The sequence below is a fragment of the Parabacteroides sp. AF27-14 genome (genome assembly GCF_003635425.1).
In the GTDB taxonomy this organism is placed as follows: Bacteria; Bacteroidota; Bacteroidia; order Bacteroidales; family Tannerellaceae; genus Parabacteroides; species Parabacteroides distasonis.
In genome coordinates, this window is sequence record NZ_QTLZ01000019.1 from 57,428 (window position 1) to 99,884 (window position 42,457).

At 45.9% G+C, this 42,457-nt stretch carries 27 protein-coding genes and 1 tRNA gene; 11 read left to right on the top strand and 17 right to left on the bottom strand.

The features are described from left to right. Positions 1–84: 84 nt before the first annotated feature. Both DWY79_RS17055 and DWY79_RS17060 read left to right on the top strand, forming a co-directional pair. Positions 85–3,249 (top strand): SusC/RagA family TonB-linked outer membrane protein, encoded by a 3,165-nt coding sequence (locus DWY79_RS17055; protein WP_036610801.1) that lies wholly within the window; start codon positions 85–87, stop codon positions 3,247–3,249. A 30-nt stretch (positions 3,250–3,279) separates the two neighbouring features. Next, positions 3,280–4,743, top strand: a complete 1,464-nt coding sequence (locus DWY79_RS17060; RefSeq protein ID WP_036610799.1) for a SusD/RagB family nutrient-binding outer membrane lipoprotein — start codon at positions 3,280–3,282, stop codon at positions 4,741–4,743. Between the two features lie 69 nt (positions 4,744–4,812). Here DWY79_RS17060 and DWY79_RS17065 read toward each other — a convergent pair whose 3' ends face one another. From DWY79_RS17065 to DWY79_RS17080, 4 genes are all read right to left on the bottom strand, one after another. Then, on the bottom strand, positions 4,813–5,991 hold the full coding sequence (locus tag DWY79_RS17065) for a site-specific integrase (protein ID WP_005855634.1): 1,179 nt from the start codon (positions 5,989–5,991) through the stop codon (positions 4,813–4,815). Between the two features lie 188 nt (positions 5,992–6,179). After that, positions 6,180–6,680: a lipid-binding protein gene (locus DWY79_RS17070; RefSeq protein WP_008780938.1), complete on the bottom strand. Its 501-nt coding sequence runs from the start codon at positions 6,678–6,680 to the stop codon at positions 6,180–6,182. A gap of 43 nt (positions 6,681–6,723) precedes the next feature. Then, positions 6,724–8,196, bottom strand: coding sequence for a SusD/RagB family nutrient-binding outer membrane lipoprotein (locus tag DWY79_RS17075; RefSeq protein ID WP_005855630.1), 1,473 nt, complete (start codon positions 8,194–8,196; stop codon positions 6,724–6,726). Positions 8,197–8,223: 27 nt separating this feature from the next. Then, positions 8,224–11,187 carry a SusC/RagA family TonB-linked outer membrane protein gene (locus DWY79_RS17080; RefSeq protein ID WP_080707121.1) on the bottom strand — a complete coding sequence of 988 codons (2,964 nt, stop codon included), beginning with the start codon at positions 11,185–11,187 and terminating at the stop codon, positions 8,224–8,226. A gap of 653 nt (positions 11,188–11,840) precedes the next feature. Between DWY79_RS17080 and DWY79_RS17085 the strand changes: the two genes are divergently transcribed. Both DWY79_RS17085 and DWY79_RS17090 read left to right on the top strand, forming a co-directional pair. After that, positions 11,841–14,885, top strand: coding sequence for a TonB-dependent receptor (locus DWY79_RS17085; RefSeq protein ID WP_008780936.1), 3,045 nt, complete (start codon positions 11,841–11,843; stop codon positions 14,883–14,885). A 20-nt stretch (positions 14,886–14,905) separates the two neighbouring features. After that, a complete protein-coding gene (locus DWY79_RS17090) occupies positions 14,906–16,276 on the top strand; it encodes a RagB/SusD family nutrient uptake outer membrane protein (RefSeq protein ID WP_005855624.1) in 1,371 nt (456 codons plus the stop codon). Between the two features lie 77 nt (positions 16,277–16,353). Here the strand turns inward: DWY79_RS17090 and DWY79_RS17095 are convergent, their stop codons facing one another. The 3 genes from DWY79_RS17095 to DWY79_RS17105 form a co-directional block, all read right to left on the bottom strand. After that, a complete protein-coding gene (locus DWY79_RS17095) occupies positions 16,354–17,826 on the bottom strand; it encodes an ATP-binding cassette domain-containing protein (protein ID WP_036628661.1) in 1,473 nt (490 codons plus the stop codon). Between the two features lie 136 nt (positions 17,827–17,962). Continuing rightward, positions 17,963–19,450, bottom strand: coding sequence for a SusD/RagB family nutrient-binding outer membrane lipoprotein (locus tag DWY79_RS17100; protein ID WP_008771696.1), 1,488 nt, complete (start codon positions 19,448–19,450; stop codon positions 17,963–17,965). Between the two features lie 25 nt (positions 19,451–19,475). After that, on the bottom strand, positions 19,476–22,721 hold the full coding sequence (locus DWY79_RS17105) for a SusC/RagA family TonB-linked outer membrane protein (RefSeq protein WP_005865330.1): 3,246 nt from the start codon (positions 22,719–22,721) through the stop codon (positions 19,476–19,478). A 559-nt stretch (positions 22,722–23,280) separates the two neighbouring features. Between DWY79_RS17105 and DWY79_RS17110 the strand changes: the two genes are divergently transcribed. Next, on the top strand, positions 23,281–23,949 hold the full coding sequence (locus DWY79_RS17110) for a DUF1080 domain-containing protein (protein ID WP_008771694.1): 669 nt from the start codon (positions 23,281–23,283) through the stop codon (positions 23,947–23,949). 51 nt (positions 23,950–24,000) lie between these two features. Here the strand turns inward: DWY79_RS17110 and argB are convergent, their stop codons facing one another. Next, positions 24,001–24,768, bottom strand: a complete 768-nt coding sequence (gene argB, locus DWY79_RS17115) for an acetylglutamate kinase (protein WP_036651497.1) — start codon at positions 24,766–24,768, stop codon at positions 24,001–24,003. Between the two features lie 77 nt (positions 24,769–24,845). Between argB and DWY79_RS17120 the strand changes: the two genes are divergently transcribed. The 6 genes from DWY79_RS17120 to DWY79_RS17145 all read left to right on the top strand — a co-directional run bounded on the left by DWY79_RS17120 (position 24,846) and on the right by DWY79_RS17145 (position 33,690). Further along, positions 24,846–24,918: transfer RNA gene (locus tag DWY79_RS17120), tRNA-Gly, on the top strand. A 362-nt stretch (positions 24,919–25,280) separates the two neighbouring features. Further along, positions 25,281–26,468 carry a DUF4105 domain-containing protein gene (locus DWY79_RS17125; RefSeq protein WP_122369880.1) on the top strand — a complete coding sequence of 396 codons (1,188 nt, stop codon included), beginning with the start codon at positions 25,281–25,283 and terminating at the stop codon, positions 26,466–26,468. Further along, positions 26,465–28,054: an alkaline phosphatase family protein gene (locus DWY79_RS17130; protein WP_122369889.1), complete on the top strand. Its 1,590-nt coding sequence runs from the start codon at positions 26,465–26,467 to the stop codon at positions 28,052–28,054. Before DWY79_RS17125 ends, DWY79_RS17130 begins: the two co-directional genes overlap by 4 nt. A gap of 165 nt (positions 28,055–28,219) precedes the next feature. Next, positions 28,220–31,600, top strand: a complete 3,381-nt coding sequence (gene secA / locus DWY79_RS17135; RefSeq protein ID WP_005855607.1) for a preprotein translocase subunit SecA — start codon at positions 28,220–28,222, stop codon at positions 31,598–31,600. Between the two features lie 96 nt (positions 31,601–31,696). Further along, positions 31,697–32,791 carry an alanine dehydrogenase gene (ald, locus tag DWY79_RS17140; RefSeq protein ID WP_005865321.1) on the top strand — a complete coding sequence of 365 codons (1,095 nt, stop codon included), beginning with the start codon at positions 31,697–31,699 and terminating at the stop codon, positions 32,789–32,791. A gap of 155 nt (positions 32,792–32,946) precedes the next feature. Beyond that, positions 32,947–33,690 carry a lipopolysaccharide assembly protein LapB gene (locus DWY79_RS17145; RefSeq protein WP_005855602.1) on the top strand — a complete coding sequence of 248 codons (744 nt, stop codon included), beginning with the start codon at positions 32,947–32,949 and terminating at the stop codon, positions 33,688–33,690. 91 nt (positions 33,691–33,781) lie between these two features. Here DWY79_RS17145 and rseP read toward each other — a convergent pair whose 3' ends face one another. The 9 genes from rseP to DWY79_RS17190 form a co-directional block, all read right to left on the bottom strand. After that, positions 33,782–35,110 carry an RIP metalloprotease RseP gene (rseP, locus tag DWY79_RS17150; RefSeq protein ID WP_122369882.1) on the bottom strand — a complete coding sequence of 443 codons (1,329 nt, stop codon included), beginning with the start codon at positions 35,108–35,110 and terminating at the stop codon, positions 33,782–33,784. 30 nt (positions 35,111–35,140) lie between these two features. Beyond that, entirely contained in the window at positions 35,141–36,292 is a 1,152-nt protein-coding gene (locus tag DWY79_RS17155; RefSeq protein WP_022193136.1) for a 1-deoxy-D-xylulose-5-phosphate reductoisomerase, read from the bottom strand. Positions 36,293–36,298: 6 nt separating this feature from the next. After that, positions 36,299–37,162, bottom strand: coding sequence for a M23 family metallopeptidase (locus DWY79_RS17160; protein ID WP_048927751.1), 864 nt, complete (start codon positions 37,160–37,162; stop codon positions 36,299–36,301). Positions 37,163–37,172: 10 nt separating this feature from the next. Continuing rightward, positions 37,173–37,706, bottom strand: coding sequence for a ribosome maturation factor RimM (gene rimM, locus DWY79_RS17165; RefSeq protein WP_122369884.1), 534 nt, complete (start codon positions 37,704–37,706; stop codon positions 37,173–37,175). A 12-nt stretch (positions 37,707–37,718) separates the two neighbouring features. Next, positions 37,719–39,023, bottom strand: a complete 1,305-nt coding sequence (gene murA, locus DWY79_RS17170; protein ID WP_122268529.1) for a UDP-N-acetylglucosamine 1-carboxyvinyltransferase — start codon at positions 39,021–39,023, stop codon at positions 37,719–37,721. Further along, the gene (locus DWY79_RS17175) at positions 39,020–39,625 is read right to left on the bottom strand and encodes a DUF4290 domain-containing protein (protein WP_005855584.1); all 606 of its coding nucleotides are present in this window, start codon (positions 39,623–39,625) and stop codon (positions 39,020–39,022) included. The genes murA and DWY79_RS17175 overlap by 4 nt, the downstream gene beginning before the upstream one ends. Positions 39,626–39,691: 66 nt before the next feature. Further along, positions 39,692–40,189: a GNAT family N-acetyltransferase gene (locus DWY79_RS17180; RefSeq protein WP_121962394.1), complete on the bottom strand. Its 498-nt coding sequence runs from the start codon at positions 40,187–40,189 to the stop codon at positions 39,692–39,694. A 93-nt stretch (positions 40,190–40,282) separates the two neighbouring features. Continuing rightward, entirely contained in the window at positions 40,283–42,097 is a 1,815-nt protein-coding gene (locus tag DWY79_RS17185; RefSeq protein ID WP_005855578.1) for a glycoside hydrolase family 2 protein, read from the bottom strand. Positions 42,098–42,157: 60 nt separating this feature from the next. Further along, a partial coding sequence (locus tag DWY79_RS17190; RefSeq protein WP_233564002.1) for a D-Ala-D-Ala carboxypeptidase family metallohydrolase occupies positions 42,158–42,457 on the bottom strand: 300 nt, incomplete at its 5' end.

Below are 42,457 nucleotides of genomic sequence, written 5' to 3' on the forward strand. Positions count from 1 at the left end.
GTAGTTCTGTATGAACTTAGTTAATCAACCATTAAAATGCAGAGAAAACATTTTTAAGTATATAGTTAATAAATAAGTGTGTTTATGAAGAAAAAGTTGACTTCTGTGCTACTATTTCTTGCATTGAGTGCAGGTGTGGTTTCAGCACAGACCTCGAAGGTTACCGGTAAGGTAATTGGGGAAGATGGAGAGCCGGTGATCGGAGCCTCCATCATCGTAAAAGGAACCACTGTAGGAACAGTGACTGACTTTGATGGAAACTTTATCTTAGATGTGCCTCACGATGGTAAGCAGTTAGTAATCTCTTACATCGGTATGCAATCTCAAGAGGTTGGAGTATCCTCTAAGGTAAACGTCAGATTGATGTCTGATACGCAAGACTTGGACGAGGTGGTTGTAACCGCCATGGGTATCAAACGAGATCGTAAAGCCCTAGGTTATGCTGCACAAGACTTGAAATCGGATGATTTGAATAAGAGTGGTACGACCTCTTTGGCGAATGCCATCCAAGGTAAATTGACAGGTGTGGATATTCGCCAGTCTTCCGGTGCTCCGGGTGCTTCCGCGCAGATCACGATCCGTGGTGCTCGCTCTTTCGACGGCAACAACCAACCGCTGTATGTGATCGATGGTATGCCTATCAATACAGCCGCGGATTTCGATACGGGTGCCTCTGTGTCTGGAGCCAACTATGCGGATCGTAGTATTGACATCAATCCTGAGGATATTGAGACAATCAATGTATTAAAAGGACAGGCAGCTTCCGCCTTATATGGTATCCGTGCATCTAACGGTGTGATCGTAATCACCACGAAACGCGGATCAAACCAGAAGATGGGTCGTCCTCAAGTGACTGTATCTACGAACTTGAGTGCGCAGCGTGTATCTCGTAAGTTCGAACGTCAAGATGTCTATGCGCAAGGTAACGGCATTAGTGCCTACGACCCTACAGCTTCCATGACTTGGGGTCCGAAAATCACCGACTTAGCTAACGACTCCAAATACGGAGGTAATACAGACAATGCTTATACGAAAGCGGACGGCATACATCAAGGTATGTATTACAATCCGAAACGTGCGGCAGCCGGATTAGATGGATGGACTACTCCTCAGATATACGATAATGTAGGCGACTTCTTGGGAACTGGTTTCACAGAGAATACGAACTTCAATATCTCACAGGCGTTGAACGGCGTGAACTACTCTGTCGGTATTAACAACTCCCATCAAAAGGGTATCATTCCTTCTACAGGTATGGATCGTTGGGGCGCCCGCGGTTTGGTAGACTGGAAGATCAATAACGAATGGAAGTCCGGTTTCTCCGCTAATTATTCCTCAAGTAAGATCACGAGTGCCCCGGGCGCAAACTCTGGTATCATGAACGTGGTTTATTCCGCTCCTTCCGAATACGATTTAAAAGGTATTCCGTTCAATGTTCCGGGTGATCCGAGCAATCAGGTCTTGTTCCGTTCGACTAGTTTCAATAACCCCTATTGGTGGGCAGAGAACGATGAGTATCGTCAGCACACCAACCGTGCTTTCGGTAACGCTTACGTAGAATACGAGCCAAAGTTGGGTTGGGGCGATAATATGTCATTACGTTTCCGCGAACAAGCCGGTTTGGATATCTGGACTTCCGACTATGCTGATATCGCCGAGATCGGTTCCGCAGCCAACACGAAAGGACAGGTTGATAACTATGGGTCTCAACACAATGTGTTCAATAATTTGTTCACGGCCAACTTCGACGGTAAGTTTGGAAACGAGGATGAGTGGGGTGTAAATGTCGTATTAGGTAATGAGGTAAATCACGAGAATATCCGAACATGGAGCTATACCGGTACGAATCTTAATTTCTATGGTCTACCCACAATATCTAACGCAACCTCGCTTTCCGCTTATGAGTACGGCCGTCAAGAGCGCACGGTAGGTTTCTTTGGTAGCGCCTCTGTTTCTTGGAGAGACCAGCTGTATCTGACCGTCACCGGACGTAACGATTATGTATCTACCATGCCTCGTGGTAGCCGCAGCTTTTTCTATCCCTCCGTATCACTGGGTTGGGAATTCACAAAGCTTTCTTTCTTGGAGAACAACAGCGTATTGAACTACGGTAAGTTACGCGGATCTTTTGCTCAAGTAGGTCAAGCCGGACAATATTATAAGACTTATTATACCCAGCCTGGGTACGGTGGTGGTTTCTACCAATATACACCGGTTGCTTATCCGTTGCCTAGCGGTGTGTCTTCCTATGCGCCGTCATCAACGTTCTATGATGAGAACTTGAAGCCTCAGAACACGGCCAACTGGGAGGTCGGTACAGATTTGCAATTCTTCGGTGGTCGTATCAAGGCTGAATATACCTATAGCTTGCAGAACGTGACGGATCAGATCTTTGCCGTTCCAGTTGATGCTACTACGGGTTATAGCCAGATGTTGACTAACGCTGGTAAAATGCAAACAAAATCACATGAGTTGTCTTTGAACTTTGCGATCTTGCAAGCTAAGGATTATGACTTGAATCTAGGTATCAACTTCACTCGTATCAGCAATAAGGTCATCGAATTGGCTCCGGGTGTCGAGTCTATCATGTTGGGTGGATTCGTTGAGCCGCAAATACGTGCACAAGCCGGTTGTAATTACCCGAATATCTACGGTAATGCGTTTAAGCGCGATGAAGCCGGTAATCTATTATTGCTGGACGGTCTGCCTCAGGTAAGCGGCGCTATGCAAGACTTGGGTAACTGCGCCCCTGACTTCACCACTGGTTTCACTTTAGGAGGCCGTTACAAACGAGTATCTATCTCTACGACATGGAGTTGGCAGCAGGGTGGTAAGATGTACCACGGTACGAACTTAACGATGAACTATTTCGGTGCGACAAAAGAGTCTTTACCTTACCACGAGGGGACAATGGTTGCCGAGGGTATCGACGAGGCTACCGGCGAGAAGAACACGGTAGAGGTTAGCAAGCAAGACTATTGGATGTCTTATAACGACGTGACCGAGGCTGGTATCTATAGCACCTCGTTCTTGAAACTGCGCGACTTGACCTTGACGTATCAGTTGCCGAAATTTTGCGGCGTAGACCTGTCTGTTTACGGTTTCGCCCGTAACATCCTATTGTGGGCAGAGCTTCCTAACTTTGATCCGGAGTCTTCACAGGGTAATAATAACATGAGTGGTTACTTCGAGCGATTCTCCGTGCCTAATACATCGAGCTTCGGTGGAGGATTAACAGTTACATTCTAAACATTAAAAATTAATCAGTAATAAAGAGTTATGAAGAAAAACATATATATCGCACTGGCAGTGGCGATGATGGGATTTACCGCTTGCTCTGAGGATACGTTCGATTATATCAATAAGGACACCTATCATCCAGCTCCAGAGGTAGTACCTGCCTATTTGCAATTGAGCGAAGCTATCATGAACACCGGCTTCAGTACGGTATCCGGAGATTTGGCATTCTATCTTTCCTCATTGAACGAGCAAAATATCGGAGTAGGTAACAATCAGCTGATGAAAGCTGAGTTACGTAATTCCATTGAGTGGGCAAACTCCTCTACATTTAATAACGTATGGTCTAGCACGTATGGAAATCTACTGAACATCCAACAGATGATAGACAAAGTAGAGAATGGCGTGACTGGCAACGAGGGACACTATGACGTACTAGGTATCGCACAGGTATTGAAAGTAATGGAATTCGGTATTTTAACCGATATGTTCGGCGATATTCCTTATAGCGAGGCCTTGAAAGGGCAAGAATGCCTGCAACCGAAGCTGGATGCACAAAAGGACATATACGCTGACTTGTTGGTTACGTTGGATAAGGCTATCGGTAATTTAGAGACAGCCGTAAGCGAAAAGTTGAACAATGTAAAAGACCAGGACTTGGTGTTTGGCGGTGACATGAATCAATGGTTGGCTAGCGCATATGGTTTGAAAGCACGTTACTTGATTCACCAAACTGCGGTAGATAAGAGCGTATTAGCCTCTGCTGCCTCTGCCGCACAGAAGGCAATCGATCTAGGTTTCACGGGCATGAAGATCAAAGAATTCAATGGTGTGACTTGTGACAATCCTTGGAGCGCTTTCATCTGGAGCCGTAGTTATATCGCTTCTTCTGCTAGAGTAGCAAAAATGATGGAGGCAACTGGCGATCCTCGCTTAAATGCTTATACCGCTAACGGTCAGGCTACGTTGGTTGAGCCGGGTGATGCGGAAGCCGCTAAGGTGATGGATGGTAGCTTAGGTTATCCAACTTGGTACGACTTGGGTTCACAACCAATCCACTTATTGAGCCAATCTGAGATCTATTTCATTCTTGCCGAAGCCCAATTGCGTCAAGGCCAAGATGCTACGGAGGCTTTCCAAGCAGCTGTTACTTCTGCAGTGACAGATATTTTGACAATTATAGGAGAAGATGCTAGTGGTGCTGGTGATTTCGCAGCTTCTCTAGGCAAGCCGACATTGAAACTTCTTTTCGAGCAGAAATATTTGGCTCAGTGCGTGGATGAGCAGGTAGAGACTTACAATGACATCCGTCGTTGCGAGGCTATGGGTGAGCGTCACATTACTTTGACTAATCCGTATAATACGCAGGGCGGTATGAACCGTGTGCCTAAACGTTTACCATACGGTAACGACAGCGTATTGAACAACCCGACAATCGCCGAGGCGTACGGTGACGGTTTCTACGTTTACGACCAACCTGTTTGGTGGGCGGGTGGATCTCGTTAAAAAAAGTAATACCAAAAAAGGGGAAGAATATCTTAATGATATTTTTCTCCTTTCTTATAAATCCACATTCTAGCCGAACTTCAATCGTGTCTCAATCTTCTCAAGATCACGGACAATTGTCATATCCATGATATTACTATATATCTCGGTAGTACGAACGCTTTTATGCCCTAACAACTTTTGTACCGTAGTTATATTCGCTCCATTATATAATAATAAGGTAGCATTTGTATGCCGAGCCGTATGAAAAGATACCTTCTTATCAATACTTGCCAATTGGCTGATTCGGCGTAATTGCTTATTCACGTTTGAATTAGAGGATAAGGGAACACCAAACAGGGTTCTCGGCGCATTCTTATATCGCTCATAGATAGGTAAAGATTTACCCTCGAACAAGAGGAATAGCGGCAAACGGACACTCACATCTGTCTTCACCGATGAATAAACCAGCCAAACCTTATCATCAATAATCAAAAAGTTCTCTTTCGTTATACTTACTATGTCTGAGAAACGTAATCCCGTGTAGCAACTAAATAAAAACATATCCAGACACCGGCGCAATGTACGCTGCCCATCCAGCTTTAAGTTTTCCAAACGACCTAACTCCTCAGGCGTTAAATGAGTACGCTTACTCTCTTGATATTTAATCTTATATTTCCGAAATGGATATTTGTGCAACTCGAACAACTCCTTATTAATCGCCAAGTTGATATATCGTTTCAAATGCTTCATATGTTTAGCGATCGTATTTCGATGATACTCCTGCTTCAATAAGAAATATTCAAAATCGCATAAGAAATTGAAATTAATATCCTTAAACAGAACGTCCTTTTTATATAAGGATAGAACATGCAAAGTGGACAAATGGTTTTTTAATGTCGATTCTTTCAAATTACTATGTAAAATCTCCTCACGCATGAAAACAAGAAAAGAGGAAGACGTAGATGTCGAAGAAGCCTCCTCACGCAGATCCTTCAACGAAAAACCGTTATTCGCTTGTCTCTTCTCCAGCTCATCTCTCTCCAACTCCATAACATAGTTCTGAAGATACAGGTTTAACGCATCCATATTCGGATGATTCTTTATGGAACGTCTCTTGTTGTCCCATTGACAAGGTTTCACATAAACCTTCGTTGAAAAATACCTCTTTTGCCTATTCAAATAGGCCTCTACTTGAATCAAAGCTTTTCCTTCCGCATTCAATTGCTTTTTTCGATTAAACACTAAGTTGTAAATTACTTTTTCCATGATACATTTATATATTATCTGATTGTAAACACGAAGGAACAATAATAAGTTCTTTGTAGCACAATCTACAAACTAAAAGTTTGTTATCACGGATTACCTACTAATAAAAAACCATATATCCAAGTAAATAAAAAGGGCCTACCAAATACATGGCAGGCCTCTCCTACTTTTCGAGATATTAAATCATATCAATAATCTTCACCTTCCCAACCTGTTTTACGGAATCCCTTAACCGTCATCGACTTTCCATTTTGAGTCAAGGTAAATTCAATGGCATCCACTTTTGTATTGGCTTGAGTAGTATAACCATCCACAATTACTTTACCAGAGATATTGAAGGTTACAGTAGAATTTATACCATCATCCGCATGGAGCAGATTAGCGATACCATCCCCATCAAAAGATTTAGAAGTGACATCGCAATGAATCTTGCCACGTACTCCCCAGTCGTTTGTGGCAACACTCATTTTTATCCACATCTTATCCGTGGCATCATCAGTCGTATTGTAAGTATTGCAGGTCACACCTTCCGCCAAGACACCACCATCCTCACCTGTAACATTAACTACCCATTCGCCACATAAAGGGTAAATAGCCGTGTATTCTATCTCGTAATCACCATAAGTCTCACAAGAAGAAAAGGTGACCAACGCCAATAAGATAACCAGTAATTTATTTATCTGTTTCATATTCAAAAAGCTTTTCTGATTAATATACATTTATAACACCCATTTATTTATGCCACCATTGTTTTTCCGCTAACGGAACTACCGCCGGAGTATTAGGGTTATAGTCTGAAGATGACTTCGGATACAATAAACGACGAGGATATTCACCCGGAGCCAACGCAGAACCAATGCAAGGAGTCAACTGCCCCCAAATATATCCTTCCTCATCCACATGCTTTGTCCCTAAAACAGGAATACCGGTACGATTGATATCAAACCATGCGTCCCATGCTTGACAACGAGTGGAAGCGATCCACTTCTGGGTCAAAATAGAGGTAAGCATTGAATTTTGGTCCGTACTATCGAAAGCATAAGGAGCACCTTCCGAAACAAACTCGGCAGCAGAATACCCCCAACGTTCAAACGCATAATTCACACCTTGCTCATAAGCCACTTTCGCTTTAGCCACATCATTCAAACGAGCGTAAGCTTCCGCTTGCAGGAACGCTACCTCAGCAGCAGACATAAAATAAACAGGATCTGTAGGACCTAGCTTAGCCACAGAGATCATACGAGTTGTTACCGCTACCGAGTTTGGGCGGTCACCATACTTCAAAGCTGTTGTCTCGCCGGAGCCATCCGTATTAGGTGAATAAAAATCATTTAAACGAGGATCCTCATATTTTTTCAAATAATCGCAAACCGTAGCGCACGCACGAATATTTACAGTTGAATTCAATTTACGACGGTCATTCTCATACAATGGATTTGATTTATTTTCCAAATCTTGAAAACAGTCCATCTTAGCGTCTACACTCAGCAAATCTCCTTCGTCGAGCAATGCCTTGATAGCAGCTTTATTCGTATCGAAATCACGCATCAACAATTTTAGCTTTAAACTCTTCGCAAATTGAATCCACTTATTCACGTCACCAGCGAACACCAAGTCTTGTTTTGTAACCGAAGGCAAACCACCTGCGGTAGCTTCCGCTTTTTTAGCGATAATCTCGTCCAACATCGCTAATAATCCCGGATAAACCACAGTCTTACTGTCATCATATTTCGGTGTAGTATTCTCATTCCCAAGAATAGCTTCTGTAAAAGGAATAGAGCCATAAGAGTCCACTAGGATATGATACATAAAGGCAGTCATAGTCTTACCCATTACCCAATAATTCCATTCTTGAGCCGATTCAGAGCTTTTGATAACCAAATCCAAGTCTGGCAGTGCTATTGAATAAGGTATAGACCACAAACGAGAATCGGATGCGTTAGTTATCGTATAGTTAACCAATGTATTATACTGGTTGGATGTATGTCCCTGCGTACATTGCTGAGACCACATGCTACCATATAATTCGTAAGTACCACCTACAATACTTGCTACTCCTGCGATACCAGAAGGAAGCAAAGTAGAAGAAGAGGCTTCCGTTGGATATTCCGGATTCTGGTTAATATCCAAATAATCGGAACAAGCTGTAGTCGCCATCAACAAGCAGCTAACCAGTCCTGTATATATTAAATTGTTTCTTTTCATACTATCTTTACTTTTTAAAGTTACTTATTATAATACAACTTTAATACCACCACCAAACGTACGGTTTGTCGGAGCCGCACCAAATTCACCAATTTCAGACAAGATGTCATTACCATAATTCGTACCTTCCGGATCTACGTAGTTGTTCTTTTTCGGGGTCCACATAAATAAATTACGTCCGATCAAACTAACTTGAACCATAGAGAATGGGGTTTGTTTCAACCATGCTTTCGGCAAAGAGTAAGAAAGTGTAATCTCTCTTAATTTCAAGTAATCTTTAGGTAAAATCCAATTTCTATACTGAGCGTAGTTGGAGGCGTTATTATAGTAGGTATTAACAGCGCTAGAAGCACCTCCCCAATGTACGATAGGTATATCATTCTCTACGTATTGACCATTTACGACTTTCACGGAATTAGGAACCACAAATGGTTCACGATTATTAAACACCGTATAAGTAGAGTTTCCGGCAAATGTAAGCAATTGAGAGGTATATGAATAGAACTCACCGCCATTACGCCAATCTAATACCGCTGATAAAGTAATCCCTTTCCATGTGAAATGCGTATTAAAGCCCATCAAGAAATTAGGTGTAGACGTTCCTACGATCTCTTTCTTGCTAGCATCAATTGTCGGCATACCGTTATTATCAACGATCACCTTACCATCATCAGTCGTGGCCAAAGCCGGAACCTTGAAAACGCCCAAAGGCTGACCTACTTCCGCAACGAAATCCACTTGATAGGAACTTGTCAATTTATACTCAGTTACATCATCCCATAACTCTTTCACCTCACTCCAGTTCTTACTGAAAGTAAAACCTAATCCCCACTCGAAATCTTTCGTACGAACAGGAATGCCATTCACTGCCAACTCGACACCTTGATTCGCAATCTTACCTACGTTGCGGGTCATAGACGTATAGCGAGACTCCGGAGCCAGACTAGCAGATATTATCTGATCTTTCGTACTCTTATTATAATAAGCAGCATCAATATCCAAGCGATTGTTAAACAGATGCGTTGTTAAACCGAACTCCCATTCTGTCGTGATCTCCGGACGAAGATCCATACTCGGCAAACGATTATACTCTGTCAAGCCTAATGTATTATTAATAGGTAAATATAAATCTCCAAAACCTAAACTGATTTGAGTCGGTGTAAAATAACTGCTAGTACGGTAAATCGGAGCATCGTTACCAGTCTGTCCCCAAGCTGCACGAACCTTCAAGAAATTCAGATAATCAGATTTCAAATCCTCAAACATATCCGTGATGATCAATGAAGTATTCACGCCACCATAGAAAAAGCTATTATTTCCTTGAGGTAAAGTAGATGACCAGTCGTTACGAATAGAAGCATTCACAAACCAGAAATTCTTGTAACCAAACTCACCTTGAGCGAACAAACCAACCAAACGGCGTCTATCAGAGTAAGTCGTAGTCATGGGCTTATCAACACCATTCGCTAAGTTAAACCATCCCGGTTGCTCCAAACCATACAGATAAGATTTCAAATAAGAACTCGTTTGTTGATTCAAGTTCCATCCAATCATACCATTCAAAGCGATATCCTCACCGATTTTATAATCCGCGTTTAAGAAAGCGGTCGCATCAATTTGCTCCACCTTGTCACGACGTTCCGTATAAGTACCGGGCTGCTGCTTCTTACCACCTAATTCACTCCAAGACCCTGAAGCGAAAGTCACTTTTTCATTCCATCTCTTTTGAGTAGCGTTCGTAAAGTCACCACCTAAACGTCCAACCGCCTTCAAACCTTTCATAATCTCAAAAGCAAGCTCGATCTTACCATAGACACGGTCATCTTGATACTTATTACGATTATGATCTAACACCCAATATGGATTCTCCGCATAAGCTGTATAGAAGTTATCCGTATTAAAATAAGGATTCGTATAATCTTTCATTGAGCTAATATCTACATCCACGGCATGTTGCAAAATCTCAGAAAACATCGTTGCACCATCATCTCCTTGGCCAGCAGCAGCTTGTGTGATATCTTTACGGACATAGTTCAAGTTTAATTCCGCAGAAAAACGTTTATATTTCATATTACCTCTTAACGAGATTGTATTACGAGCATATGAATCAGCGTCACCCGGTAATACACCGTCAGACTTCACATTACCATAGGAGGCAACAAAACCAAGTTTATCATTACCCATACGAATCGAGACGTTATTATTCGTCTCAAAACCAGTTTCATAAAAATCACGAAGATTGTTCTTTACATACGAGAAAGGCTTAGAAAGCGGAGTTAATAAACCTTCTGAGCCGTCTGAGTAAGGTCCCCAGATATGATCACGACCATCCAAAACCGGTCCCCAAGAACCATTCTCCATAGGTCCGAAAGATCCCCATCCTTGTCCGAAACGATCTTGTGTTTGAGGAACACGCAATACGCTAGATCCCATAAATGAGCCATCGTACGTAACAGAAAGCCTCTCAGCCCCAGCCCGTTTTGTTGTCACCATGATAACACCATTAGCAGCCCGGCTACCATAAAGGGCAGTAGCGGAAGCACCCTTCAAGACTGTTACAGACTCAACATCCTCTGGGTTAATGTCATTAGCTTGGTTACCAAAATCCACGGAGTTAGAGAAAGAATCCTCACCTTGGAAATCATTCATAATAGGCACACCATCCACCACATACAAAGGTTGATTAGCACTGAAAGAACTGATACCACGCACGATTACTTTCTGAGAAGAGCCTGTAGCACCACCGCTAGTAATATTCAAACCCGCAACCTTACCAGTCAAACCTGACATCACTGATCCAGACTTAGCGGCATTCAAATCTTCACTCTTCACAGTAGAGGCTGCATAGCCCAACGCCTTTTCCTGCTTTTTCATACCAATCGCAGTTACGACAACCTCCTCAAGATTCTGGGTACCAGACTGAAGGACTACCCTCAACACATCTTGTACCGGAACCTCACGAGCAATCATACCCACATAAGAAATTACCAGAGTCTTCGCGGAACCTATGAATAATAGGTTATTTTTTATTATTACTTAGTTTTCGCGGAACCTTGTCATTGCTTGTGATTATTCAGTAACGCTCAAGAAATAACTTGTTACAATTTTCATGCGATCATTTCTTTGCGGATCGGATTGCGAGAAGGCATTGGCTACTTATGCGTAAATAATTGAAAATAAGCGAATAATAATAACGACTATCGGCTACTCAAGTGAATAACTAACGGCTATACCTAGCCGCTAACTAACAGCTTGGGAAGTGAATAACTAATCACTTGAAAAGCCTTTCCTAGGTCTTTGGGTATTGTAGAACTTATGACTTATATCGGAGCCGTCCTAAGTTATTTTTTAATGCATACCTAATATATATTCCTATTTTTCAAAATGTTAAAAATATGGTTCTTTGTTGATGATCTAAGCTGTAATATTTGGTGTACATATTACGGCATTTAAATTGTGGTTGAAAAAGTCTCCATATTTTCTACCCATTAGCCTTTTCTTGTTGTTTTATTGAAATTTTTTAATTATTTATTTGTTATAATAAATTTATTGTTACATTTGCATTCATACGACCCTTAAAATATAAGTCTTTGAATATCTATTGCGAATATATTATATAAGTTAAACAAAAAAAGAGTGTGTCTATGAACAAGTTGACTTATCTTTTACTTTGCCTAGTTTTAGGCATTGGATTGGCCACAGCTCAGACGAGGAAAGTAACAGGTACTGTTATTTCCGCCGAAGACAGTGAACCGATTATTGGTGCGTCTGTAATAGTCAAGGGTACTACTACAGGTACAGTAACGGATTTTGATGGTGTGTTCAGTTTGGATGTACCAAGTTCCGCGAAGACTCTGGTATTTTCATACGTCGGAATGGTTGCGAAAGAAGCTCCAATCCAAGATGTAATGAAAGTTGTTTTGAATACGGCGGCGACAGAGCTGGATGAAGTTATGGTTGTCGCTTATGGTACGGCGAAAAAATCATCTTTCACGGGATCCGCTAAAGCGGTAAACGCAGAAGATATCGTAGCTGGCTCCAAAGAGTCCTTGGATAAGGCTCTTTCTGGAAAGATGTCCGGTGTTCGCGTAACCTCCAACACTGGTGATCCAGGAGCTCCCGGTGATATCAATATCCGTGGTGTCGGCTCTATCAGCGCAGCCAAGTCTCCTCTATATGTCGTGGATGGCGTGCCTGTAAAATCAGACTCGGATATGGCATACTACGGGAAACAGTCCAGTTTGCTAAGCTCCTTGAACCCTGATGATATTGAGAGCATGACGGTGTTGAAAGATGCCGCAGCAGCTTCCTTGTACGGCTCTCGTGCAGCGAATGGCGTTATCATCATTACGACCAAAGCCGGAAAAAGAGGCAAGACGAAAGTAAGTTACAATGGCGAGGTCGGCTGGAGCAATATGGCTGTAAAACAGTACGAGACAATGAATGCCTCCGAATTGCTCCTGTACGGAAAAGAAGCGATTTCCAATTATTATATCCTAAACGGACTCGCTGGCAACCGTGATCAAGCATACGCCTTGATTGACAAGGAAGGCGACATGGAAGCATTCTTCAACGACCCATCGGGTAACACGGATACCAATTGGCGTGATGAGGTTTACCGTACAGCCTTGACGCATAACCATCAATTATCCGTAAACGGAGGTAACGACCGTACACAATTCTATGTAGGTCTTGGTTATAATAATGCGGAAGGTATCGTAATCGGTAGCGATTTCGAACGTTTCTCCGGTCGTATCAATTTAGATCATCAAGTAAATAATTGGTTGACTATCGGTGTTAAGCAAATGATCGCATTCACTACCCAAAATGGTTTCCGTGATCAGCAAAATCAAGATCAAGGTATCGGTACTGCTTCTCCACTGAGCTTGGTGTACTCCTCAGACCCGACGGCTCCCGTAAAGAATCCGGACGGTACATACAACGCCGACTCAAACTGGGGTGCCGCTTCCAATCCGCATCTAATGTTGGGCAAGGAACAATGGATTAAATCCCGTGTAATGCGTAGTATGTCTAACATTGATTTAGGCGTAAAATTCTCCAAGCAATTATCGTTCAAGACGATTTTTGGTTACGACTATATCGATACGAAACACTTTGAGTATTGGTCTCCCAACAGCGTGGACGGTAAGGCCGTAGGCGGCTTGGGATCTCGCTATACTTACGAGAACCGCAATTTAACAAGTTCTTCCACGTTACGCTACGCTAATACATGGAACGATGTTCATAATTTTGACATCCTAGGTGGTTTCGAGGTAACAGAAGACGAACTGACAGCCATCTATACTACGGCAAAACAATACTCAACCGACAAGTTACCGGAATTAGGAAACGGACAACCAGATGGCGCATCCAGCGAAGTATTTGGCTCCGGAATCGTATCCTACTTGGCTACCGGCAACTATAATTACGACAATAAATACTATCTGTCTGCCAGTTTCCGTCGGGATGGTTCTTCTCGCTTGGGAACCGATAATCGCTGGGCGAATTTCTGGTCCGTATCTGGCGCATGGCGCATCAGTGGCGAGAATTTCCTTAAAGACAATGAATTGTTCTCTGATCTAAAAGTTCGCTTCTCTTACGGTACAAATGGAAACTTGCCGGGCTCATATTACGCGAACCAAGCGTTATATGCGTTCTCTGGTGGTTATGGCCCCTCTTCCGCCATCTATTGGAATCAAGCAGGAAATGAGGAATTAGGTTGGGAGAAGTCCAAAAACATGAATGTGGGTTTTGACTGGAACTTATTCAACCGAGTAAATCTGACAGTAGAATATTACAACAAAACAACGACCGACCTGTTATTCGAGATCCCGACTTCTATCGTCACAGGTTTTGAGAAAAACTGGCAAAACCTTGGTAAGCTACGCAATAGCGGTATCGAGATAGAGGTAAATTCCCAAAACATCAAGAATCAGCACTTCTCATGGGACACGAATTTCAACCTTACATTCCAGAAGGCGACGATCAAGGAATTGCCGAACCATAACGACATCGAATATGGAGACGGCGATATGTATCTGCACCGAGAGGGAGAATCCATGTATACTTTCTATCTGCCGGAATGGAAAGGCGTGAATCCGGATACAGGACTAGGAGAATTCTGGAAAGATCCAAACGATCATAGCAAAGGAGTAGTGAACAAGTACGATGAGGCTGAAAAAGGAATCGTAGGCAAAGCTATTCCCGACGTAACGGGAGGTTTGACAAACACGTTCCGGTTATATGATTTCGATCTTTCATTCTTGATTACCTATCAATTTGGTGGCGATATATTCGATTATCCGAACTACTTCTTCCATCATGACGGATTCCGTTTAGGTTCATTCAACCTAGAAAAGAGCGTAGCGGGTAATTATTGGATGAACCCGGGCGACAACGCCTTATACCCGAAGCCTATCTACCAGAATCCATATCGCTCGGATCGCTTCTCCAGTCGTACCATCGTATCTTCTGACAATATCCGTATGCGTGAAATCACCTTGGGATACAATGTACCGGTATTGAAAAACATATTCAGTAATCTGCGTGTGTACTTCCGTGCGAATAATCCGTTCATGATCTGGGCAAAGACAAAAGGCATCGACCCGGATGTTCCCTTGAATGGTTATCGCCAGGTAGATACCCCGGTCTCTAAAAGCTTTGTCTTTGGTGTAAACATCACATTATAATTTATTAAAATAGAATCTATATGAAAAAGATATATTTAGTAGGTCTAGCGTTCGCCTTATTAACGGCCTCCTGCGATGATGTCCTAGAAAAGACATCATCTACCCAATTACCTACGATAGACGCAATCTCTTCCGTAGCCGATTTGACAAATGCCGTGAATGGCGTATACGAGCAACAGGCTACAGAGGTAGGCTCGTATGGAGCGGAATTCACATTGCTGGCCGATTTACGAAGTGGGGATTTCCAATCTATCTCCACGGTGAATCATGCCGGCCCCATGTATCGTTACCAAACAGGTAAAAACGATGAGATGGTTTATAGTTTCTATAAATTATTCTACAATAGTCTAGCTCGCCTTAATAATGTATTAGCCGCCGCCGAGAATCTTGAAGGTGCGGATGTAGACATATTGAAAGGAGAACTATACGCTATGCGCGCCTTGTATCATTTCGATTTAGCCAGAGTATTCGCTAAATTACCATCAACAACAGATATGAACGATCTGGGCATCGTACTCTCCACAGAGGTTTATCCCACGGATTATATCGGGACCCGGGCAACCTTACAGCAGACATACGACCAGATATTGAAAGATATCGAGACCGCATTGCCTCTTTTGAGTAAAGATAAACAAACCGGACACATCAATTATTGGGGGGCTTTAGCGATCCGCGCACGCGCTTACCTTTACTTAGAAAAGAATAAAGAGGCACTGGCTGACTGTAAGGAGATTATCGCTTCCTCTCCTTATAAGTTATACACACGGGATGAATATATAGGCGCATGGGATAAGGAAGGAACGAACGAGGCTATATTCGAGATCTTAGTTACCCCAAATTATAACGCGCAACGTAACTCTATCGGTTATTTTACACATGCCTCCGGCTACGGTGAATGTGCCGCTACTGAATCTTTCCTGGAAGAGCTGGCTAAGCATCCGGGAGATATCCGTACGGAATTATTCGCAAAAGAGACCGATAATGGCTATGACGGGACCTATCCGCAAAAGTATAAGGGACGTGACGGGCAAATCTATGTAAACAATCCAAAGGTCGTGCGCCTTTCCGAAGTTTACCTAATAGCGGCCGAGGCCGCACTAAAAGCAGGGGATACCTCCGCGGCCGCCGGATATATGAATACGTTACGCAAGAATCGTATTGAGAATTATACCGATGTCGCTTCTATCACGTTGGATGATATCTTACTGGAAAGACGCCTAGAATTATTCACGGAAGGACATACCGCTTGGGACGCTTGGCGTAACGGCAAGTCTGTCAACAATAAATTCGTAGGTGAGGTTAAGCCGGGCGATTACCGTACGATCATGGCAATTCCTATCGGAGAAATCACCGTATCAAGAGGTCAGTTGATACAGAACCCAGGATATTAATCCTTTATCCATAAGTATTTATTGATTTTAGAGGATGTGCCACTTCACCACGGCACATCCTCTTTTTCTTTGTACGCTCACGAGTGCTTCACTAGCTCGAACCGCTTGTCTACACAAGCAGGTAATTCATGCGGGTAATGGGTTACGTAAATCAAGGTTTTTCCCGGGCGATCGCAGAATTGCTCGATAATAGCAGCCGCCTTTTTCTTATTGCTCACATCCAGACCGTGGAGAGGCTCATCTAATATAATTAAATCGGGATCTTTCACGAAAGCTCTCGCTAATAAAGCCAAACGTTGTTCTCCCGATGATAAGGTCAAGAATAAACGGTCTTTCAAATGTTCGATGCCAAAAACTTTCATCCACTCCAAGGCTACCGTTTCTTGCTCCGCATTACACTTACGAAACAAGCCGATCGAATCGAAAAAGCCGGAACCGACAATATTCAAGGTAGGGACATTCTCCTTATAATATAAGTGCATCTCCGGCGATACATATCCGATACGCTTCTTGATATCCCAAATACTTTCCCCGGAACCTCTCTTTCTATCAAACAAATACAACGTATTCGCATACGACTGGGGATTATCCGCGTAAACCAAACTCAGCAAGGTAGATTTACCAGCGCCATTCGGACCGAATAACGCCCACTTCTCCCCGTTCTTGATTTCCCAATCCAAATCTTTCAAGATCGTACGGCTACCATAGCGTATTTTCACATGCTCCATGCGTAAAGTCACCTCATGTAAAGAGGCTATCTTGTTCATATCCACAGGTAAACGAACCTTACCAACTTCCTCGCATGCATGAATGCCTTCCGTTGGAAAAAGACGGGCGATTAATTCCGTATCCGACATAAACTCCTCTCGAGTCAGCGGAGGCAGGCAAGTACGATCATGGATAGGCAATACATGCGTGATCATTGCCGGTATGTCATTGGGGTTAGATAATAACAAGACAACTTGAACGCCATTCAATTTTGTCATTTGCCCCAGCATCTCTACCAATAAATCCCGGGATGGAGCGTCTAAGCCGATAAAAGGATTATCCAAGATCAAGACACGAGGACGGCTAAGCAACGTCCGGACAATCAAGAATTTTCGTAATTCACCACTTGATAAGAAGATCAACCGCTTAGGCAATAAATCCTCTATACCGAAAAGAGTCAATATCTTCGCTAAATTATCAGAGCCGGCATATTCCTTCAACAATTCCTCGACAATAGGCATCTCCTCCGTCTCTGTTGAATGCCAACGCTGTTGGTAATAAGAATTCCGGCAATCCGCCAACGAATAAATATCCTTAAACGCTATACTCTTGATAAAGTCACTCACCTTACCATCCCCGGAGAACACGACCTCACCTTCCTTAAAAGCGAATTTACGCTGCATAATATCCGCTATCAAGGTTTTACCAGCGCCATTCGGACCGACCACAGCCCATTGCTGCCCTTCATCAATTCTCCAATTCACGGGTGCCGTAAACCGCAATTCCGGCAAACGAGTAACGATATTCTTAATATCGACCACCATCATTCCTTCTTTTTCCATCTTTTTTCTAAATAAGCCGGACAAAGGTACATAGTTTATTTAAAAATGACAGCATAATGACAAAAAAAGGGGCCACTCATCACGAGCAGCCCCTCTATAGTATACAGGCACTTGGTATGTCTATGTTAACTAGTAGTTAATGAACGCCTGTACGTGTATCCCACCACATTTGTTTACCCCACAAATTATCCACGACTTCCGCATCGAAGGGAGCACAATTCGCATTGTTCAAATTACGTTCCTTATCAGGATACGGAGAGCGGAATGGAGGTACGTTATGATTAGAATAGTTTGCCGGACGGCCCGGAGCCGGATACAAGTTGTCTGGCACGCCTGTACGGCGATACAATGACCAACCTTCCATTCCTTGCTTGAACATGGCAACCCATTCCTCATAATAAATCTGTTTCTTATCATTCGTGAACTTACCCGCGTTCGCAAGGTAATCCGCTATATCTTCGGCAGATACGCTATTCTCTTCCATGGAATAGGTAACAGCCTTATTGTATGCGTCCTCTGCGGAGATTCCGGTATTCCATCCCAACATAGATGCCTCAGCGACACAGAACCAAGGCTCAGCGACACGCATATAAGGAGAAAAACCAGCCAAGTCCGTAAAGAAACGTGCTCCCCAAATGGAATATTTAGAAGCTACCGCATTCGCTTTCGCCCCGATCGTATAACCTACATACTTAGGCTCACCGGCCTCCACACTTTCTTTTGTGGGTTGGAAATAAGATGAGCAACGAGGGTCCTCACGTGTATTCATATGATCCACGATCACGTCTGCGGCACAATACTCCGTCTTACGTGTACGATAACCGTCTGCCATCGGTTCGTAATAGTTGGGGTCTGTTCCGATCCACCAGAAGAAAGCATTATCATCGTTGCTTTCCATGATCGGATACTTAGTGGGATTACCCATGACTTCCTCTACGGTCTCCTTAGCCAACGCCGGGGAAACCTCTGAGATACGCATCGCTAAACGAAGACGCATAGAATTACAATATCTCTGCCACTTCTCGATATCACCACCGAATAACAAGTCTCCCTCGCCTAAGTCATCACTACCACCATCGGCAAAGCCATCCGCAGCTTCCTTCAACGTAGCCAATAAGCCCGGATAAATATCCTCTTGCTTATCGTATTTCGGCTGCAAGACCCCATCTGTCATCTTAGCGGCATCCGTATAAGGGACATCCCGCCAACGATCCGTGGCTACCTGCATCAAATGAACCTGCATAACCTTCGATACGTTCAGCATATTAGGAGTCTCATTAAACGTGGCACGCTTCTCGATATCTTTTAGGTTATTCAATATACGATACAAATACTCCCAGTTCGTATCCTGTACACCCGTACGGAAATTATAGCGGGACTCGTCGATATAAGTCATCTTCGAAGCATATCCGCAGAAAGTCATCGGCTCATCCATCGCGAACCACCGATCATACAGACGATAGGATGTGTAATATAAAGAATACGCCAGAAGATTCGTCGTAGGCACATCCGTAGGGCTATCCGGGTCTGTATTGACCTCCTCAAACGAATCGGTACACGAACTACCGAATACAGTAGCGCCGACCATCATAGCCATCATGAAATTCTTGATATATCTTTTCATATTAAATTCCTCAGATTAATGTTGATTAAAATGTTACACCTAACTTAAGACCAAAGCTACGAGAAGGAGGATAAGAGTTGGACTCAAAACCTACACCAGAGTTGAATCCTCTGCTTGTAGCCGTAGTCTCGGGGTCATCGCCACCGGTACTTGTAGACTCCGGATCAATATGAGCGATATTTGACTTATGCACCCAAAGCAACGCCAAGTTCGTACCAACCAATGATACATGAGCGGCCTTGATACATTTAGTCTTCTCTAGAATTGATTTCGGGAAATTATACGTCAGGTGAGCCTCACGCAATTTCAAGTAAGAACCATCGAATACCGACATCTCACAAATCGTATAATAATTGTAGAAGAAGTCCTCCGCGTTGACAGCGACATCATTAATCTTACCATCAGCGGTCTTGAAGACCTTGTCCGTCATATAATTCTGGCCAAGTACGACGCCATTCTCACGCAAATCGCCTTCTGCTGTGTGTTTCAAGATACCTGTCTGAGAACCGAATGCTTGTGTAACAGAATATACGTCACCGCCCAAACGGAAATCCAATAAGAAACCGAAGCTCCAATCCTTATAAGAGAACTCATTGCTGAAACCAGCCAACCACTTCGGCGTAACATCACCGATCTCTTTTCCAGCCTCGTAGACAGGAATACCATCCTCTACCAAGATCGAGCCATCCTCATTATATACGTAACCAGTACCTACCAAAGTACCCCAGCTTTTACCGACCATCGCATAGTTCTTCACGCTCCAGCTACTACCGATTTGGTAAGCGTCCAAAGACTGTCCGGTAACGGGATCTGTATAAAGCTCATCGATTCGGCTCTTATCCTTCGCCCAGTTCAACGTAGCCGTCCAGTTGAATCCCTTCGGATTCTTGATGATATCACCGGATACCTGCAACTCGACACCCTTGTTGCTGATCTTTCCAGCGTTGATATACATAGAGGTATAACCGGTAGAGGTAGCCACGTTCGCATTCATGATCTGATCGCTCGTCACCTTATTATAATATGCGGCATCAATATGCAAACGATTGTTGAACAAATTAGCCTCAACACCAACTTCCCAAGTCTTTACGCTCTCCGGACGAAGATTTGTAGGAGGAAGGATTGTCGGATTATAGAACAATGTAGTACCATTGAACGAAGAACTGATCAATGAATAATAAGCGTTCGAACGATACGGGTCCGTTGCGGAACCGATCTTTGCCCAACCACCACGCAATTTCAAGAAATTCAAATAATCGCCATTTTGCAATCCGGGGAATGTCTCGGTCAAGATCCAGCTACCACTGAAAGAAGGATAGAAGAAAGCGTCCTTGATCGTAGAGTCCCAGTCATTACGGACACTGACCTCGGCATAAGCCATATTCTTGTAGCCGATAGAGGCATTAGCGTATACAGAGTTTGAACGACGTTTCTCATGGTCGTTCAAGGTGTACGGGGTTCCATGAGCGTTCGCTACGGTAAACAATCCCTCCGCGGTCAATTCGTCCGCACCTGTCCCCATGATAGCTGTTTGATAATCACGATAGTTGGCTCCTGCCAAACCATTCAAGGCCCAATCACCGAAGTTCTTGTTCACGTAGGCGATAAAGTCCGCGTTAAACTCAGTCATCGAACGGTCGAAGCTACGGAAATATCCATTCGGATAGTCGATATTCCATAAAATACGAGAGAACTGATTAGAATCGTAATGATCCAAGCCCATACGACCTTCAAACTTTAACCAATCGGTCGGTTTGATATACAAAGAGGTCTTGCCATAGAAACGATTACGATCATAACTATTGGTATTCTTATTCAATGTCCAATACGGATTCGCATGGAAAGACTGTATCCAGTTATAATGCGTATATTTTCCATACTCATCCACTTGATCCCAATTATTCTTCAAATCCTTCAAATCAACTTGACGACCAAACCACTGCATGATAGACTGCAAAGCATTCGTACTGTTATATCCCGTACCCGGCAAGTTTGCGCTTTTCGTGCGAATATAATTCGCGGACAAGTCGAAATCAATATACTTATTAAACGTCATTTTCGTGTTCACCGCCATAGCATAGCGCTTCTGATCAGTGTTCGGGGTCGTACCGCCTTGATCACGGAAAGATAAAGACGCGCGTGTAGACGTTTTATCCGTAGAGGCAGACAAAGCCACCGTATGATTCATAGAATAACCCGTTTGGAAGAAATTCTTGATATTGTCCGGGCTGGAAACCCAAGGAGTAGCCTGACGCACGCCATCGATCACCGGGCTATTGTATTGCGGCAAATTCAATCCGATATCCAAGCGAGGTCCCCAAGACTCATCTGCGTTATCGTTGATACCACTACCCATACCATCTACATAATTGTAACCATTCTCCAAGGCAAAAGCTTGATAATCGCCAGAATATCCCCCCGCTTGCGCTTCCTTCCAATCATACTCGGAAGCGTAATAGCCTTGTCCGTACTTATTCTGCAATCTAGGCAAATTATAAACCCGGTCAATCGTGATATCACCCTCATAAGAGATAGATACACCCTTGTCTTTCTTACCGGATTTAGTAGTAACCAAGATAACGCCATTACCGGCACGCATACCATACAAAGCGGCAGATCCACCCTTTAACACAGAGATAGACTCTATATCCTCCGGATTAATATCATTCAAGCCGGAACCCAAGTTTACAGTGGCACCTTTCGCGTTATCATTAGCGATAGGCACACCATCCACAACGATCAACGGTTGGTTATTACCAAAAGAGGAATTACCGCGAACCACGATATTCTGCGACGCACCAACCTGTCCACCTTGAGAAGTAATCTGCACACCGGCGATCTTACCGGAAAGTGAGGTCGCCAAGCTCTGTTGGCCAGCTTTTGTCAACTCATCAGATTTCACCTCTTGCAGGGCATAACCCAAGGCTTTCTTCTCACGAGTCAAACCCATAGCGGTTACAACCACCTCATCCAACGCTTTTGAATCCGAGTCCAAAACAACGTTGATCACGGATGCCACAGGTACTTCCTTCGTTTTCAATCCTACATAAGAAATAAAGATCATCTTAGCGTCTCTCGGTACATCTAAACTAAAGTTTCCCTCAAAGTCCGTAACCGTACCAATCGTAGTGCCTTTCACAACGACAGCCGCACCGATCACGGGTTGCTGATCTTCCGATGATATAACATTACCTGTTATCTTCATCGTCTGTGCCGTTGCGACTCCTATGCCTATAAACAAGCATAATAACAAAAAAGTCAACCTTCTCATAAACACACTTTTTGTTTAACAATTAATTATTTAAATCAAAATTCACACATAACTTACCATAGTTTACGAAGAACTTAGTTTAAAACAGCAGGATTATACATGCATATATTTAAAATTACATTAAAATATTCACTTTACTTTTACATACAATCATACATATACCTAATCTTCACACCGCAAATATAAAGAATATTTTCTGTTAAAAACAAATAATATAATAGTTTTATGTCATCAAAACAGTCAAATATATTTCACAACGTCATTTTTAGACCTATTAAATGCATATTTTGACACACAAGCAATATCATAATAACACAAAACCAATCAAGCAATAGGTAATTTTCAGTTAATCTATTTTACAACAATAAAGATTATACAAGATTTTAATATCATTTTAACAAACTATTTGATTTTTGATAAAAAAAGAAGATTTCCTTAAGAATCATAGCATTTCAACCTATTTCGCTTTCACTTGTAAATAAAATCGTTCTTCGTAGACTATGTTCCTTCCAAAATAAATGAATACATTTGCCTCACGTAAATCTTTAAAACTAATAGCATGAAACATTTTCTTTTAGCCATGGCTACTTTATGGTGTGTGGCAGGTACATTCTCCTTATTCGCGGCGGATAACAATAAATGGAAGCCTCTCTTCGGTAAAAATCTGGAAAACGCCAACTACAATCCGGAAGTTTGGAGCGAGACTGATGGCGTGTTAGGTGCCGTGAAGGACGAGTCTATCTGGACAAAGGATGAATATGAGAACTTCGAGCTGGATCTTGATTTTAAGACCGACGTGGGCACGAACAGCGGAGTAGTCGTTTACTGTACGGACACGAAGGACTGGATACCCAACTCGGTAGAAATACAGATAGCGGACGACCATTGTGAAAAATGGGGAAACGGCAAGCCGTATGAGAAATGCGGAGCCATTTACGGACATCTAGGCGCCGTGCAAGACAAGGTTGTCAAAAAACCCGGGGAGTGGAATCATATGCGTATCAAATGCGCCGGACAACATATCATGGTTATCCTCAACGGAAAGAAAGTTACCGAAATGGATATGAGCAAATGGACTTCCGGCACCAAGAACCCGGATGGAAGCGATATCCCAAGCTGGCTGCCCAAACCTTTCGCCGAATTACCGACAAAAGGATTTATCGGATTACAAGGAAAACATGGGGATTCATTAATCTGGTTCCGTAATATCAAGATTCGGAGTCTTTGATAGACCTATTATATAATGTACGTGAGGGGCCATAAACAGCCCCTCATTTATTTAAAAGACTCTCGTCCCTTTTCCTTGGTGAATCTCCGAGGCTTGCGTAATAATCACTTGCTTCACCCCGGCGTCTATCGCTTGGTAAGCGTTTTCCAGCTTTGGGATCATGCCCCCTTGGATAATTCCTTGTTCTACATATCCCTTAAACGCTATACGATCGATTTCCGGTATCACGCTCTCATCATCGTTCTCGTCCAACAAAACGCCTTTTTTCTCGAAACAGAACATCAATGTCACCTCAAAATGTTTCGCCAACGCTTTAGCGGCTTCTCCCGCTATCGTATCAGCGTTCGTATTCAACATATGGCCTTGCTTATCATGTGTAAGAGGAGCCAGTACCGGCACGATACCTTGATGGATAAGAGAGGCTAGCAAATCGGCATTCACCTCTTTCACGTCGCCTACGAAACCATAGTCTACATCCTTCACGGGACGTTTATCCGAACGCATCAAGTTCATGTCCGCACCGGTCAAGCCTAAAGCGTTCACGCCCAACGCCTGCAAGCCCGCTACGATGTTTTTATTCACCAACCCGCCATAGACCATTGTCACGACCTTCAAGGTCTCGGCATCCGTAATACGGCGACCGTTCACCATCTTGCTCTCGATCCCTAATTGGGCTGCAAGCTTGGTAGCCGAGCGTCCTCCCCCATGCACCAAGACCTTATATCCCTCGATAGCAGCGAAATCGTTCAATAATTGACGAAGCGTTTCTTCTTCCTCAACGATCTTCCCTCCTACCTTTATCAAGACTAGTTTTTCCATACTTAATTCTTTTTTATAAAATTTTCTCGCCAAAGTTACTAAAAAAAGAAAGATTTGTATACATTTGCACTCGCAATGCGGTAGTAGCTCAGTTGGTAGAGCATCAGCTTCCCAAGCTGAGGGTCACGAGTTCGAGCCTCGCCTACCGCTCTATCAGGCATTAGGCGATTATCCAAATAAGGATGGTCGCCTAATTTTGTTTTATCTCCTCAATGCTCCTTCTAAAAGCAACGTCCGTTTCTCTAGCTAGAAACTAGAGTTTTGTGCAAGGGAAACTTCTGTTTCCTCATAGGAAAACTTTTGTTTTCCTTAGAAGAAACTAAAGTTTCTTAAAAAAAATCCACAAAAAACTGCAACACTCTTATAATCAAAGATATAACCAAGTTTCCTTTTCCCTTTATAATAAAAACAAAGTTATCTCTTTTCTCGACATAAAGCCATATGTTATGCTTAAACGATCTATACTGTTTAAGAAAAATAATCTACCTTTGCGTCAAATAATTAAGAAGAGAATGACAAAAAGCATATTTCTATTCCTGCTGGGGATTCTTTCCCTATCGGCGATGGCGCAACCCAAACTGAGCGAGGAAGCCCGTATCAGTCTGATGACCAGCGCACCGTACGATGAAGAGGTATTCACCGTGTACGGGCATGCCGCTCTACGCATATACGATCCCAAGCAAAATATAGATTATATATTCAATTACGGTATATTTGATTTCTCCAAACCTAATTTTATCTACCGATTCGCTAAAGGAGAGACGGATTATAAACTGGGAGTAGCCGATTTCCAAGACTACGTGATCGAGTACCAAATGCGGGGCAGCGATATCACGGAGCAAGTATTGAACCTCACCCAAGAAGAGAAAGAGCATATATGGGATGCCCTGCTTATCAATTACAGGCCGGAGAACAGGGTATATCGTTATAACTTCTTCTTCGATAATTGCGCTACCCGCCCTGCCGCGATCTTGGAAAAGGAGATCGACGGGAACGTCGATTATCAGTATCCCTATCAATCCCAGACCTTCCGGGATCTTATTAATTATTGTACCCGAAACCATCCGTGGCTCACATTCGGATGCGACCTAGCGCTAGGCAGCCCCACCGACCGGGAGGCCACCCAGCACGAGATGCTCTTCCTCCCCCCTTATCTAAAAGAAGCGTTCGCTAAAGCCACCATCACGGGCCCGGACGGGACAATCCGCCCATTGGTGAGCGAGACCCACGTGATCGGAGCCGGGGAAGCCGACGAGCCGGAAAAAGATATCTGGGATTTATTCACCCCTTTAGTCTGCGCTTGGCTTCTGTTCGGAATCGTTTTAGGGTTTACTTGGATCGAATGGCGCAAAAAAAAATACTTCTTGTGGGTGGATTGTGTCCTTTTCTCGGTAGCCGGAGCCGGAGGTGTAATCCTCTTCTTTCTTAGCTTCATATCCGTCCATCCCTGCACGTGGCCGAACTGGTCTTTGGTATGGTTACAGCCGCTCGATTTGATCGCTGTTATTTTGTTTTGCGTAAAAAAGCTGAAGAAGGCTGCATATTACTATCATTTTATTAACTTTGCGGCGCTTACGCTGATGTTACTGGGATGGTATTTCATTCCGCAACATCTAAACAGTGCCTTTATTCCGCTTGTAGCCTCGATTTGGGTTCGTTCGGGTTGGGGTGTTTACAGAAAGATATGGAGAATCGGATGAGAAAAATTATAACGTCACTTATCGCTATCCTCGTGGTAACAAACCTTGAGGCGCAGCAACGTACCCCCAAATTGGTGGTATGTATTACTGTGGATCAGCTAAGGGGCGACTATATAGAATACTTTTATAATACATTTGGCGAACGTGGCTTCAAGCGTTTGATGAACGAGGGGTTGGTGTACAACAATATCCGCTTCGAGTTCTCGGACATAGACCAAGCCAGCGCGTTCGCGACTCTTTTTACCGGAAGCAACCCTTGCTTCAGCGGTATCGCGGGGGAGAAGACGTTTGATTTCGAGAAAGAGAAAGAGGTCTCGATCTTAAATGATCCCGAATATCTGGGTAATTACACGAAAGAGAATTATTCGCCCAAGAATTTATTCAGTTCCACGATCGGCGACGAGTTGAAAATCGCCTCTCAAGGAAGAAGCGACGTATATTCCATCGCCCCGGATGCCGAGAGCGCCATCCTTTCCGCCGGACATGCGGCCAACGGAGCTTTCTGGATGGATAACACCAACGGGAAATGGGCTACCACGACGTACTATAAGGGTATCCCTTGGTATGTAGACCGCTATAATAACGGCCCGGAATCCTTGGCGTCACGCTTAGAAACCATGGTATGGACTCCTACCCTTCCGATAGAGAAATACGATGCCTTTCCTTACGTATTGGATGATCTTCCTTTCCGCTATACGTTCAGCGAGAAGTTCGCGAACTGCTATCCGAACCTGAAGACCTCTCCGTTCATCAATAAGGAGATCAATCGCTTGGCCCTCCAGTTCCTAGAGTACGGAGGGTTTGGTACACGTAGTTGCCCGGATATGTTGTCTATCACGTACTACGCAGGCAATTACCGGGGTACGATGAGCAAGGAATACACCCGGGAGATTCAAGATACGTATTATCAACTCGATCAAGATATCGAGAAGCTACTAGATACGATCGACAAGAAAGTGGGCTTGGCCAATACATTGGTAGTCTTCACCGGTTCCGGTTATTATAAAAGCGAGGAGTCTTATCCGGACGGCCTGATGGTGAACGGTGGCGAGTTCCACCCGAAACGTTGTCTGGCCCTGCTTAATATGTACTTGATGGCCATTTACGGCCAACATACCAGTTGGGTACAAGGATACTACAATAACCAGATCTACTTGAACCGCAAGGCGATAGAAGACGCCAAGTTGGATTTGACGACTTTACAGAACAAGGCCGCCGAATTCATACAGGAATTTAGTGGCGTACAACTCGTCACCACGGGCAGGAGCTTGCTTACGGGCGACTGGAACGAGGGAACCGCCAAATTCCGTCAAGGTACGCACCATTTGAGACGGGGCGATCTGATCATCGAGTTGCAACCCGGTTGGAAAGTAAACCTCGACAATCCGAAAGAAAAAGTCAAGATTATACGCAATAATGCTGTTATCACCCCGCTGGTATTTATGGGCAACGGGTTGAAACCCCAACATATCTACCGCGAAGTCAAGGCCACTGAGGTAGCCCCCACGGTAACCCATGTGCTAAGAATCAGGCCACCAAACGCTACTCAAAGCCTACCGCTTTGGGAATTGAAAATTGGTAATTGAGAATTAAAATTATCATAGAAGGGAAAGGTAGGTGGTTCTCCCCTAAGTATTTTATCTGAATTCAAATAACAAAGTAATAACAGACGATGATTGCTCATTGACAATCGGAAGTTGAACTCTCAATTTTCAATTTTCAATTATCAATTATCAATTAACATAAGAATCATGGGATTTAATGAGTTTATGACGAAGCTGTTCGGCAATAAGTCGCAGCGTGACCTTAAAGAAATCACACCTTACGTAGATAAGGTAAAGGCCGTATATCCGTCAATCAAGGCACTCTCGAACGACGAGTTGCGTGCGAAAACAGATGAGATCAAACAACGTATCCAGGACTACGTAGCCGAGGAGAAAGCGCAAGTGGAAGAGCTTCGCAAAGGCATCGAGGATAAGGAACTGGAAGAACGTGAGGCGATCTGGGCCGAGGTAGATAAAATCGAGAAAGCCATTACGGACAAGATGGAAGTGGTACTGGAGCAATCCTTGCCCGAGGTATTCGCCATCATGAAAGATACGGCCCGCCGTTTCGCCGAGAATGAGGAAGTGGTAGTTACCGCTAACCAATTCGACCGGGATCTGGCCGCTCGTTTCGACTTTGTCCGCATCGAGGACGATAAGGCGATTTACGCCAACCACTGGAAAGCCGGTGGAAACGAGATCACATGGGATATGATCCATTACGACGTTCAGCTATTTGGTGGCGTCGTTCTTCATAAAGGTAAGATCGCCGAGATGGCGACCGGTGAAGGTAAGACCTTGGTGGCTACCCTTCCGGTATTTTTGAACGCCTTGACACGTAACGGTGTACACGTGGTAACCGTGAATGATTACTTGTCAAAACGTGACTCCGAGTGGATGGGACCGCTTTATATGTTCCACGGACTTTCCGTAGACTGTATCGATAAGCACCAGCCGAACTCCGAGGCTCGCCGTAAGGCTTACGAGGCGGATATCACGTTCGGTACGAACAACGAGTTCGGTTTCGACTACTTGCGTGACAATATGGCGATCAGCCCGAAAGACTTGGTACAACGCAAGCATAACTACTCCATCGTCGATGAGGTGGACTCCGTATTGATCGATGACGCTCGTACGCCGCTGATCATCTCCGGACCGATCCCTCGTGGCGAGGAACAATTATTCGAGCAATTCCGCCCGAACGTGGAGGTTGTCGTGAACGCGCAGAAAGACCTTTGCTCCAAATTATTGATCGAGGCCAAAAAGAAAATGGCTAGCGACGACCAGAAGGTCGTTGAGGAAGGCTCTATCCTTCTGTACCGCTCCTTCAAGGGATATCCCCGCAACAAGGCGTTGATCAAGTTCTTAAGCGAGCAAGGCGTAAAAGCTCAAATGTTGAAGACGGAAGAATATTTCATGTCCGAGAATATGCGCCATATGCACGAGGCGACCGATGAGTTGTATTTCGTGATCGACGAGAAGAACAACAGTATCGAATTGACGGATAAAGGTATCGACCTATTGACCGGTAAGACGGACGACCCGACCTTCTTCGTACTTCCCGATATCACTTCCCAATTATCTCAATTGGAGAACATGACAGGAACCGAGGAAGAGAAACAAGCTCAAAAGGACGAGATCTTGGCGAACTATTCCGTTAAGAGCGAGCGTGTACATACCATCAACCAGTTGTTGAAAGCTTACACCTTATTCGAGAAGGATGATGAGTACGTGGTTATGGACAACAAGGTCATGATCGTTGACGAGCAGACGGGTCGTATCATGGACGGACGTCGTTATTCCGATGGCCTGCACCAAGCGATCGAGGCTAAGGAACGTGTAAAGGTAGAGGCCGCTACACAAACATTCGCCACGATCACCTTGCAGAACTACTTCCGTATGTACCATAAATTATCCGGTATGACCGGTACGGCGGAGACGGAAGCAGGCGAGTTCTGGGATATCTACAAATTGGACGTAGTAGTGATCCCGACCAACCGACCGATCGCCCGTAACGATATGAACGATCGTATCTACAAGACAAAACGTGAGAAATATAACGCTGTTATCGAGGAAATCGTTCAGCTGACGGAGGCAGGCCGCCCGGTATTGGTGGGTACGACATCCGTAGAGATCTCCGAGTTATTGAGCCGTATGCTTACGATGCGTAAGATCCAGCACAATGTATTGAACGCTAAGTTGCACCAGAAAGAGGCCGAGATCGTGGCCTTGGCGGGTCAAAAGAGTACGGTTACGATCGCTACCAACATGGCCGGTCGTGGTACCGATATCAAGCTGTCCAAGGACGTGAAAGACGCAGGCGGTTTGGCGATCATCGGTACGGAACGCCATGAGAGCCGTCGTGTAGACCGTCAGTTACGTGGTCGTGCCGGACGTCAGGGAGACCCGGGTTCATCCGTATTCTTCGTATCACTGGAAGACGACTTGATGCGTTTATTCGCTTCCGAGAAGATCGCCGGCTTGATGGATAAGCTTGGTTTCAAGGAAGGCGAGGTTCTGGAGCACAATATGTTGAGCAAGTCCGTAGAACGTGCCCAGAAGAAGGTAGAGGAAAACAACTTCGGTATCCGTAAACGTCTGTTGGAATACGACGACGTGATGAACTCACAACGTAACGTAATCTACACCCGCCGTCGCCACGCCTTGATGGGAGAGCGTATCGGTCTGGACGTATTGAACACGATTTACGATACTTCTACGGCTATCGCCGATCAACACGCCGAGGACTTCGAGGGCTTCAAGTTAGAATTGTTCAAGACATTCGCCATGGAAAGTCCGTTCACGGAAGACGAATTCAAGAGCATGAAACCGGAGCAACTCGTAGAGAAATTGTTCGAGGAGGCATTGAAGACTTATAAACGTCGCATGGAACGCATGACGCAAGTCGCTCACCCGGTCATCAAGCAAGTGTACGAGAATCAAGGAGCGATGTACGAGAACATCATGATTCCTATCACGGACGGCAAGCGCATGTATAATGTATCTTGTAACCTGAAAGAGGCTTACGACACGGAATGTAAGGCAATCGTTAAATCCTTCCAGAAATCAATCGTATTGCATATGATCGACGAGGGATGGAAAGAGCATCTACGTGAGATGGACGAGTTGCGCCACTCCGTACAAAACGCTAGCTACGAGAACAAGGATCCTTTGTTGATCTACAAACTTGAATCTTACAACCTGTTCAAGACAATGGTAGACAACATGAACCGTAAGACAGCCGCCATCTTGATGCGTGGACAGATCCCGGTACGTGAGGAGCCGACCGAGGAGCAACGCCAAGCCATGCAAGCCCGTCAAGCGGCCGTAGCCCAGCAAGCAGCCCAAGCGATCGCCGAGGAAAGAGCCCGTCAACGTATCGCCGTACAAGAGGCCGCCCCGGAGAAGCACGAGGATATGAGCCGTTACCGCACGGAGAAAACAGACTTGAGCGGAAACAATACCCAAGCCGAGGCACCTCAGCCGAAGCAAGCTCCAGTCCGTGCCGAGAAACGAGTAGGACGCAATGATCCATGTCCTTGCGGAAGTGGCAAGAAATACAAGAACTGCCACGGACAAGGTTTATAAGGAACAAGAAATAAGATAAAAAAAGAGGGACAGAATACCAATCTGTTCCTCTTTTTTGTATATTGCAGGCATATAAACCCATTAAATGCTACCATTATGATTATTGGAATTCCAAAAGAAATCAAGAACAACGAGAACAGGGTAGCTCTTACTCCCGCCGGAGCCAAAGAGTTGGTGAAAAGAGGTCATACCGTGTATGTGCAACACACGGCTGGTATAAACAGTGGTTTCGCCGATGATGCCTATGTGGCGGCAGGGGCCCGGATACTCCCGTCCATTGAGGATGTATATGGAATTGCCGAGATGATCGTAAAAGTAAAAGAACCGATCGCCAGCGAATATCCCTTGGTACGCAAAGGACAGCTTGTCTTCACCTACTTCCATTTCGCATCCGACGAGGCTCTCACCCTTGCCATGATAAAGAGCGGCTCCATCTGTCTGGCTTACGAGACCGTGGAGAACCCAGATCATACGTTACCCCTTTTGATTCCTATGAGTGAGGTGGCCGGACGCATGTCCGTACAGGAAGGCGCTCGTTTCCTTGAGAAACCGCAAGGTGGCAAAGGCGTATTGCTAGGTGGCGTGCCGGGCGTGAAACCGGGTAAGGTATTGGTTTTAGGCGGTGGCGTGGTAGGCCACAACGCCGCCTTGATGGCCGCCGGGCTAGGCGCCGATGTCACGATCGCCGACATCTCGCTTCCCCGCTTACGCTATCTGTCCGAGACGATGCCGAAAAACGTGAAGACGTTGTTCTCTTCCACGCATACGATCGAACAGGAATTACCCACAACCGATTTAGTGATCGGCGCCGTATTAATCCCCGGAGCCAAGGCCCCGCACTTGATCACCCGGGATATGTTGAAATTATTGAAACCGGGCAGCGTATTGGTAGATGTAGCCATCGATCAAGGCGGTTGCTTCGAGACCTCCCACCCGACTACGCACGCCAATCCGGTTTATGAGATAGACGATATCCTCCATTACTGCGTAGCCAACATTCCGGGAGCGGTCCCGCAGACTTCCACATTAGCCTTGACCAACGCTACCCTGCCGTACGTGATCAAGCTTGCCGACAGAGGTTGGGAAAAAGCCTGCGAGGAAGATCCGGGCCTAGAACTGGGATTAAACATCGTGGAAGGAAAGATTGTCTACCCCGCCGTGGCTGAGGCTTTTCCTTCACTCAAAGCATAAGTTCCAAAGAATCTTTCATTAGTAGGGATTGCTTGCGGCAATCCCTTTTTTATGTTTTCTATTTTTATTGTTTTCTAAAAAACGTAAAATATCTTGGCTCCTTTTCCCGCACACCTTAACTTAGAGCACAAAATCAATTAAATTTAATAATTACCATGAAGAAAATTGTTTTATTAGTGGCTTTATGCCTATGTGTCGGAAACCTATTCGCACAAGACGCTGACAAATTAAGAGATGAAGGTGACGCTGCTTTGAAAGCAAAAGATTACGCTACCGTCGTAACAAAATACGGCGAATACTTGAAACAAAACAATTACCAAGACACCGCCCGTATCTTCAATTGCGGATACGCCGCTAATCAAGCGAAGAACTACGCCGAGGCCGCCAAATACTTCGACATGGCCGTTAAGATGAACTACAACGTAGACGACTCTTATGTAGGCGAGGCTATGGCTTACCGTAACTTAAACAAGACTGAAGAATTCCTGACTACGGTAAAAGAGGGATTAAAAGTGATTCCCGATGGAAACAAGAATAAGACCAATCTGGAAAAGTTGCTTTACGGTTACTGCATCAAACAAGGACAAGCCGCCCAAAAGAAGGGAGATCTGGCCGGTGCCGAGAAAATGTACAAAGAGGTCCTAGCCGTATCGAACAAGGATTACCAGAGCAACGCTTACTACAGCCTTGGCGCCATGCTGTATGGCAACGGAGCGAAGATATTACAGGCCGCTACCCCGATCGCTACTTCCGAGCCGGATAAATACAACGCCGAGAAAGCGAAAGCCGACAAAGACTTCAAGCAAGCGAAAGAATATTTGACAAAGGCTGTCGAACTCGACCCGAAAGACGAGAACTCCAAGAAGATCCTCGCTTCTATCAATGACATCCTGAAATAAGAAAGAGGACTTTATTCATACAAAAAAACCTCCCGGATCACATAGAAAAGTGATCCGGGAGGTTTTTTGTATCTAGTTGTAGAGACGTACGTTACTTGAAGAAGAAGCGGAAGATGTCATTTCCATTCGCATAGATCAATAAAGCGAACAGGATAAACATACCTGCCATTTGGGCATACTCTAGGAATTTATCGCTCGGTTTGCGACGGGCCACTACCTCATAGATCAAGAACATCACGTGTCCGCCATCCAAGGCCGGAATCGGCAAGATATTCATGAACGCCAAGATGATAGATAGAAAAGCCGTACGTTCCCAGAAAATCCGCCAATCCCACACAGACGGGAACAATCCGCCGATCGTACCGAAACCGCCCAAACTGGAGGCACCTTCCTTCGTAAACACATATTTCATGTCGTTCACATATCCCTTCAAGGTATTAATACCTAATTTAATACCGGCGGGGAACGACTCGAAAAAGCCGTATTTGCGGGTCACGGTCTGATAGAGATCCGTAGGCAACATCACCGCTACGCCAATTTTCCCGGCCGAGTCCGTCCTCATGGTCAACGACTCCAACTGGCCGTTCCGGTAGAAATCTACTGTCACCTCTTCGCCCTTATTCTCTGACAATAACCCGGAGGCATCATAAAACGTCGGGGTAGCCACACCGTTAATAGCCACCACGCTATCCTTCGGCAGCATGCCGGCAAGAGCCGCCGGGGCATTCTTGTCGGGAAGTTCACGAACGACCATCGGGATACGCAAAGGATCGGCGAAGCCTTTTCCGTCACGCATGCAACGTTGCATCATATCCTCCGGTATGGAGATCACGGTCTCCCGCCCGTCACGGAGCACCGTCACGGTCTTCGCCTCCACCACCTTGCGGAAACTGTCGCTACCGAAACGCTCCAACTCCTCATTGTCCGCTCTCAGCAAGATATCACCGTCCTGAAAACCGACGTTCTGGAACGTCTCGCTATAATTCATACCCATCTTCATGTTCTTCAAAGGCAAGTACGTATCGCCCCACGTAAACAAGATCATGGAATAAATAAACAAAGCCAGCAAGAAGTTGAACACCACGCCCGCTACCATAATCATCAAACGCTGTCCGGCCGGCTTGGAGCGGAACTCGTAAGGCTTGGGCGGCTGGGCCATCGCCTCCTTGTCCATACTCTCGTCGATCATACCGGAGATCTTACAATATCCTCCCAACGGAAGCCAGCCTACGCCGTATTCCGTGTCACTGTTTTTCGGCTTGTACTTGAATAGCGAGAACCACGGATCGAAGAAGAGGTAGAACTTCTCTACCCGCACCTTGAAAATCCGGGCAAAGATAAAATGCCCGAACTCGTGGACAATCACCAGTATCGATAAGCTCAAGATAAGCTGTAACGCCTTAATCAAAAAAGTTTCCATCTACTATTGTTTGTTCTGTTTTAAATTATTTCAAAATAACTCGGCCGCCAACCGCCTAGCCTCGGTGTCGGTAGCCACGTAATCCTCATACGAGGGATTGACGATAAACGAGGCTTTCCGCATGGTCTGCTCGATCACGTCGCTCATTTGCAAGAAGCCGATACGATCTTGCAGGAAAGCGGCCACCACCACCTCATTGGCGGCATTCAAGATACAGGGCATATTCCCTCCTTGGCGGGCCGCCTCGAAAGCGAAAGCCAAGTTGCGGAAACGTTCCATATCCGGCTCCTCGAACGTCAAGGTCGAATATTGGTTGAAATCCAGACGGGGCGCCATGCTCCTCATACGTGTCGGGAACGAGAAAGCGTAGGCGATCGGCAATTTCATGTCGGGAATTCCCAGCTGGGCGATCACAGCGCCATCCTCAAACTGCACCATCGAGTGGATCACCGACTGCGGGTGCACCACCACCTGTACCTGATCCGGCGTGACATCGAACAACCATTTCGCCTCGATCATCTCGAAGCCCTTGTTCATCATCGAGGCCGAGTCTATCGTGATCTTCGCCCCCATCGTCCAGTTCGGATGCCTCAAGGCCTGCGCCTTCGTCACGGTAGCCAGCTCCTCCAGCGTCTTCCGCCGGAACGGACCACCGGAAGCCGTCAGCAAGATCTTCTCGATCGGATTATCATACGCACCTGTTAAACATTGAAAAATGGCCGAATGTTCCGAGTCCACCGGCAAGATAGGCACCTTATGCTCGGCGGCCAGCTTCATGATCAGCTCGCCGGCCACGACCAATGTCTCCTTATTCGCCAAGGCGATCGCCTTTCCCGCCTTGATCGCCGAGATCGTCGGTCGCAAGCCGGAATAGCCCACCATCGCCGTCAGCACCATATCGATCGGCTCCGACTGCACCATCTGGGCGATAGCGTCGGCACCCGCCCATACCTTGATCGGCAGGTCTTCCAAGGCCTCTTTCAGCTCGGGATATTTCCGCTCATTGGCGATCACCACCACCTCCGGCATATATTTCCGGGCCTGATTGATCAATAAGTCCACTTGGTTATTTGCGGTCAAGGCATACACCTCGAAAAGATCGGAATGCTCGCTCACTACCTCCAAGGCTTGGGTCCCGATGGAACCGGTCGAGCCTAATATCGCTAACTGTCTTTTTTTCATGGATTATCAAAAAGCTATATATTCTTCCGGATTCACCGGATTGCCCTTATACCACAACTCGAAATGCAGGTGCGGTCCGGTAGACAACTCTCCCGTATTCCCGACCAGAGCGATCGCCTCACCGGCTACCACATGGTCTCCCACCTCTTTCAGCAACAATTCGTTGTGCTTATAAACCGAGATGAATCCGTTCTTATGTTGTATTTGAATTACGTTTCCGTGGTTCGGATCGAAACCGGTATAGATCACCGTACCATCCAACGTAGCCAAGACACTCTCCTTCGGGGCCGCGGCCAGATCCACGCCATAATGATGGACATCCGTCTCATAATGAGAGGTGACCACGCCATTCACGGGCTTATAGAAAAAGACCCCCTCGGTCGGTACCTTGCCCGGGTCGGTCAATACCGATAAATTATATTTCTCCTCTTCCTCGTAATCTTTCACGAAGCGAGTCTCTTCCTTGCTACGAGGAATCTCATAGTTAATATCGTTGCTAGCCAAAGAATCTATCTGACGGATCGAGTCCAAGGGCATCGTACCGGAAAGGATTCCGGCCACGTTATCCAGATAAAGGGACTGGATCTCCATCATACGCTCCAACGAATCCGCCCGCAAGGCATTCTGCATAATCTCCTTGCGAACCTCCACGTCGAGATAGCCCGGCAAGTAGTTGCGAATCGGTGTCTTGATGATGATAAAGGCGGTAACGGCGATCAAGAAAAAGGCGAACACCGCCAAAGTGACAAACGCCGATAACTGCGAAAGCCGGAAAGACCACACCTCCTCCAACGTCCCCTCATTGATAAAGGAAAGTTTATATTTAAACCGGATCCGGTGCCAAAACGATTTCGTATTCTTCTTTTTCAACCCCTAATTTTCAATTATCAATTATCAATTCTATAAATCCCTCCGGCAAAGACACCGTGAGGCTACGGGCCTCATGGTCGGCCTCGGTGATCAACTCCTCCACGGCGGGGATCAACAGCTCCTCGCCTTTATGATCGACACGCAGAAGGACGTTGATTGTCGTCTCATCCACGTCTGTTATCTCTCCTAAATAACCTTTCTGTACGTCCGTCACGGTATAACCGATAAAACTGTCCCACGTCATATCCCCCACGAGATCCTCCTCGTCCACGGCGTCCAAAGGATAAAACACCTCCTTGCCCACAAACATGCGGGCATCCTCCTCGGAATTCACGTCCTCCAGTTTCACCAAGACCACCGTATCGGTCTTATAGCGGAAATCCTCCACGAAGAACGGTACCAAGATACCATCCATCTCGCAAACAATGTACGGGTCCTCGGCATCTTCCAGCACATCGCTGTTCGTCACCAACGACAACTCCCCCTTGATACCATGGGGCTTGGCAAACTGCCCGATCTTGAAAACCTCTCCTTCTCTAATCATCGCCTAAAATCTTTAAATCCTCGTGATACGTGCCCCGATCTGGTTCAATCGCTTATCGATCCCTTGATATCCCCGGTCGATCTGGTCTATATTATGGATCGTGCTGGTACCTTCGGCGCTCATAGCGGCGATCAGCAAGGCGATACCCGCGCGAATATCCGGGGATACCATCGTAGAGCCCCGTAGCTTGAAGCGGTTACCCAGCCCGATCACCGTAGCCCGGTGCGGGTCGCAAAGGATGATCTGGGCTCCCATATCGATTAGCTTGTCCACAAAGAACAAGCGGCTCTCAAACATTTTCTGGTGGATCAGCACGCTCCCCACGGATTGCGTAGCCACGACGAGAAATACGCTCAGCAAGTCCGGCGTAAGCCCCGGCCAAGGAGCATCAGCGATGGTCATGATAGAACCATCGATAAACGTATCGATCTCGTAGGAATCATGCCGGGGGATATAAATATCATCGCCTCGCTGCTCCACGGTAATACCCAAGCGGCGAAAAGCGTCCGGGATGATCCCCAGCTTATCATATCCTGTATTCTTGATGGTGATCTCCGATCCGGTCATAGCGGCCATACCGATAAAGCTACCCACCTCGATCATATCGGGGAGGATGGTATGCTCCGTGCCGGAAAGCGACCGTACACCTTCTATCGTCAATAGGTTAGAACCGACACCTGAGATTCTCGCTCCCATGCGGTTCAGCATCGTGGAAAGTTGTTGCAGGTAAGGCTCGCAGGCGGCGTTATAGATCGTCGTCACCCCCTCGGCCAGCACGGCAGCCATCAAGATATTCGCCGTTCCGGTCACGGAAGCCTCGTCGAGCAGCATATAAGCGCCTTTCAACTGGCATGCCTCTATCTCGTATACTTGCCGCCCGGCGTCGTAGCTAAAGCAAGCGCCCAGCTTCTGGATTCCCACGAAGTGCGTATCCAGCCGGCGTCGCCCGATCTTGTCGCCACCCGGTTTCGGGATCAGCGCCCTGCCGAAGCGGGCTACCAACGGGCCTACGATCATCACGGAACCCCGCAGGCTACCACTCTTGCGCAGGAACTCCTCGGTACTCAAATACTCCATGTCCACGTCGTCCGCCTGAAAGGTATAGGTATCGGCGGACGGATGCTCCACCTTGACCCTCATATCCCTAAGGAGCTGGATTAAGTTATTCACGTCCAAGATATCAGGCACATTGTGTATGGTCACCTTCTCCGGTGTTAGCAATGTCGCGCAGATCACCTCCAACGCCTCATTCTTGGCGCCTTGCGGAACGATCTCGCCGGACAAGCGATAACCACCTTCTATAACGAACGAGCTCATCTGCCTTTACGCGTAAAGTTCCTTTTGTTGCCGCCACTGTTATTACGGGCCAAGATATCACGGCTCTCGGCCAATTTGTGTTCCTCCTCGCTCAATACGATCTTGCCGCTAGACAGCTCGTCCAGATCCTTGAAGATCTTACGGTCGTCCACGCTTTCCTTGTTCCAAGTAAGGAACGATTTCTTCATCTGGTTTGCCAGCAGCCGCACGAGCTGGTCTTTCTCCATACCGGGTTGCAGCTCCGTGGCCTTGCGGATCATCAGCTCCAAGGTCTTTCCGTAATGGCGGTAGCGTATACGGTTATTGTTGTACGGGATACGAGGCGGACGGCTATACAGGTTCTCCTTCTTGATGATCTCGTACGGATAGTCTATATCGAGCTTAAAATCGGCCATGATCGCCAGATGATCCCAGAGGATATGCTTAAAGTCGTTTACGTCACGCAAATGCGGGAACATGTTTCCCATGATGTTGATAATCGTGTTGGCGCAACGCTTACGCTCTTCCCGGTCTTGGATAGTCACGCAATAGTCTACCATATTTTGGATATTGCGACCGTATTCGGGCAAAGTCAATCTTTTTCCTTCTGTATTGTATTTCATTCTTTACATTTTGTTTATCGCGAAGATAGGTATATTAATTGAGAATTGAAAATTGAGATTCGAAAGTTACCTCTCGTTAGGCTTAATTATCAATTCATAATCTACCACGTCCAGCCACCGCCCGAATTTCAGCCCTACTTTCTCAAAGTGGGATACTTTTCTGAATCCCAGCTTCTCATGCAGCGAGCAGCTAGCCTCATTCCCCTCGGTAATGCAGGCAATCAAGGCGTGGTAGCCGCCTGCCCGACATTCCTCGATCAGCCTTTCCATAAGCTGCCGGCCGATCCCCTTGCCCTTGTATCTCGGGGATAAATAAACGGTGGTCTCAAGCGTATATTTATAAGCTGCCTTTTCTTTCCACGCATGGGCATAGCAATATCCCACGACCTCATCATGATCTACGTATACCAGATAAGGATAACTCGCCGAGATCCCGGCTATGCGACCATCCATCTCCTCCACCCGCAAAGGTTCCGTCTCGAACGTAGCCACGCTATTCACGACATATTCATTGTATATATCCACGATCGCCTTGGCGTCTCGTGAACTCACATTTCGAATCATATTCATTCCGTTAAAACAATCCGATCCGGGAAAGAATCTCTCTCTGCCCGGACCGGATCTATCATCGAATCAAATTACTAATTTTTCGGCTTTCTACTCAGACAACGCCTTGATCACCTCTTGGTTCGCCTTGCGCACCTCGGCCTCATTGATCTTGATCACCTTGCGGTCGTAGGTCATAAGGCCGTTCACCTCACCTTCTACGTCCGTGGTTTGCGTATAGACAGCGGCGGAGAAGCCCTTCGGAACCATTTTCTTCAGCTCACGGGCGTACTTCACGTACTCGGCGGTCACCTCATCGCTATTCTTAAACTGTACATAGCCCCAGTTGCGTTTGTTCCACCACAAATGGTTCTCCACGGCCAAGCCGATACCACCATACTCGCCCAATACGTTTACACGCACCGGATCGAACAGGTACATCGCCGGGCCCGGGTAATTATGCAAATCCAAGATATCGCCGCACGCACGGAAATTACCGCCACTGGCCGGATTCACCAGACGGGAAGGATCGTATGTTTTTGTCCACTCGGCAGCCTTCTCGGTATCGAACTGGCCCCAAGCCTCGTTGAAGGGCACCCATACTACTACGCTAGGATTCGAGACGCACAGGTCCATGATCTCCTTCCACTCCTTGTAATAATTACGGATAGACTCCTCGGTACGCTCCTTGTCGGTTCCACCGTTATACGTATGAGGCGCCCATTGGTTACCCATGTCGCCGCTAGGCATATCCTGCCAAACCAGCATACCTTCCTTATCGCAATGATAGTACCAGCGGGCCGGCTCTACCTTCACGTGCTTGCGGATCATGTTGAAGCCCCACGCTTTCGTCTTCACGATATCATACAGCAACGCCTCGTCCGTGGGAGCCGTGTAAAGCCCGTCGGGCCACCAGCCTTGATCCAGCGGGCCGTATTGGAACAGGTTCTTGTTGTTCAAGCGCATACGCATGATGCCGTTGGCGTCACGCTCGGCGGATATCTTACGGAAGGCGGTGTACGATTTCACCTCGTCCACCTTCTTGCCATTCTTCGACAAGCTCACCTTCATATCATATAAATAAGGATTGGAAGGTTCCCACAACGTAGGATTTTGCACGGCCAAGCGTAATTCTGTCCCTTGTACGCCCTTGGCGGTAGCAACCACCTGCCCCTTATCGAGCAAGCTGACCTCCACGATGTCCGACACCGGGGAGTCGGAACAAGCCCCGACCGTCACGCTCATCACGCCATTATCGATATTCGGGATCGCCTTGATAGAGGTGATATGCGAGGAAGCGACCGGCTCCAGCCATACGGTCTGCCAGATTCCGGTGACCGGCGTATACCAGATTCCCTCCGGGTTGGCCACTTGCTTTCCACGGGGTTGGTAGCCTTTATCGCTCGGGTCCCATACACGCACCACCAGCTTATGCGTACTTTTGCCATTCAGATAGGGAGTGATATTCAAGGAAAACGGGGTAAAGCCTCCCGTGTGGGAACCGATCAAGATATCATTCACGAATACGTCCGCTTTCCAATCCACGGCGCCGAAGTTCAACAAGATATCTTTTCCTTTCCATGAGGAGGGCACCGTAAAGGTTCGTTTATACCACAACTCATTCTTCTCCCCCACTTCTTTTTGCACGCCGGACAAGGAGGATTCCACGGCGAACGGCACCAAGATATTCCCATCGAAACTCGTCGGCTCTGCCTGTCCTTTTGGAAGGATAGCGTATTCCCACTCGCCGTTCAAATTCTGCCAATCCGCACGTTCCATCCCGGGGCGTGGATATTCTGGCAATACATTCCGGGGATCTACTTTCTCAGCCCAGTCCGTCTTGATCTTGTCTCCGGCGGGCTTCCACTGCGCCCCGGCGCTACAAATCGTTGCGAACGCACAAAAGGCTAACAATAATTTTCTCATGATATTATTTACATTTTGAATTGATAATACACTTTCAAGTGACAAAGATAATAGAAAAATTCAAACGACAACCTGCCCCCGGTTCCCCTTCTCCTTATAAGACAAGTGCAAGAATTTCTTTTTCCTGTACACGATCGCTTGGTCGAACGGCAATCCGCTATCTATCAATACTTCCAGCAATCGCTCCGGGCCGCAGGCGGCGTAGCAATCGGCGGCCTCGCCCCTTGTGTGCTGGGAGTTGACGACACCGCCTACCAAGCGATTCACCTCCGGGCAACGATAGCCGCTGGTAATAGCGATCGGCTCACCGAGGCGGTCTCGCAAAGGCTGGATCAATTGCGTGATAAGCAGCCGGATAGC

Coding starts and splice junctions, on each gene's coding strand:
- DWY79_RS17175 (WP_005855584.1), bottom strand. CDS start 39,625: ATGAAATACAATACAGAAGGAAAAAGATTGACTTTGCCCGAATACGGT.
- DWY79_RS17180 (WP_121962394.1), bottom strand. CDS start 40,189: ATGATTCGAAATGTGAGTTCACGAGACGCCAAGGCGATCGTGGATATA.
- argB (WP_036651497.1), bottom strand. CDS start 24,768: ATGGAAAAACTAGTCTTGATAAAGGTAGGAGGGAAGATCGTTGAGGAA.
- DWY79_RS17145 (WP_005855602.1), top strand. CDS start 32,947: ATGAAGAAAATTGTTTTATTAGTGGCTTTATGCCTATGTGTCGGAAAC.
- DWY79_RS17125 (WP_122369880.1), top strand. CDS start 25,281: ATGACAAAAAGCATATTTCTATTCCTGCTGGGGATTCTTTCCCTATCG.
- rseP (WP_122369882.1), bottom strand. CDS start 35,110: ATGGAAACTTTTTTGATTAAGGCGTTACAGCTTATCTTGAGCTTATCG.
- DWY79_RS17065 (WP_005855634.1), bottom strand. CDS start 5,991: ATGGAAAAAGTAATTTACAACTTAGTGTTTAATCGAAAAAAGCAATTG.
- DWY79_RS17055 (WP_036610801.1), top strand. CDS start 85: ATGAAGAAAAAGTTGACTTCTGTGCTACTATTTCTTGCATTGAGTGCA.
- rimM (WP_122369884.1), bottom strand. CDS start 37,706: ATGATTAGAGAAGGAGAGGTTTTCAAGATCGGGCAGTTTGCCAAGCCC.
- DWY79_RS17130 (WP_122369889.1), top strand. CDS start 26,465: ATGAGAAAAATTATAACGTCACTTATCGCTATCCTCGTGGTAACAAAC.
- DWY79_RS17060 (WP_036610799.1), top strand. CDS start 3,280: ATGAAGAAAAACATATATATCGCACTGGCAGTGGCGATGATGGGATTT.
- murA (WP_122268529.1), bottom strand. CDS start 39,023: ATGAGCTCGTTCGTTATAGAAGGTGGTTATCGCTTGTCCGGCGAGATC.
- DWY79_RS17155 (WP_022193136.1), bottom strand. CDS start 36,292: ATGAAAAAAAGACAGTTAGCGATATTAGGCTCGACCGGTTCCATCGGG.
- DWY79_RS17100 (WP_008771696.1), bottom strand. CDS start 19,450: ATGAAAAGATATATCAAGAATTTCATGATGGCTATGATGGTCGGCGCT.
- secA (WP_005855607.1), top strand. CDS start 28,220: ATGGGATTTAATGAGTTTATGACGAAGCTGTTCGGCAATAAGTCGCAG.
- DWY79_RS17105 (WP_005865330.1), bottom strand. CDS start 22,721: ATGAGAAGGTTGACTTTTTTGTTATTATGCTTGTTTATAGGCATAGGA.
- ald (WP_005865321.1), top strand. CDS start 31,697: ATGATTATTGGAATTCCAAAAGAAATCAAGAACAACGAGAACAGGGTA.
- DWY79_RS17085 (WP_008780936.1), top strand. CDS start 11,841: ATGAACAAGTTGACTTATCTTTTACTTTGCCTAGTTTTAGGCATTGGA.
- DWY79_RS17075 (WP_005855630.1), bottom strand. CDS start 8,196: ATGAAAAGAAACAATTTAATATATACAGGACTGGTTAGCTGCTTGTTG.
- DWY79_RS17185 (WP_005855578.1), bottom strand. CDS start 42,097: ATGAGAAAATTATTGTTAGCCTTTTGTGCGTTCGCAACGATTTGTAGC.
- DWY79_RS17095 (WP_036628661.1), bottom strand. CDS start 17,826: ATGGAAAAAGAAGGAATGATGGTGGTCGATATTAAGAATATCGTTACT.
- DWY79_RS17090 (WP_005855624.1), top strand. CDS start 14,906: ATGAAAAAGATATATTTAGTAGGTCTAGCGTTCGCCTTATTAACGGCC.
- DWY79_RS17110 (WP_008771694.1), top strand. CDS start 23,281: ATGAAACATTTTCTTTTAGCCATGGCTACTTTATGGTGTGTGGCAGGT.
- DWY79_RS17070 (WP_008780938.1), bottom strand. CDS start 6,680: ATGAAACAGATAAATAAATTACTGGTTATCTTATTGGCGTTGGTCACC.